Origin of the sequence: Pseudomonas sp. QD4 (assembly GCF_049199125.1) — a bacterium.
Taxonomy (GTDB): Bacteria; Pseudomonadota; Gammaproteobacteria; order Pseudomonadales; family Pseudomonadaceae; genus Aquipseudomonas.
Genome location: NZ_JBLZOM010000009.1, coordinates 1 through 54,560, shown reverse-complemented (window position 1 = coordinate 54,560; position 54,560 = coordinate 1). Strand labels below are relative to the sequence as shown.

General features: G+C 62.8%; 53 protein-coding genes (1 of these 53 running past the window's edge). 24 read left to right on the top strand and 29 right to left on the bottom strand.

All coding sequences use genetic code 11. From position 1 onward, the window contains the following. The 8 genes from ACOZJV_RS31640 to ACOZJV_RS31605 form a co-directional block, all read right to left on the bottom strand. On the bottom strand, nt 1-155 hold the 5' portion of the coding sequence (locus ACOZJV_RS31640; protein ID WP_078469275.1) for a FitA-like ribbon-helix-helix domain-containing protein. 91 nt of this gene lie to the left of the window's left edge; the window shows 155 of its 246 coding nt (coding positions 1-155); the start codon lies at nt 153-155; its stop codon lies off the left edge, out of view. A gap of 96 nt (nt 156-251) precedes the next feature. After that, entirely contained in the window at nt 252-1,085 is an 834-nt protein-coding gene (tauD, locus tag ACOZJV_RS31635; RefSeq protein ID WP_020299803.1) for a taurine dioxygenase, read from the bottom strand. 180 nt (nt 1,086-1,265) lie between these two features. Continuing rightward, nucleotides 1,266-2,105 (bottom strand): taurine ABC transporter permease TauC, encoded by an 840-nt coding sequence (gene tauC / locus ACOZJV_RS31630; protein WP_078469276.1) that lies wholly within the window; start codon nt 2,103-2,105, stop codon nt 1,266-1,268. After that, a complete protein-coding gene (gene tauB, locus ACOZJV_RS31625) occupies nt 2,102-2,896 on the bottom strand; it encodes a taurine ABC transporter ATP-binding subunit (protein WP_078469277.1) in 795 nt (264 codons plus the stop codon). The genes tauC and tauB overlap by 4 nt, the downstream gene beginning before the upstream one ends. Nucleotides 2,897-2,923: 27 nt before the next feature. Then, nucleotides 2,924-3,901: a taurine ABC transporter substrate-binding protein gene (gene tauA, locus ACOZJV_RS31620; RefSeq protein ID WP_020299806.1), complete on the bottom strand. Its 978-nt coding sequence runs from the start codon at nt 3,899-3,901 to the stop codon at nt 2,924-2,926. 161 nt (nt 3,902-4,062) lie between these two features. Next, complete coding sequence (gene gshA / locus ACOZJV_RS31615; RefSeq protein ID WP_421549319.1) at nt 4,063-5,646, bottom strand: glutamate--cysteine ligase; 1,584 nt, start codon at nt 5,644-5,646, stop codon at nt 4,063-4,065. A gap of 214 nt (nt 5,647-5,860) precedes the next feature. After that, complete coding sequence (locus ACOZJV_RS31610) at nt 5,861-6,244, bottom strand: PaaI family thioesterase (protein ID WP_020299808.1); 384 nt, start codon at nt 6,242-6,244, stop codon at nt 5,861-5,863. Continuing rightward, complete coding sequence (locus ACOZJV_RS31605; protein ID WP_078469281.1) at nt 6,244-8,568, bottom strand: Tex family protein; 2,325 nt, start codon at nt 8,566-8,568, stop codon at nt 6,244-6,246. Before ACOZJV_RS31605 ends, ACOZJV_RS31610 begins: the two co-directional genes overlap by 1 nt. A gap of 359 nt (nt 8,569-8,927) precedes the next feature. Here ACOZJV_RS31605 and ompR point away from each other — a divergent pair, with 359 nt between their 5' ends. Further along, nucleotides 8,928-9,668 (top strand): two-component system response regulator OmpR, encoded by a 741-nt coding sequence (gene ompR, locus ACOZJV_RS31600; protein WP_078469282.1) that lies wholly within the window; start codon nt 8,928-8,930, stop codon nt 9,666-9,668. A gap of 104 nt (nt 9,669-9,772) precedes the next feature. Continuing rightward, nucleotides 9,773-11,086: an ATP-binding protein gene (locus ACOZJV_RS31595; RefSeq protein WP_201128946.1), complete on the top strand. Its 1,314-nt coding sequence runs from the start codon at nt 9,773-9,775 to the stop codon at nt 11,084-11,086. Between the two features lie 63 nt (nt 11,087-11,149). Here ACOZJV_RS31595 and rimK read toward each other — a convergent pair whose 3' ends face one another. The 3 genes from rimK to ACOZJV_RS31580 form a co-directional block, all read right to left on the bottom strand. Next, nucleotides 11,150-12,055, bottom strand: coding sequence for a 30S ribosomal protein S6--L-glutamate ligase (gene rimK / locus ACOZJV_RS31590; protein WP_007972871.1), 906 nt, complete (start codon nt 12,053-12,055; stop codon nt 11,150-11,152). Next, a complete protein-coding gene (locus ACOZJV_RS31585; RefSeq protein ID WP_421549380.1) occupies nt 12,052-12,468 on the bottom strand; it encodes an ATP-dependent zinc protease in 417 nt (138 codons plus the stop codon). The genes rimK and ACOZJV_RS31585 overlap by 4 nt, the downstream gene beginning before the upstream one ends. 81 nt (nt 12,469-12,549) lie before the next feature. Next, the gene (locus tag ACOZJV_RS31580; protein ID WP_421549318.1) at nt 12,550-13,329 is read right to left on the bottom strand and encodes an EAL domain-containing protein; all 780 of its coding nucleotides are present in this window, start codon (nt 13,327-13,329) and stop codon (nt 12,550-12,552) included. Nucleotides 13,330-13,444: 115 nt separating this feature from the next. Here ACOZJV_RS31580 and ACOZJV_RS31575 point away from each other — a divergent pair, with 115 nt between their 5' ends. Next, nucleotides 13,445-13,849, top strand: a complete 405-nt coding sequence (locus tag ACOZJV_RS31575) for an RNA-binding S4 domain-containing protein (protein ID WP_020299814.1) — start codon at nt 13,445-13,447, stop codon at nt 13,847-13,849. Between the two features lie 72 nt (nt 13,850-13,921). Here ACOZJV_RS31575 and ACOZJV_RS31570 read toward each other — a convergent pair whose 3' ends face one another. Further along, entirely contained in the window at nt 13,922-14,722 is an 801-nt protein-coding gene (locus ACOZJV_RS31570; RefSeq protein ID WP_078469286.1) for a phosphatase PAP2 family protein, read from the bottom strand. Nucleotides 14,723-14,824: 102 nt separating this feature from the next. On the opposite strand from ACOZJV_RS31570, the gene hslO reads away from it, so the two are divergent. Both hslO and ACOZJV_RS31560 read left to right on the top strand, forming a co-directional pair. Further along, on the top strand, nt 14,825-15,727 hold the full coding sequence (gene hslO, locus ACOZJV_RS31565; RefSeq protein ID WP_078469287.1) for an Hsp33 family molecular chaperone HslO: 903 nt from the start codon (nt 14,825-14,827) through the stop codon (nt 15,725-15,727). 179 nt (nt 15,728-15,906) lie between these two features. Next, nucleotides 15,907-17,448, top strand: coding sequence for a phosphoenolpyruvate carboxykinase (locus ACOZJV_RS31560; RefSeq protein WP_020299817.1), 1,542 nt, complete (start codon nt 15,907-15,909; stop codon nt 17,446-17,448). A gap of 165 nt (nt 17,449-17,613) precedes the next feature. Here the strand turns inward: ACOZJV_RS31560 and ACOZJV_RS31555 are convergent, their stop codons facing one another. Both ACOZJV_RS31555 and ACOZJV_RS31550 read right to left on the bottom strand, forming a co-directional pair. Then, nucleotides 17,614-17,967 carry a DUF1493 family protein gene (locus tag ACOZJV_RS31555; RefSeq protein ID WP_020299818.1) on the bottom strand — a complete coding sequence of 118 codons (354 nt, stop codon included), beginning with the start codon at nt 17,965-17,967 and terminating at the stop codon, nt 17,614-17,616. Nucleotides 17,968-17,969: 2 nt separating this feature from the next. Continuing rightward, on the bottom strand, nt 17,970-18,254 hold the full coding sequence (locus ACOZJV_RS31550; RefSeq protein ID WP_078469289.1) for a hypothetical protein: 285 nt from the start codon (nt 18,252-18,254) through the stop codon (nt 17,970-17,972). A 207-nt stretch (nt 18,255-18,461) separates the two neighbouring features. Between ACOZJV_RS31550 and ACOZJV_RS31545 the strand changes: the two genes are divergently transcribed. The 5 genes from ACOZJV_RS31545 to ACOZJV_RS31525 all read left to right on the top strand — a co-directional run bounded on the left by ACOZJV_RS31545 (nt 18,462) and on the right by ACOZJV_RS31525 (nt 24,976). Continuing rightward, nucleotides 18,462-19,637 carry a tetratricopeptide repeat protein gene (locus ACOZJV_RS31545; protein ID WP_421549317.1) on the top strand — a complete coding sequence of 392 codons (1,176 nt, stop codon included), beginning with the start codon at nt 18,462-18,464 and terminating at the stop codon, nt 19,635-19,637. 66 nt (nt 19,638-19,703) lie between these two features. Further along, entirely contained in the window at nt 19,704-20,834 is a 1,131-nt protein-coding gene (locus ACOZJV_RS31540; RefSeq protein WP_421549316.1) for a polysaccharide deacetylase family protein, read from the top strand. A gap of 240 nt (nt 20,835-21,074) precedes the next feature. After that, nucleotides 21,075-23,009 (top strand): RecQ family ATP-dependent DNA helicase, encoded by a 1,935-nt coding sequence (locus ACOZJV_RS31535; RefSeq protein ID WP_421549315.1) that lies wholly within the window; start codon nt 21,075-21,077, stop codon nt 23,007-23,009. Between the two features lie 129 nt (nt 23,010-23,138). Continuing rightward, entirely contained in the window at nt 23,139-24,365 is a 1,227-nt protein-coding gene (locus tag ACOZJV_RS31530; RefSeq protein ID WP_078469293.1) for a 3-hydroxyacyl-CoA dehydrogenase, read from the top strand. A 167-nt stretch (nt 24,366-24,532) separates the two neighbouring features. Beyond that, nucleotides 24,533-24,976, top strand: a complete 444-nt coding sequence (locus ACOZJV_RS31525; RefSeq protein ID WP_078469294.1) for an acyl-CoA thioesterase — start codon at nt 24,533-24,535, stop codon at nt 24,974-24,976. A gap of 67 nt (nt 24,977-25,043) precedes the next feature. On the opposite strand, the gene ACOZJV_RS31520 is transcribed toward ACOZJV_RS31525, so the two are convergent. The 4 genes from ACOZJV_RS31520 to ACOZJV_RS31505 all read right to left on the bottom strand — a co-directional run bounded on the left by ACOZJV_RS31520 (nt 25,044) and on the right by ACOZJV_RS31505 (nt 29,938). Further along, on the bottom strand, nt 25,044-25,517 hold the full coding sequence (locus ACOZJV_RS31520) for a YMGG-like glycine zipper-containing protein (protein WP_020299825.1): 474 nt from the start codon (nt 25,515-25,517) through the stop codon (nt 25,044-25,046). A gap of 254 nt (nt 25,518-25,771) precedes the next feature. Continuing rightward, complete coding sequence (locus tag ACOZJV_RS31515; RefSeq protein WP_201128970.1) at nt 25,772-28,120, bottom strand: FdhF/YdeP family oxidoreductase; 2,349 nt, start codon at nt 28,118-28,120, stop codon at nt 25,772-25,774. Beyond that, nucleotides 28,117-28,956, bottom strand: a complete 840-nt coding sequence (gene fdhD, locus ACOZJV_RS31510; protein WP_421549314.1) for a formate dehydrogenase accessory sulfurtransferase FdhD — start codon at nt 28,954-28,956, stop codon at nt 28,117-28,119. Before fdhD ends, ACOZJV_RS31515 begins: the two co-directional genes overlap by 4 nt. A 94-nt stretch (nt 28,957-29,050) precedes the next feature. Then, complete coding sequence (locus ACOZJV_RS31505) at nt 29,051-29,938, bottom strand: LysR family transcriptional regulator (RefSeq protein WP_201128972.1); 888 nt, start codon at nt 29,936-29,938, stop codon at nt 29,051-29,053. 138 nt (nt 29,939-30,076) lie between these two features. Between ACOZJV_RS31505 and lysM the strand changes: the two genes are divergently transcribed. Continuing rightward, nucleotides 30,077-30,517, top strand: a complete 441-nt coding sequence (lysM, locus tag ACOZJV_RS31500) for a peptidoglycan-binding protein LysM (RefSeq protein WP_020299829.1) — start codon at nt 30,077-30,079, stop codon at nt 30,515-30,517. A gap of 108 nt (nt 30,518-30,625) precedes the next feature. On the opposite strand, the gene yrfG is transcribed toward lysM, so the two are convergent. Beyond that, nucleotides 30,626-31,288, bottom strand: a complete 663-nt coding sequence (gene yrfG, locus ACOZJV_RS31495) for a GMP/IMP nucleotidase (protein ID WP_020299830.1) — start codon at nt 31,286-31,288, stop codon at nt 30,626-30,628. 89 nt (nt 31,289-31,377) lie between these two features. Here yrfG and nudE point away from each other — a divergent pair, with 89 nt between their 5' ends. Next, the gene (gene nudE, locus ACOZJV_RS31490) at nt 31,378-31,944 is read left to right on the top strand and encodes an ADP compounds hydrolase NudE (protein WP_020299831.1); all 567 of its coding nucleotides are present in this window, start codon (nt 31,378-31,380) and stop codon (nt 31,942-31,944) included. A gap of 11 nt (nt 31,945-31,955) precedes the next feature. After that, nucleotides 31,956-32,783 (top strand): 3'(2'),5'-bisphosphate nucleotidase CysQ, encoded by an 828-nt coding sequence (gene cysQ / locus ACOZJV_RS31485; RefSeq protein WP_421549379.1) that lies wholly within the window; start codon nt 31,956-31,958, stop codon nt 32,781-32,783. Nucleotides 32,784-32,801: 18 nt separating this feature from the next. Here the strand turns inward: cysQ and ACOZJV_RS31480 are convergent, their stop codons facing one another. Genes ACOZJV_RS31480 through rfbB form a run of 7 tightly spaced genes read right to left on the bottom strand, consistent with a single transcriptional unit; the run spans nt 32,802 to nt 39,917 of the window. Further along, entirely contained in the window at nt 32,802-33,257 is a 456-nt protein-coding gene (locus tag ACOZJV_RS31480; protein WP_421549313.1) for a thioesterase domain-containing protein, read from the bottom strand. 44 nt (nt 33,258-33,301) lie between these two features. Next, entirely contained in the window at nt 33,302-34,702 is a 1,401-nt protein-coding gene (locus ACOZJV_RS31475; protein ID WP_020299834.1) for a sigma-54-dependent transcriptional regulator, read from the bottom strand. Further along, a complete protein-coding gene (locus ACOZJV_RS31470) occupies nt 34,699-36,507 on the bottom strand; it encodes a sensor histidine kinase (RefSeq protein WP_421549312.1) in 1,809 nt (602 codons plus the stop codon). The genes ACOZJV_RS31475 and ACOZJV_RS31470 overlap by 4 nt, the downstream gene beginning before the upstream one ends. 35 nt (nt 36,508-36,542) lie before the next feature. After that, nucleotides 36,543-37,424 (bottom strand): dTDP-4-dehydrorhamnose reductase, encoded by an 882-nt coding sequence (gene rfbD, locus ACOZJV_RS31465; RefSeq protein WP_421549311.1) that lies wholly within the window; start codon nt 37,422-37,424, stop codon nt 36,543-36,545. After that, nucleotides 37,421-37,966, bottom strand: coding sequence for a dTDP-4-dehydrorhamnose 3,5-epimerase (gene rfbC / locus ACOZJV_RS31460; protein WP_421549310.1), 546 nt, complete (start codon nt 37,964-37,966; stop codon nt 37,421-37,423). The genes rfbD and rfbC overlap by 4 nt, the downstream gene beginning before the upstream one ends. Next, nucleotides 37,963-38,838 (bottom strand): glucose-1-phosphate thymidylyltransferase RfbA, encoded by an 876-nt coding sequence (rfbA, locus tag ACOZJV_RS31455; protein ID WP_421549309.1) that lies wholly within the window; start codon nt 38,836-38,838, stop codon nt 37,963-37,965. Before rfbA ends, rfbC begins: the two co-directional genes overlap by 4 nt. Continuing rightward, a complete protein-coding gene (rfbB, locus tag ACOZJV_RS31450) occupies nt 38,835-39,917 on the bottom strand; it encodes a dTDP-glucose 4,6-dehydratase (RefSeq protein ID WP_421549308.1) in 1,083 nt (360 codons plus the stop codon). Before rfbB ends, rfbA begins: the two co-directional genes overlap by 4 nt. Before the next feature lie 243 nt (nt 39,918-40,160). On the opposite strand from rfbB, the gene ACOZJV_RS31445 reads away from it, so the two are divergent. The 4 genes from ACOZJV_RS31445 (at nt 40,161) to ACOZJV_RS31430 (ending at nt 45,708) form a co-directional block, all read left to right on the top strand. Beyond that, nucleotides 40,161-43,073, top strand: coding sequence for an aminotransferase (locus ACOZJV_RS31445; RefSeq protein WP_421549307.1), 2,913 nt, complete (start codon nt 40,161-40,163; stop codon nt 43,071-43,073). 198 nt (nt 43,074-43,271) lie between these two features. Next, entirely contained in the window at nt 43,272-44,150 is an 879-nt protein-coding gene (aguB, locus tag ACOZJV_RS31440) for an N-carbamoylputrescine amidase (RefSeq protein WP_421549306.1), read from the top strand. Between the two features lie 5 nt (nt 44,151-44,155). Beyond that, the gene (aguA, locus tag ACOZJV_RS31435) at nt 44,156-45,262 is read left to right on the top strand and encodes an agmatine deiminase (RefSeq protein ID WP_421549305.1); all 1,107 of its coding nucleotides are present in this window, start codon (nt 44,156-44,158) and stop codon (nt 45,260-45,262) included. A gap of 245 nt (nt 45,263-45,507) precedes the next feature. Beyond that, nucleotides 45,508-45,708 (top strand): hypothetical protein, encoded by a 201-nt coding sequence (locus ACOZJV_RS31430; RefSeq protein WP_020299843.1) that lies wholly within the window; start codon nt 45,508-45,510, stop codon nt 45,706-45,708. A gap of 93 nt (nt 45,709-45,801) precedes the next feature. Here the strand turns inward: ACOZJV_RS31430 and ACOZJV_RS31425 are convergent, their stop codons facing one another. Then, the gene (locus tag ACOZJV_RS31425; protein WP_421549304.1) at nt 45,802-47,898 is read right to left on the bottom strand and encodes a TonB-dependent receptor; all 2,097 of its coding nucleotides are present in this window, start codon (nt 47,896-47,898) and stop codon (nt 45,802-45,804) included. 261 nt (nt 47,899-48,159) lie between these two features. Between ACOZJV_RS31425 and ACOZJV_RS31420 the strand changes: the two genes are divergently transcribed. The 3 genes from ACOZJV_RS31420 (at nt 48,160) to ACOZJV_RS31410 (ending at nt 50,895) form a co-directional block, all read left to right on the top strand. Continuing rightward, nucleotides 48,160-48,855 carry a DsbA family protein gene (locus ACOZJV_RS31420; protein WP_421549303.1) on the top strand — a complete coding sequence of 232 codons (696 nt, stop codon included), beginning with the start codon at nt 48,160-48,162 and terminating at the stop codon, nt 48,853-48,855. A gap of 29 nt (nt 48,856-48,884) precedes the next feature. Next, nucleotides 48,885-49,289, top strand: coding sequence for a nuclear transport factor 2 family protein (locus ACOZJV_RS31415; protein WP_201128992.1), 405 nt, complete (start codon nt 48,885-48,887; stop codon nt 49,287-49,289). 301 nt (nt 49,290-49,590) lie between these two features. Then, on the top strand, nt 49,591-50,895 hold the full coding sequence (locus ACOZJV_RS31410) for an OprD family porin (protein WP_078469312.1): 1,305 nt from the start codon (nt 49,591-49,593) through the stop codon (nt 50,893-50,895). A 78-nt stretch (nt 50,896-50,973) separates the two neighbouring features. On the opposite strand, the gene ACOZJV_RS31405 is transcribed toward ACOZJV_RS31410, so the two are convergent. Beyond that, nucleotides 50,974-51,360: a c-type cytochrome gene (locus ACOZJV_RS31405; RefSeq protein ID WP_201128994.1), complete on the bottom strand. Its 387-nt coding sequence runs from the start codon at nt 51,358-51,360 to the stop codon at nt 50,974-50,976. 230 nt (nt 51,361-51,590) lie between these two features. Between ACOZJV_RS31405 and ACOZJV_RS31400 the strand changes: the two genes are divergently transcribed. The 4 genes from ACOZJV_RS31400 to ACOZJV_RS31385 all read left to right on the top strand — a co-directional run bounded on the left by ACOZJV_RS31400 (nt 51,591) and on the right by ACOZJV_RS31385 (nt 53,532). After that, nucleotides 51,591-52,028 (top strand): SMI1/KNR4 family protein, encoded by a 438-nt coding sequence (locus ACOZJV_RS31400; protein ID WP_421549302.1) that lies wholly within the window; start codon nt 51,591-51,593, stop codon nt 52,026-52,028. Nucleotides 52,029-52,030: 2 nt separating this feature from the next. Beyond that, nucleotides 52,031-52,219 carry a hypothetical protein gene (locus tag ACOZJV_RS31395; RefSeq protein WP_078469686.1) on the top strand — a complete coding sequence of 63 codons (189 nt, stop codon included), beginning with the start codon at nt 52,031-52,033 and terminating at the stop codon, nt 52,217-52,219. Between the two features lie 20 nt (nt 52,220-52,239). Continuing rightward, the gene (locus tag ACOZJV_RS31390; protein ID WP_421549301.1) at nt 52,240-52,608 is read left to right on the top strand and encodes a hypothetical protein; all 369 of its coding nucleotides are present in this window, start codon (nt 52,240-52,242) and stop codon (nt 52,606-52,608) included. 165 nt (nt 52,609-52,773) lie between these two features. Beyond that, nucleotides 52,774-53,532 (top strand): FadR/GntR family transcriptional regulator, encoded by a 759-nt coding sequence (locus ACOZJV_RS31385; RefSeq protein ID WP_020299852.1) that lies wholly within the window; start codon nt 52,774-52,776, stop codon nt 53,530-53,532. A gap of 33 nt (nt 53,533-53,565) precedes the next feature. On the opposite strand, the gene ACOZJV_RS31380 is transcribed toward ACOZJV_RS31385, so the two are convergent. Continuing rightward, nucleotides 53,566-54,459, bottom strand: a complete 894-nt coding sequence (locus tag ACOZJV_RS31380; RefSeq protein WP_078469317.1) for an SMP-30/gluconolactonase/LRE family protein — start codon at nt 54,457-54,459, stop codon at nt 53,566-53,568. Nucleotides 54,460-54,560: the final 101 nt, after the last annotated feature.

The following is a 54,560-nucleotide window of genomic DNA, read 5'->3' as shown; positions in this document are numbered from 1 at the left end:
CGGCTGGCCAGGTCTTGATCGTTCGAGGGTTTAGTCAGCGCCCTGCGCAAAATCAACCGCGCCTCTTCTTCCATGGAATGGCCGTTATGTGCGGCCTCGATGCGCAGGCGCTCTTTGATCTGATCGTCCAGGTTGCGGATGGTGAGGCTGGCCATGGGCATGCTCCGAGTGCAATCAATGAAATCATTGCGAGCATAATCGTTTTGTTCGCAGAGGACGGGCCGTTGGTCGTACCAGCGGTGGTGGCCGTCCTAGAACGGCACATCCCCGACAATGGTCGCGCGCTGCATCACCCGGCGTTGTGGGCGGTAGTCGTCGACGGCGTAGTGCTGGGTCACGCGGTTGTCCCAGAACGCCACGTCGTTTTTCTGCCAGCGCCAGCGGATGGTGAATTCCGGGCGGGTGGCGTGGGCGAACAGCAGTTTCAGAATGGCTTCGCTTTCGGTCTCCGACAGCTCGTTGATCCGGGTGGTGAAGCCTTCGTTGACGAACAGCGACTTGCGCCCGCTGACCGGGTGGGTGCGGATCACCGGATGGGACAGGGGCGGGTTGTTGCGCCGGGTCTGTTCCCAGCGCGCCAGGTCTTCGGGGGTATTGCCGAAGCGCTCCAGGGGAAAGGACTTGGTGAAGTCGTGGGTCGCGGTCAGGCCCTGCAGCAGCCCTTTGAGCGGCGCCGACAGGGCCTCATAGGCGGCAATGCCGCTGGCCCACAGGGTGTCGCCGCCAAACTCCGGCAGCAGCTTGGCGCTGAGCACGGCGCCCAGGGCCGGGGTCGGCAGGAAGGTGACGTCGGTGTGCCAGATGGCGTTGTCGCGCACGTCGGTTTCGGCGGTGTCGAGGATCAGCACCTCGGGTTGCTCCGGCACATTGGGGTAGATCGGGTGAATGTGCAGATCGCCAAAATTCGCTGCGAACCGCGCCTGCTGCTGCGGGGTGATCGGCTGGTCGCGCAAGAACAGCACCTGGTGCTTGAGCAGCGCCTGCTCGATGGCATCGCGCTGTTCCACATTCAGCGGCTGGCTGAGATCGACGCCACTGATCTGGGCGCCGAGGGCGGAGCTTAAGGGGGTGATGGTCAGGCTCATGGTCATTCTCGAAGTCGGCGCCGAAGGAGTGGCGTGGTCAGATAGCGTGTCATTGCCGGTCTACGGACCCGTAATCGCTGTCGATAGGCTGCGCTGGCCCTGGAGAACGCCCTGTGTACACCTGACACACTCACGGTGTTCTTGGGGGGCAGCGCAGCCTGTGGCAGCGGCTACAGGGGTTCAGTGGGACTGGCCGTGCCAGGGCACGAGTTTGCGTTGCAGGGCGCGCAGGCCCATTTCCATGCTGAAGGCGATCAGGGCGATGACCAGGATCCCCAGCACCACCACGTCGGTGACCAGGAACTGCGCTGCGGACTGCACCATGAATCCCAGGCCGCTGGTGGCGGCGATCAATTCGGCGGCGACCAGGGTCGACCAGCCCACACCCAGGCCAATCCGTACCCCGGTGAGGATATCCGGCAGGGCGCTGGGCAAAATCACATGGCGAATCAGCTGTGCCCGGGTCGCGCCCAGGGACTGCGCCGCGCGCAGTTTGGCCGGATCCACGGTGCGCACGCCGGTGGCGGTGGCGATGGCAATCGGGGCGAAGATCGCCAGATAGATCAGCAGCACCTTGGACAACTCGCCAATGCCGCACCAGATCACGATCAGCGGCAGGTAGGCCAGGGGTGGAATCGGCCGGTAGAACTCGATCAGCGGGTCGAGCACGCCACGGGCGATGCGGTTGGCGCCGATGGCGATGCCCACCGGAATCGCCGTCAGCACGGCAAAGCCCAGGGCCAGGCCGATGCGTTGCAGGCTCGCCGCCAGGTGCTGCCACAGGGTGGAATCCATATAGCCGCTGGTTGCCAGCAGCCAGCCTTTTTGCAGCACGGCAGCAGGCGGCGGCAGGAACAGGGGCTCGATCCAGCCGCTGGCGGTCACTGCCCACCACAGGGCGAGCAGGGTGACCAGGGTCAGCAGGCTGATCCAGCGCGTACTCAGGTTGCGGCGCACGGGGATCACCGCGGTGGGCTGGGCAGGGGCGGTCGCGGTGGCGGGAATCTGGTAGCTGCTCATGCGCGCTCCTGGCGCTCGGCGGCGCCGCGTTGGGAAAACACTCTGGACAGCACGTGTTCGCGGGTTTCGATAAAACGCGGATCAGACTTGATGGCCCGCGCCGATTCACCGGCCGCGTAGCGCTGGCCGAAGTCCAGGCTCAGGCGCTCGACGATCTGCCCCGGATTGGGCGCCAGCAGAATCAGATCGGTGGCGAGAAATACCGCCTCTTCGATGTCATGGGTAATCAGGAATGTGGGCTTGGCGGTGCGCTGCCAGACTTGCAGCAGCAGCTCCTGCATCTGTTCGCGGGTAAAGGCATCGAGGGCGCCGAAGGGTTCGTCCATCAGCAGTACCCGTGGGTCGGCCGCCAGGGCGCGGGCCAGGCCGACGCGTTGTTTCTGGCCGCCGGAAAGCTGCCAGATACGTCGCGTGTCAAACCCGGCCAGGTCCACCAGGGCAAGCATTTCCCGGGCGCGGGTTTCGCGCTTGTCGCGGGCGATGCCGGCCAGCTCCAGGCCGAAGCCGACGTTGGCCAGCACGTCCTGCCAGGGCAGCAGGGCATCGTCCTGGAACACCACGCCGCGCTCGGCGCTCGGCCCCTTGATGGGCACGCCATCGAGGGTGATGCGCCCGGCACTGGGCTCGACGAACCCGGCAATCAGGTTCAGCAGCGAGGTCTTGCCGCTGCCCGAGGGGCCCAGGGCGACCAGCAGTTGCTGTGGCCCAAGGCTCAGGGAAATATCCGCCAGCACCGGCTCGGCCGCGCCGGGGTACTGTGCGCTGATGCGCTCCAGTTGTAGCAAGGCCATGACGGCTATCTCCTCTCCCGACGGGTTTCAGTTAGTGATGAACTTGGCGCTGACAAAGGGCGCGTAATCCGGCAGCACGGCTTCAACCTTGCCTTGCTCCTTGAGGAACACCGCGGTGTCGGTGATGGCCTTGGTGGTCGGTGCGCCCAGGCTGATGACCTGATCGGCGGCCAGTGGGTAGACGTTGCCTTGCAGCAGCAGCGGAATGTCGCTGGCCTTGGCGCCGGAGAGTTTCACCAGCTTGTCGACATTGCTCTGATTGGCCAGCCAGGCTTGTGGGTCTTTACGGTAATCGGCGTAGGCATCCAGGGTGACTTTGGCGAAAGCCGTGACGATTTCCGGGTGCTTCTCGGCAAAATCCTTACGCACGATCCAGGCATCGAAGGTCGGAGCGCCGAACTTGGCCAGTTCGCCAGAGGTGATCAGCACCTTGCCGTTTTCCTTGGCCACGCCCAGTGCCGGATCCCAGACATAAGTCGCGTCGATGTCGCCGCGTTTCCAGGCCGCGATGATCGCCGGGGGGGCCAGGTTGAGAATCTGTACTTTCGAAGGGTCGATGTTCCAGTGCTTGAGCGCTGCCAACAGGCTGTAGTGCCCGGTGGAGACGAAGGGCACGGCGATTTTCTTGCCGATCAAGTCCTGCGGGCCTTTGATCCCCGAACCTTCGCGAGCCACCAGGGCTTCGGCCGCGCCGATCTGGGTGGCGATCAGGAAGGTCTGTACCGGCACCTTGCGGGTGATTGCCGCGGTCAGGGGGCTGGAACCGAGGTAGCCGATCTGCACGTCGCCGGAGGCGATGGCGGCAATGATGTCGGCGCCGTTATCGAATTTGCGCCAGTCGATCTTGGCTTGGGTGGCTTTTTCATAAGCGCCGTCGGCCTGGGCGACTTTGGCCGGGTCGACGGTGGTCTGGTAGGCAACGGTAAAGTCGGCCGCCTGGGCGAACAGACTCGCAGCCGCCAGGGAAGCGGCCGCCAGGAGGCGAAGGGGGAAATGCAGTTTCATGGAGGTGCTCCTCATAGGCGGCCGGTGATCGGCGTGGGAGGAGACTAAATGATCTAAGAATGCAGAAATAAATAACTTATTTGCATTAGCTTATGAGGGGAAGTACGCGGACCTGGCCCGGAGGCTGTTGTGGCGAGGGAGCAAGCTCCCTCGCCACGGTTTCAGTTGCTGATGGCCAGGATGCTGGCCTGGTAGGAACCCACGAACACATCGAAATCACCGACTTCGTTCTGCTCCAGCTCAGCCTGTTGCGCCAGGGATTTGCGCGCCGCTTCTTCAAACGCGGCCTGTTCTTCCTTGCCCAGCCCCGGGCTGCGGAAGAACTCGGCGTGGGCCTGGCTCTGGCGCAGGGAGAACTGGGTAAAGCTCTCCTTGCGTTCCTGCATGGCCGCCAGCACTTGGGCCGATGGGGTCAGGGACGAATCCTTGACCTTGGCCAGTTGCGCATCCAGGGCCTTGCTGTGGGCGTCGCCGCCATGGCTCTGGTCGAGCAGGGCGGCCAGTGGCGCGATCTGCTCCAGCAACTGGGCTGCCCATTCCTTCATGTCCACGGCCTGGCCCTTGCGCTGCAATTGCAGGCCTGGGCGCCGGCCTTCCTTGACCACGCTGAGGAAGTTCGAGGTGGCATTGCCGCATTCGTTGTTCTCGAACAGCGGGCTGTCGCTCAGCGCGCAGTACAGGAGGAAGGCGTCGAGGAAGCGGGCTTCCTGCAGGTCGATGCCCATGGGCAGGAACGGGTTGATGTCCAGGCAGCGCACTTCAACGTACTGGATGCCACGGGCCATCAGCGCCTGGATCGGCCGCTCGCCGGTGTAGGTCACGCGCTTGGGGCGGATGTTGGAGTAGTACTCGTTTTCGATCTGCAGGATGTTGGTATTGAGCTGTACCCACTCGCCATCCTTGTGGGTGCCGACTGCCACATAGGGCGCGTAAGGCGTGGCCACGGCCTCGCGCAGGCTGTCGGTGTAGCTGGCCAGATCGTTGTAGCAGGGCGTCAGGCCGGCCTGGGCATTGCTCTGGTAACCCAGGTCGCTCATGCGCAGGCTGGTGGCGTAGGGCAGGTACAGGGTGTCCGGGTCCAGCTGTTCAAGCTGGTGCGAGCGCCCGCGCAGGAAGCCCGCGTCCAGCGCCGGCGAGGCGCCGAACAGGTACATCAGTAGCCAGCTGTAGCGGCGGAAGTTGCGGATCAGCGCGATATAGGCAGTGGACTGGTAATCGCGATCGGTGCCGACAAAACCTTCAGCTTCCTTGAGCAGCGGCCAGAGCTTTTCCGGCAGCGAGAAGTTGTAGTGGATCCCGGCAATGCATTGCATGGTCTTGCCGTAGCGCAGGGCCAGGCCCTTGCGATACACGTACTTGAGCTGGCCGATGTTGGAGGTGCCGTAGTAGGCGATCGGAATATCTTCCTCGGCCGGCAACGGGCACGGCATCGATGGACTCCACAGGTACTCGTTGCCGAGCTTGCTGTAGGCAAAGCGGTGAATCTTGTCGAGGCTGCTGAGGGTGTCTGCCGGATCAGGCAGCGCGGGAGTGATGAGCTCCAGCAGCGACTCGGAATAGTCGGTGGTGATCTGTTCGTTGGTCAGCGCGGAACCCAGTTCCTCCGGGTGCGGAGTCTGTGCCAGGCGGCCTTCGCCGGTCACACGCAGGCATTCACGTTCGATGCCGTGCAGGCACTGCTCGAGCAGGGATAGGTTAGCGCGCTCGCCGAGCAGAGCCAGGCGGCGGTTGAGAAGTTCGCTCAAGTTGGATTCCTTCACGCGTCAGTCGCCCCAATATGGGGGTGGGCAGGACGGTCTACAAGGGTGAAGTTAAAACTGGCGTTTTCGCCTTGTTCGTAAGCCCATGGGCTCATCTGGAAACGCCAACACTCCATCCTTGAATCTGGCTCTGGCGCCGGCAAAAAATTCCGACGCCGCTTTCGCAGCGCCGAAATTAACCCAATTTGATGGCGGGCAGCTATAGGACCGCGAAGGTGCCTTGTGCTTTTGCGACCAGTTTGTCGCCTTGCACCACATCCGCCTCGACCACCAGGGTCCGGCGGCCGGGATGGATGACCCGGGCGCGGCACAGCACCTCGCCCTCGGCCACCGCACGGATGTAGTTGATCTTGCACTCGATGGTCGCGCTCTGCTGGTCGAAGCCGTGGGTGCTGGAGCAAGCCAGGCCCATGGCGATGTCCACCAGGCTGAAAATCGCCCCGCCGTGCAGTTTCTGCCCGCGATTGCGCAGTTCTGGCGTCAGCGCCAGGGCAACGTCGGCCTCTCCGACTTCCAGGCGCTGCAAGCGACAGCCCAGCAGTTGGAAGAAGGCACTTTCGGTCAGGCCGGCGGGGATTTCCATCAGCGTTTCTTCAACTGTTTGGCATTGGCGAACAGAGACGCCATGGCGTTGTTGGCCGGGGCTGCCGTGGCGGTTTCCTTGCGCGGCGCGCTGTTTTGCGACTGGCGCGGTGCCGAGCCCGGGCGTGAGCCACGGGCACCGTCGATTTTCTCGCCCGGGGTGTCGCTCATGCGCATCGACAGGCCCACGCGTTTGCGCGGGATGTCGACTTCCATGACCTTGACCTTGACCACATCGCCAGCCTTGACCGCTTCACGCGGGTCCTTGATGAACTTCTCGGACAGCGCGGAGATGTGCACCAGGCCGTCCTGGTGGACGCCGATGTCGACGAAGGCACCGAAATTGGTGACGTTGGTCACCACGCCTTCGAGGATCATCCCCAGTTGCAGGTCCTTGAGGTCTTCGACGCCTTCCTGGAACTCGGCGGTCTTGAACTCGGGACGCGGGTCGCGGCCCGGCTTGTCCAGTTCCTGGAGGATGTCGGTGACGGTCGGCAAACCGAAGGTCTCGTCGGTGAACTTCTTCGGGTCCAGGCGCTTGAGGAAGCCGCTGTCGCCGATCAGCGAGCGAATATCGCGGTCGGTCTCGGCAGCGATCCGTTGCACCAGTGGATAGGCCTCAGGGTGCACCGCCGAGGCGTCCAGCGGGTTGTCGCCGTTCATCACGCGCAGGAAGCCGGCGGCCTGTTCGAAGGTTTTTTCGCCCAGGCGTGCGACTTTCTTCAGCGCGGCGCGGGTCTTGAATGCGCCGTTCTCGTCGCGGTGGCTGACGATGTTCTGCGCCAGGGTCGCGTTGAGGCCCGAGATCCGCGCCAGCAGGGCCACGGACGCGGTGTTGACGTCGACGCCCACGGCGTTCACGCAGTCCTCGACCACGGCGTCCAGGCCGCGTGCCAGTTTCAGCTGCGACACATCGTGCTGGTACTGGCCGACGCCGATGGATTTCGGATCGATCTTCACCAGTTCGGCCAGTGGATCCTGCAGGCGACGGGCAATCGACACCGCGCCACGGATGGTCACGTCCAGGTCCGGGAACTCGCGGGCGGCCAGTTCCGAGGCCGAGTACACCGAGGCGCCGGCTTCGGACACCATGACCTTGGTCATCTTCATGGCTGGGTATTTTTTGATCAGTTCGGCAGCCAGCTTGTCGGTTTCACGGCTGGCAGTGCCGTTGCCGATGGCGATCAGGTCCACCGAATGCTTGGCGCACAGGGCGGCCAGCACGGCGATGGTCTGGTCCCACTTGTTGTGCGGCACGTGCGGGTAGACCGTGGCGTGGTCCAGCAGCTTGCCGGTGGCATCCACCACCGCCACCTTGCAGCCGGTACGCAGGCCCGGGTCCAGGCCCAGGGTGGCGCGCGGGCCGGCCGGGGCGGACAGCAGCAGGTCGTGCAGGTTGTGGGCGAACACGTTGATCGCCTCGGTTTCCGCGCCATCGCGCAGCTCGCCCAGGAGGTCGGTTTCGAGGTGGGTGTAGAGCTTGACCTTCCAGGTCCAGCGCACCACTTCGCCGAGCCATTTGTCGGCCGGGCGATTCTGGTTCTGGATGCCGAATTGCTGGCCGATCATGCCTTCGCACGGGTGCATGGTGCCCGGCAGTTCGTCGCCGACTTTCAGCGCGGAACTGAGGATGCCTTCGTTGCGGCCACGGAAAATCGCCAGGGCGCGGTGCGACGGCATGCTTTTCAGGGGTTCGTCGTGTTCGAAGTAGTCGCGGAACTTGGCGCCTTCCTCTTCCTTGCCGGCGATCACGCGGGCGCTGAGGGTGGCTTCCTGCTTGAGGTAGTTGCGCAGTTTGTCCAACAGGCCCGCGTCTTCGGCGAAGCGTTCCATGAGGATGTATTTGGCGCCTTCGAGGGCGGCCTTGACGTCAGCCACGCCTTTTTCGGCGTCGACAAAGCGTGCGGCTTCGGTTTCCGGGGCCAGGCTCGGATCGTTGAACAGACCGTCCGCCAGCTCGCCGAGGCCGGCTTCCAGGGCGATCTGGCCCTTGGTGCGGCGCTTCTGCTTATACGGCAGGTAAAGGTCTTCGAGGCGGGTCTTGGTGTCGGCGAGCTTGATGTCGCGAGCAAGTTCCGGGGTCAGTTTGCCTTGCTCTTCGATGCTGGCCAGGATGCTGATCCGCCGTTCGTCGAGTTCTCGCAGGTAGCGCAGGCGCTCTTCCAGATGACGCAGCTGGGTGTCATCGAGGCTACCGGTGATTTCTTTCCGGTAGCGGGAGATGAAGGGCACGGTGGAGCCTTCATCCAATAGAGCGACGGCCGCTTCGACCTGTTGTGGGCGTACGCCGAGTTCCTCGGCGATGCGGCTGTTGATGCTGTCCATAAAACCACCTGACAAATTGTGAAAGCAGGCTCGCAGGCGCGGATTGATGGGCCCGGCGAGCCTGGTTGAGCGGCCTGACCAGCGCCGCCACCTGGGTCAACAGGCAGCCTGTTGACCCGCGAAATCGAAAAATTACTGCCGGCCATGAAAAATAAAAAAGCGGCCATTGGCATAACGATCAGATAATGCCCGACACAAAAGGCGGCGCATTATAACCAGCGTTCTGCTGTTCCGGGGTATTGCGCGGCGCCGGCCGACGGCGGGTTTGCTGGCGACCGAGGAAAAATCTGCTAACAATGCACACGGTGCGTATAACGGCAGCTACGCCATAATGCGCACCGAGATTAGAGGAGCATCCAATGAGCAGCACTGCACAAACTGCTGAAGGCGAAAAAATTCTTATTGTTGACGACGACCCCGGGCTGAGCAGCCTGCTGGAGCGTTTCTTCGTCAGCAAGGGCTACCGTGCCCGCGCAGTCCCGAACACCGAACAAATGGACCGCCTGCTGGGCCGCGAGGTCTTCAACCTGGTGGTCCTCGACCTGATGCTGCCTGGCGAAGACGGCCTGACCGCTTGCCGCCGCCTGCGCAACGCCAACAACCAGATCCCGATCATCATGCTCACCGCCAAGGGCGACGAGCTGAGCCGCATCAAGGGCCTGGAACTGGGTGCCGACGATTACCTGGCCAAGCCCTTCAACCCGGACGAGCTGATGGCGCGGGTCAAGGCGGTGCTGCGTCGCCAATCGGCGCCGGTGCCAGGGGCTCCGGGCAGCGAAGACGAAAGCGTGACCTTCGGTGACTACGAATTGTCCCTGGCGACCCGCGAACTCAAGCGCGGCGATGAAGTACACATGCTCACCACCGGTGAGTTCGCGGTACTCAAGGCGCTGGTGATGAACGCCCGCCAACCGCTGACCCGCGACAAGCTGATGAACCTGGCCCGTGGCCGTGAATGGGACGCCCTGGAGCGCTCCATCGACGTGCAGATCTCCCGCCTGCGCCGGATGATCGAGCCTGATCCTTCCAAGCCGCGTTATATCCAGACCGTCTGGGGCGTGGGTTATGTGTTCGTGCCGGATGGCACCGCGACCAAGTGATCGGTGATTTGTAGGAGCGAACGCCCGGGCCATCAACGCCCGGGCGTTCGCATTCCGCAACGCTGCGAGTGCGACTCGCTCCTGCAAAGTGTGTATGGGCTGTTATGAAAACCCCGCTGTGGTTCCCGCAAAGTTTCTTCTCCCGCACCCTGTGGCTGGTGCTGATCGTGGTGCTGTTCTCCAAGGCCCTGACCCTGGTTTATCTGCTGATGAACGAGGACGTGCTGGTGGACCGCCAGTACAGCCACGGCGTGGCCCTGACCCTGCGTGCCTACTGGGCCGCCGATGAGTCCAACCGCGACCAGATCGCCGAAGCCGCCGGGTTGATCAAGGTGGTCGGCAGCGGCGTGCCGGCCGGCGAACAGCACTGGCCCTACAGCGAGATCTACCAGCGGCAGATGCAGGCCGAGCTGGGCGCCGACACCGAAGTGCGGTTGCGCATGCATGCACCCCCCGCCCTCTGGGTCCGGGCACCGAGTCTGGGAGATGGCTGGCTGAAAGTACCGCTGTACCCGCACCCGTTGCGCGGGCAGAAGATCTGGAGCGTGCTGGGCTGGTTCCTTGCCATCGGCCTGTTATCCACTGCGTCGGCCTGGATTTTCGTCAGCCAGCTCAACCAGCCGCTCAAGCGCCTGGTGTATGCCGCCCGGCAACTGGGGCAGGGGCGCAGCGTGCGCCTGCCGATCAGCGATACCCCGAGCGAGATGACCGAGGTCTACCGCGCCTTCAATCAGATGGCCGAGGATGTGGAGCAGGCCGGGCGCGAGCGCGAACTGATGCTGGCCGGGGTCTCCCATGACCTGCGCACACCGCTGACGCGCTTGCGCCTGTCGCTGGAGCTGATGGGTAACCACAGCGACCTGAGCGACGACATGGTGCGCGACATCGAGGACATGGACGCGATTCTCGATCAGTTCCTGGCGTTTATCCGCGACGGGCGTGACGAGTCGGTGGAAGAGGTCGACCTGAGCGACCTGGTGCGTGAAGTGGCAGCGCCCTACAACCAGAACGAAGAGCGTGTGCATCTGCGCCTGGAGCCGATCCAGCCGTTTCCGCTGCGTCGGGTGTCGATGAAGCGCCTGCTCAATAACCTGATTGGTAACGCGCTGAATCACGCCGGCACCGAAGTGGAAGTGGCGGCCTATGTGTCCGGCGACACCAACGCGCCGTACGTGGTGCTGAGCGTGATGGACCGTGGGGCCGGGATCGACCCTTCGGAGCTGGAGGCGATCTTCAACCCGTTCACCCGCGGCGACCGCGCCCGTGGCGGCAAGGGTACCGGCCTCGGGCTGGCGATCGTCAAGCGCATCGCCTCGATGCACGGCGGCAATGTCGAGCTGCGCAACCGCGCCGGTGGCGGCCTGGAAGCACGAGTACGCCTCCCACTAGGCCTGCTGCTCCCCCGCGACGCCGATTGAATCCGCTGTAAGCGGCAAGCTGTTCTTCCCTTGCCGCTTACAGCTTGAAGCGTGTAGTTGCTCCTATCCCTTGCCTTTGGTACGGGTCATGTTCGGCCCGCCGTTCTTTTCCAGGTGCTCGATGATGATCCCCGCCACGTTCTTGCCGGTGGTGGTCTCGATGCCTTCCAGGCCTGGCGAGGAATTGACTTCCATCACCAGCGGCCCGTGGTTCGAGCGCAGGATATCCACGCCGGCCACCGCCAGCCCCATGACCTTTGCTGCGCGCAGGGCGGTCATGCGTTCCTCGGGGGTGATCTTGATCAGGCTGGCGCTGCCGCCACGGTGCAGGTTGGAGCGGAATTCGCCGGGCTTGGCCTGGCGCTTCATGGCGGCAATCACCTTGTCGCCGACCACGAAGCAGCGAATATCGGCACCGCCGGCTTCCTTGATGTACTCCTGGACCATGATGTTCTGCTTCAGACCCATAAAGGCCTCGATCACCGATTCTGCCGCAGTGGCGGTTTCGCACAGGACCACGCCGATGCCCTGGGTGCCTTCCAGCACCTTGATCACCAGTGGCGCGCCGTTGACCATTTCGATCAGGTCGGGGATGTCGTCCGGTGAGTGAGCAAAGCCGGTCACCGGCAAGCCGATGCCGCGGCGCGACAGCAATTGCAGCGAGCGCAGTTTGTCCCGCGAGCGGGCGATCGCCACCGACTCGTTGAGGGGAAACACCCCCATCATTTCGAACTGGCGCAGCACCGCGCAGCCATAGAACGTCACCGAGGCGCCAATCCGCGGGATCACCGCATCGAAGCCTTCCAGCGGCTTGCCGCGGTAGTGGATCTGCGGCTTGTGGCTGGCGATATTCATGTAGGCGCGCAGGGTATCGACCACCACCATTTCATGGCCACGCTCGGTGCCGGCTTCGACCAGACGACGAGTGGAATACAGACGCGGGTTACGCGACAGCACAGCGATCTTCATGCAACACCTGTGGCAGAGGTAGTGGACACCGGGAACACCGGCTTGTCTTGAACGTATTTGATCCCTGGATTGACCACCAACTGGCCGTCGATCAGGGCTTTGGATCCCAGCAACAAGCGGTAACGCATGGACTTGCGGCAGGCGAGGGTGAACTCGACCCGCCAGACTCGATCGCCCAGGGCCAGGGTGGTGCTGATCACATAACGCACCTGGGCCTGGCCGTTGGAACTCTTGATGGTCTTCATCGCCACCAGCGGCGCTTCACAGCGTCGATGTCGCAGCTGCACCACGCTGCCCAGGTGCGCGGTGAAGCGTACCCAGCGCTCACCGTCGCGCTCGAATGGCTCGATCTCGGTGGCATGCAGGCTGGAGGTGCTGGCGCCGGTGTCGATCTTGGCGCGCAGGCCGGCCACTCCCAAATCGGGAAGCGCCACCCACTCGCGCAAACCCACGACGGTCAAATGGTCAAATGTCTTCAAAATGGTAACCAGCGATTACGCTTTCCAGGCCTCGGGAGGAACCTCGGCCAATGCTTTGAATGCAGGCTTGGCGAACCAGTAGCCCTGCATCAGAAAAATTCCGCAGTCGGCGAGAAAGTCCCGTTCACCGGCACTTTCAATGCCTTCGGCGATGACTGTAATGCTCAATTCCGCACAGATTGTGACAATCCCTCGAACGATGGCCTGCCGGACGCGATCACGGTCGACATCGCGAATCAACGCCATGTCGAGTTTGATCAGGTCAGGTTGGAAATCGGCCAGCAGGTTCAGCCCTGAATAGCCGGAGCCGAAGTCGTCGATGGCGGTCTTGAAGCCGAATTCGCGGTATTCACGCAGAATATTGGTCAAATGGCGATAGTTATCTACGTGCTCACTTTCCAGGGTCTCGAAAATCAGCCGATCCAGCGGGAAGTTATGCAGGCGGGCGGCCTCCAGGGTGCTGCGAATACACAACTCGGGACGGTACACCGCGTTGGGCATGAAGTTGATCGACAGGTGACTCTGCATCCCCAGTTGTGCCGCGCCGGCAATTGCCTGGGTGCGGCAGCGCTGGTCGAATCGATAGCGATTGCTGTCGTTGACCTGGTTCAGCACCGTCAGCGCGCCTTCTCCATGGACCCCGCGTACCAGGGCTTCGTGGGCGAAAATCGAGCGGTCGCGCAGATCGACGATGGGTTGATAGGCGAAGGCAAAGTCAAAGTCCAGCGGCTGGCTTTGTTGGCAACCTTCGCAGCGGGTCTTGGGCGAGGTCAATGATGTGGGGAAATCAGTCACAAGGACTCCTCGCTGTTCAGGTGCAAACCTGGGGTATTTTAGGTGAGGCGCGGGGTTTATGCGCCCCTGCGATCAAGTAGTACAGTTGCGACATCTTTCAGAGAGGGGAATTCCAGTGGCTCAAAAGCAGGAAGAGGACGACAAGGTCCGTCTCGATAAATGGCTGTGGGCGGCGCGGTTCTTCAAGACTCGCGCTCTGGCCAAGGCGGCGATCGAGAGCGGCAAGGTGCATCACCGGGGGGAGCGTTGCAAGCCCGGCAAAGAGCCGCGAATCGGCGATGAATTTCAGATCCGCGCCGGTTTCGACGAGCGCACCGTGGTGGTCCTGGCGTTATCCATCGTGCGCCGTGGCGCGCCCGAGGCGCAGGCCCTGTACGCGGAAACCGAAGCCAGCATCGCCAAGCGCGAAGGCGCGGCCGCCCTGCGCAAGGCTGGCGCCCTGGGCGTCAGCACCGACGGCAAGCCGAGCAAAAAGCAGCGCCGCGACCTGTTCAAGTTTCACGGCAGCAGCCACGAATGATTGTCCAGCGATCGCAGCAGGGCGAGGGAGCTTGCTCCCTCGCCACTCCACCCGCCTGACGCCGTTACAGCCTCAGCGCAGCCGTACCACGCTCAGCCGCGACAGAAGCGGCATCCGCTCCAGCAGGTTGAACAGCGGCGCGGTCAGGCGCAGCAGCAGGTCCGAGGCCTTGGCCGCATACGGCGTGTAGTAGCCCCAGCCCAGGGCCCAGATCGCCAGCAGCACGCCGCCGATGTAATCGTCCTGCCCCCAATGGGCGCCCGCCACCAGACGCGGCATCATGAACAGCAGGGCCAGGCCCCAGACCACCACGAACTGCCCCAGGCTGCGGCTGAACAACCCCATGAACATCGCCCAGATCAACAGCACCGAGGCATGATCGCCCGGGAAGCTCTGGCTGGAACGGTCCTTGAGTTCCCAGGTTCTTTCCAGCCCGGGGAAGTACTCGCTCATATGCACCGCGCCGTCGATCACCATCGACGGGCTTTGATGTTGCCAGCCCATGAAGGCGGCGAACTTTGAAAACAGCACGCGAATCACCAGCATCAGCACCAGGATCGAGACAAACCCGAAGAACGCCCGGCGCACGTCGCTGGCCTTGAACACCCAGTCACCGCGAATCAACAGGCTCAGCAGAATCACCCCGACCACCGCATCGAACGGACGCAGGCTGGCCACCGCCCAGATATGCAGCCAGGTCGAGTGCGTCGCCAAGGGGGAATTGAGCAGATGAAACAGCCATTCGTCGAACATCACACAGAGCATTTGCCCGGTCGGCCACAACCAGAAACCCAGCAGGGCCAAAGGGAGTAAATTACACACAGCCAATCTGCCGAGGTTCCACCTTGCTTGGAACAGACCCGGATTGTTCATAAAATGCCTCCAGCAAGCGAAAATACGCGCACCATAAAGGTGCGAAAAAACTGATTTTCGATGCTTGTACACATTTTGTCATCACTTCAGATACCCAGACCTATGACTGATTTGCCGGATACCGACTTCACCCAACGCTTCATCTTCGATGACAGCGACACCCGCGGCGAGCTCGTGGGCCTGGAACTCAGCTATGCCGAAGTCCTTGCCAAACACGCCTATCCCGAGCCTGTTGCACAGTTGCTTGGCGAGCTGATGGCCGCCGCCGCGCTGCTGGTCGGCACCTTGAAGTTCGACGGTTTGCTGATCCTGCAGGCACGCTCCGAGGGCCCGGTTCCGCTGCTGATGATCGAGTGCTCCAGCGACCGTGAAATCCGTGGCCTGGCTCGCTATGACGCGGCGCAGATCGCCCCTGACGCCACCCTGGCCGACCTGATGCCCAACGGCGTCCTGGCCCTGACGGTCGACCCGACCCAGGGCCAGCGCTACCAGGGCATCGTCGACCTGGACGGTGCGACCCTGTCGGAATGCTTCACCAACTATTTCGTGATGTCGCAGCAAGTTGGCACCCGTTTCTGGCTGTACGCCGACGGCCGCCGCGCCCGCGGCCTGCTGCTGCAGCAATTGCCCGCCGACCGCCTGCGCGACCAGGAAGAACGCGACGCCAGCTGGCAGCACATCACCGCCCTGGCCAGCACCCTGACCGCCGACGAGTTGCTCAGCCTGGATAACGAAACCGTGCTGCATCGCCTGTATCACGAAGAGGCCGTGCGCCTGTTCGACGTGCAGTCGCTGCGCTTTCGCTGCAGCTGCTCGCGCGAACGTTCGGGCAATGCACTGGTCAGTCTGGGTCTGGAAGATGCCAAGCAACTGGTCATCGAGCATGGCGGCCGCATCGAGATCGATTGCCAGTTCTGCAACGAACGCTACCTGTTCGATGCCACCGATATCGCTCAATTGTTTGCCGGAGCGGGTGTCGACACGCCGTCAGATACTCGTCACTAAAACGATTCAGCGCAGGTAAATCACCTGGCAAGTGCCGGAATAACGCCGTTCTGACGGGAGGGCCCTACTCTTTTTGGGCTTTTCTGGCATAATCCGGCCCACTTTTTTCGCGGTAGTAGTGCACGACTTTCTACTACAAAACGTTTGGAGCACTCGGCCACTGGCCGACGGGGAACCTCATGACGCAAGCCAATAACGCCGTGTACACCGATCTGAGTGTCGATGATCTGGTCAAAGAAGCCCTGAGTCGCGGTGAAGGCGAGCTTGCCGATACCGGCGCGCTGGTGGTTCGCACCGGTCACCGCACCGGCCGCTCGCCAGTCGATCGTTTCATCGTTGAAGAACCGTCCACCTCGGCTGCCATTGCCTGGGGCCCGATCAACCGCAAGTTCCCGGCCGACAAGTTCGATGCCCTGTGGAACCGCGTCGAGGCATTCAACAACGCGCAGGAACATTTTGTTTCCCATGTTCATGTAGGGGCGTCTGCCGATCACTACCTGGCCGTGAAAATGACCACTCAGACTGCCTGGCAGAACCTGTTCGGTCGTTGCCTGTTCATCAACCCGGCGCAGTACAACCCGGCTGGCCGTGACGAGTGGCAGGTGCTCAACGTTGCCAACTTCGAATGCGTTCCAGAGCGTGACGGCACCAACTCCGATGGTTGCGTGATCCTCAACTTCGCTCAGAAAAAAGTGCTGATCGCCGGCATGCGCTACGCCGGTGAAATGAAGAAAGCCATGTTCTCGGTGCAGAACTTCCTGCTGCCGGCCGCCGACGTGCTGCCAATGCACTGCGCTGCCAACATCGGTGAAGCGGGCGACGTGACCTTGTTCTTCGGTCTGTCCGGCACCGGCAAAACCACCCTGTCCGCCGACGAAAGCCGTTACCTGATCGGTGACGACGAACACGGTTGGGGCGAGGGCGTGGTGTTCAACATCGAAGGCGGTTGCTATGCCAAGTGCATCGACTTGTCCGAGAAGAACGAGCCGGTCATCTGGAAAGCCATCAAGCACGGCGCAGTCCTGGAAAACGTCGTTATCGATGACGCCAAGCACGCCGACTACGCCGATGTCAGCCTGACCCAGAACAGCCGCGCAGCCTACCCGCTGGAGCACGTTGCCAAGCGTTCCGAGAAAAACCTTGGTGGCGAGCCAAACGCGGTGATCTTCCTGACCTGCGACCTGACCGGCGTGCTGCCACCCGTGTCGATCCTCAGCGAAGAGCAAGCTGCCTACCACTTCCTGTCCGGCTACACCGCTCTGGTGGGCTCGACTGAAATGGGTTCGGGCACCGGCATCAAGTCGACCTTCTCCACCTGCTTCGGCGCACCGTTCTTCCCGCGTCCGGCTGGCGAATACGCTGAGCTTTTGATCAAGCGCATCCGTGGCTTCGGCTCCAAGGTCTACCTGGTCAACACCGGCTGGACCGGCGGTGGCTACGGCGTCGGCCAACGCTTCAACATCCCGACCACCCGTGGCGTGATCGCAGCGATCCAGAGCGGCGCGCTGATCGGTGCCGAGACCGAGCACCTGGACACCATCAACCTGGACGTGCCACTGGCCGTTCCAGGCGTCGAAACCGGCCTGCTCAACCCACGCAACACCTGGGCTGACAAAGCCGCCTACGACGAGGCTGCCAAAGCCCTGGCCGGCCTGTTCACCGAGAACTTCAAGAAGTTCGACGTAAGCGACGCGATCAAGGCTGCCGGCCCGAAGCTGTAAGCATCGGTTCAGTGGTTTGAGAAGCCGCCCTTCGGGGCGGCTTTTTTGTGGGCGCAAGGTTTGGGTTCAGTTGCCGCCGCCAGGCTTCGACGCCCATCAGAACGGCGCTGGAAACGAGGCGCAGATCAACCCTGCAACAGGTCCGGGTCCTGCTCTGGTTCAGTGCTAGCGGCTTTCCAGCGTCTGTGTGTCCCAACGCTGTGCCTTGATGGCTCGGTACAGCATGCCGATGGTCAGCGGCAGTTTGTCGCCCCGGCCCTTGGCCCGGCGCTTGAGGAAAACGTCGAAGCCTTCGGGCTGGAAGTAGCGATAGGCGTCGTAGTCGACGAACTCGATGACGAACAGTTCTTCCAGCGCCAGCATCAGCTGTTCGGCATCCGCGCCGTCGCAACCCAGGTCGAAGTTGATGGCGGTATCGAGGCTGATGGTCTTGCGCTCGGGCAGGCCAAGTTCTTCGTGCAGCAACTGCATGAGCTGGCGCATGGCCGGGTCATCGGGGAAGTGCGGGGCCAGGTGCATGCCTAAGAGTCCTTGTGAGAAGAGCCGGTGGCCCGCTCATGGGCTTCTGACAGGTCCAGCAGCAGGTTGAGGCTGTCGATGGCACAACGGATGTCGTCCCGTTGTTCCTCATCGCCTTCGTCGGCCTCCAGGCTCATGGCCTTCAGCGAGTGGATGCGCTGTCTGACTTCTGCTCTTTCCGCTGCGCCACATTGGGTGGCAAGGGCTCGCCATTTTTCGTCGCTGATGGACTGCATGACGCTGAGCCCTTGCCTGGCTTCGGCGAACAGGTGTTGCAGCTTGCTCATGGGCATTGCTTACCAAGGTTGTGGTGCAGGGGTGTGATCACTGCAGGATTCGGTGAAGGAGGATGATGCCAGACTCGGGAGTAGGAAGTACCTGCCTCTGTGGCATGAGAGGTTCCTCAAGCAGTGTGCGGATAATCTGTGTATCGTGCGCGCCAAATGGCCGGGGGCTGTCAGCCTATGGCGGTTAATACGTAAAGGGATGTGGGTATGCGCGGGTTTCGCATGGCGTGGTGGTTGTCGCTCTGGCTGGTGGCGTGTTCGGTGCAGGCATTGCCCTGGACGATTGAAGTGGTTGATGGCTTGGATCGCCAGCAGACGCTGGCCGAGGTCCAACTGCAATTGCTTCCCGCACGGCAGCAGGTCGCTGGCGGGCTGACCGATGGCTCAGGCCGGTTCAGCCTCAACACCGAAATGGCAGACGACTCGAGCACCACCCTGACCCTGAAAAAGCATGGACTCGTGGTGATCGAGGCTCCTTGCCCGTGCAATGGCAAAACCTACGCCATGTTGCCGGTAAAGCAGAACTTCGATGGCCTGCGTATCGTGCTGACCTGGGAGGCCGATGGGCTGGATCTGGATGCGCGCCTGATCTATCCCGGCAAGAACCTGTACTTCGAGACCCTGAAGGGGCCCGACACTTTGCTGGAAGGGGCTGACAAACCGGGTCGTGGCCCGGAAGTCATCACCCTGGAAAAAAAGCATGCCGGCGACAGTTACATCTATGCCGTGCATGACTTCACTCACGGCACTACCGCGCGCGCCCACCAGCTTTCCCTGAGTCAGGCCAAGGTGCAGCTGTACCTGGGTAAAACCCTGCTGCGCACCTACAAGGTGCCACGCCAGCGCGTCGGCAATCTGTGGACGGTGTTCCGCATTACCGGTAACAGCGAGCTGCAGGACATCAATCGCCTCGGCGAAGTGCGTGGCGAACCTGCCGACGCCATGAGCGAGGTCGAGGTGTTGCTGGACGACAAGGTCGCGGTGAGCAGCCTGGAGGTTGGAGCGGTGCCTCAGGGCGATGCGAAAACCCTGAATGAACAGGGCGAAGCGACCTACAAGGCCGGTGATGTGCTGCGCTCACGTGACTTCTTTCGCCAGGCCATCGAGCAGGACCCGGCTTACGCCCAGGCGTACAGCAACCTCGGGCTGACCCACCGCAAGCTCGGCGAGCTGTCCAGGGCCCTCGAGGCCGACAACCAGGCCATCGCCCTGGCCAGCGGCGCGACGGCGGCCACTGTACGTGCCAGCGCCTATTACAACTCGGCGTCTATCTATGAGGCCGCCGGACGGTTTGCCGATGCCCTGGCCCTGTATCAGAAGGCCCGTGAGCAGAAAGCCAGTCCGGTGTATGACCAAGCTATTGAACGGGTCAGAAAACTCTGAGCTCCCTGACGGAGTACTACCCACAACGCGCCTACCTTGGCGCGTTGTGTATTTAAGGAGGTTGTTATGGGGTTAAGACGTTTCCTTTTTCTGTCTGCGTTTTTTCTGGTTCCTGGTGTGGCTTGTGCTGCAGGTCCCTCGGTTTTTGCCACCATCGACCGCAGCGGCTGGCCAACTACCCTGAGCAGCGTTAACGGATTTGACACCGCCTCCCGGGCCGAGATTCTGATGTTCGCCAAGGCGCTATTGGCCAGCGAAGCACTGGATGAAAAGGCGCTGCAGCAACAGCTGGGGGTCAAGCGCATCGACCTGGCTGCGGTGAATCGGGTGCGTGAGCGTTTCTGGCAGCGGCTGCTGAACAACTTCCGCCTCGCCAGCCAGCAGTGTGAGGGTGAGGCGTTCTGCCTGAGGGTGCGCAACCTGGGGGAGTTCCGCCAACTGGTGGCCGGCTTCACCGGCCAGAGCAAAGCCACCTATGGCGCCTGGGCTGAGGCGAGCCTGGGTTTTCACCAGCAATACCTGCGTGAGCAACTGCGGCTGGCGGCGTTGTTCCCGATGGTCAGCAGTGAGATTGAACGCTTCTCCGAAGCTGAAATCCTTGGCGATGAACTGGGTGACCGCCAATTTCTGCTGACGTTTGACGATGGTCCGACGGCGCGGAGCGGGTCGACCGACCGCCTGTTGGATGTGGTGCGGGCCGAGGATGTGCATGCTTTTTTCTTCGTGTTGGGCGCGCCATTTCAGAAGCGTCTTGAGCAGTCATCGGCGGACGACATGCGCAATCTTTACAGCGATCAATGCGTTGGCCTACATGGCTGGGAGCACAAGTCCCACAGCTCCTGGCGCGATTGGCAGGGCTCGATTACCCGATCGGCAGGCCTGGTCAGTGCCGCCTTGACCGAGGAGTACCAGCCGCTGTTTCGCCCGCCCTATGGCCAGCGTCGCAGCGACAGCGCTGCGTTCTTCAAGGCCCAGGGCGTGCAGTTGATGCTGTGGAACATTGACTCCCAGGACTGGAGCAAGGCCGTTGATAGCCGTGCGGCGAGCCAGCGGGTGCAGACCTTGATGCTGCTGTGGCGCAGCGGCGTGATCCTGTTTCACGACACCCATGACAAAGCCGCCAAGGCCTTGCCCGCGCTGTTCGACACCAATCGGGGCAATGGCGTGCAATGGGTGGATTGCCGCATGGGCCGCTGATTGTCGTCGCTGGCGAGCCCGCAAGGTTGCGCTGGCCGGCTTGGGCGCCGGGAGGTGTCAGGTGAATCTTGGTCGTGGCCCAGGGCCAGCGCAGCCTGGCGGCAGCGGTCACGGTGGCGGCCACCGATTTGACCGTGTGCCTGTATCATCCGGTATCCCTTTCCTCTCGACCTTTTCTCGACCTGCTGACGGGCCACGCTAGGCTTCAAGGCATGTCAGCGGTCAATGGAGTGACAGCTTATGCACAACACCCTCGAACAGGTCTTTGGTTATCCACAGTTTCGCCCGGGCCAGGAGGCGGCGGTCAGTGCGGTGCTGGGCGGGCGTTCGGCGGCGGCGATTTTCCCCACCGGTTCCGGCAAGTCCCTGTGTTATCAACTGCCGGCCCTGCTGCTGCCGCACCTGACCCTGGTGGTTTCGCCGTTGCTGGCGCTGATGCAGGATCAGCTCGCGTTCCTGCAACGCCACGGTATCGCCGCAGCCAGCATCGATTCCGCCCAGAGCCGCGACGACGCCAACGCCGTCATGGCCCGCGCGCGTTCCGGCGAGCTGAAGATTCTGATGATTTCCGTGGAGCGCCTGAAGAACGAGCGCTTCCGGAATTTCCTGCAACAGGTGCCGATCTCGTTGCTGGTGGTGGACGAGGCGCACTGCATCTCCGAATGGGGGCACAACTTCCGCCCGGACTACCTGAAACTGCCGGACTACCAGCGTCAGTTCAACATCCCCCAGGCCTTGTTGCTGACCGCCACCGCGACGCCCAAGGTGATCGCCGACATGCAGGCCAAGTTCGCCATCGCCCCGCAGGATGTGGTCACCACCGGTTTCTACCGGCCCAACCTCAACCTGCTGGTAGAACCGGTGCGTGGGCAGGACAAACGCCGGCGCCTGGTGCAGTGGATGGGCGAACGCCCCGGGCAGCCGAGCATCGTCTATGTCACCCTGCAGAAAACCGCCGAGCAGATTACCCAACACCTGAGCCAGCACGGCATCCAGGCCCAGGCGTATCACGCCGGCTTGCCCCATGAGCAGCGGGAGGCAATCCAGCGTCAGTTCATGGGCGGTCAGTCCAATTGCATCGTCGCCACCATCGCCTTCGGCATGGGTATCGACAAGAGCGACATCCGCAATGTGGTGCATTTCGACCTGCCCAAATCCATCGAGAACTACAGCCAGGAAATCGGCCGCGCCGGGCGTGACGGGCAGCCCTCGGATTGCCTGGTGCTGGCCAACCGCGACAGCCTCAATGTGCTGGAGAACTTCGTCTACGGCGACACCCCGGAACTGGATGGCATCCGCTGTGTGCTGGACGAACTCCAGGCCGCAGCGCCGGATGGGCAATGGGAGTTTCTGCTGGGGCCGCTGGCGGATCAGAGCAATATTCGCCAGCTGCCACTCAAGACCCTGTTGGTGCAACTGGAGCTGCGCGGCTTGATTGCGCCGCGTTATGCGTATTTTGCCGAGTATCGCTTCAAGTTCCTGTTGGAGCCGCAAGCCCTGCTGGCGCGTTTTGAGGGCGAACGGCGGGATTTCGTCGAGGCCATCATCCAGACCTCAAGCCGCGCCCGCACCTGGGCCACGGTCAATTTCGATGCGCTGTACCTGCAGCATCAGGCCGAGCGCAGCCGCGTGGTCAAGGCCCTGGATTATTTCCAGGAGCGCGGTTGGGTCGAGCTGGAAAGCAAGCAAATGACCGAGGTCTACAGCCTGCTGCAAACCGACTTCGACGCGGCAGAACTGAGTGCGCAATTGCACGGGTATTTCACCCGGCATGAGGGCGCCGAGATTGCGCGGATCCACGCCATGCTCGATCTGTTCGGCACCGAGCAGTGCCTGGGTTACCGCCTGGCGCAGTACTTTGGCGACGATAACGCGCCGCGGCGTTGCGGGCATTGTTCGGTGTGCCATGGCCAGGTAGCGCGTCTGCCGGCGCCGCCCGACTTGCCTGCGCTTGTGGATAAAAACTTTGCCCAGTTGTGCGAGCCCTTTATCCACAGGCATCAGCAGCACACCGAGCGCGTGCCGGGTGCCGAGCGCCTGACGCGGTTTTTGTGCGGCATCAGTGTGCCGCTGTTCACCAAGCTCAAGGCGCGGGCCATCCCCGGGTTTGCGGCGCTTGAGGATTACCCCTACGCCGAGGTGCGGGACTGGGCCGACAGCCATCTGCGCGCTTGAGGTTCGGGGGATTGCAGCCGCTGCTGCATCCATCTGCTGAATGGCGCTCATCACAGGAATAAATTTCAAAAATACCCGGTGCCTGACTATGGTGTGGGCTGTCTTCGCATCGCCAACAAGAGAGCCAATATGAGCCAGACAGCCGTCGATATTCAGCACGCCGCCGTGATTGGCGCGGGCACCATGGGCCGCGGAATCGTAATGTGCCTGGCCAATGCCGGGGTGCGGGTGCAGTGGGTGGACAACAACCCGCAGATGCTGGAGCAGGCGCTGCTGGCCGTGGCCGAGACCTACGCGCACAACGTGCGCCAGGGGCGGATCGAGCAGGCCGAAGCCGACGCGCGTATCGCAAGGGTCAGCGCCGCTGCGGACTATCCGGCGATCCGTGAGGTCGACCTGGTGATCGAGGCGGTCTACGAGAACCTTGAGCTCAAGCAACAGATCTTTCGCCAACTCGATGCCCTGCTCAAGCCCGAAGCGATCCTGGCCAGCAACACGTCGGCCCTGGATATCGACGCCATCGCTGCCGTCACCCAGCGTCCGCAGCAGGTGCTGGGCCTGCACTTCTTCAGCCCGGCGCACATCATGAAGCTGCTCGAAGTGGTGCGCGGCGCGCGGACCGCGCCCGAGGTGCTCGAGGCGGCCCTGGCCCTGGGCCGACGCATGGGTAAAGTCAGTGTGGTGGCGGGGAATTGTTTCGGTTTTATCGGCAACCGCATGCTCAATACCTACGTGCTGGAGGCGCGCAAGATGCTGCTCGAGGGCGCTTTTCCCTACCAGGTGGATGCGGCCCTGCAAGGCTTCGGTTTCGCCATGGGGCCGTTTCGCATGTACGACGTGGTGGGTATCGACCTGGGCTGGCGGGCCCGGCAACTGGACGGCGTCGGCCAGGATCAACCCGAGGTGCAGGTCGATAATCGTCTGTGCGAGCTGGGGCGCTTCGGCCAAAAGAGCGGGAACGGCTATTACCACTACGAGCCCGGCAGCCGTCAGGCGGAGCACGACCTGGAGGTGGATGCCCTGGTGCAGCAGGTCAGCGAAGGCCTGGGCTATCAGCGCCGGCCGATCGGCCCCGAGGAGATTCTTGAACGGTGCCTGCTGGCCCTGGTCAACGAGGGGGCGAAGATCCTCGAGGAAGGCATTGCCGAGTCGGCCCATGACATCGACCTGGTTTATCTCAATGGCTATGGCTTCCCCAAGGACCAGGGCGGTCCGATGAGCTGGGCCGATCGGCAAGGGCTGGCGGCTGTGCACCAGCGTCTGCTGCGGCTTGAGGCCGAGTTGGGCGAACACTGGCAGCCGGCACGCTTGCTCACTGAGCTGGCGCAAGCCGGTAAAGGGTTTGCCGAACGCTAGGCGCTGTTGATGTTTGCTGGCGGCCCTGTCCCTTTGGGCTGCGCGGCAAATTGTGCGAGGCTGCGCTGCGGGATCTGCCAGGGGAACAACCATTGGCGGCATCCCGCGCGATCAATGGATCGACCTCGCGGGCCAACCCGCACCTACCTGGATTGTGAGAGAGCCTTATGACCGAGCGGATGCCGCAACGCAGCGACTATCGCCACTTTCAGCCGATCATCACCCGTTGGCACGACAACGATGTGTATGGGCATGTGAATAACGTCACCTACTACAGCTTCTTCGACACGGCGGTAAACACCTACCTGATCGAAGAGGGTGGGCTGGATATCCATGACGGTGAAGTGGTGGGGTTTGTGGTGAGTTCCGCCTGCGACTACTTCGCCTCGATCGCCTTTCCCGAGCGTATTGAAATCGGCCTGCGGGTCGGCAAGTTGGGCAACAGTTCGGTGCAGTACGAGTTGGCGGTATTCAAGGCGGGGGAGGAGGATGCCTGTGCTGCCGGGCGCTTTGTGCATGTGTTTGTAGAGCGGGCGTCAAACCGGCCGGTGGCGCTGCCGGCCGGATTACGCGAAGCGTTGGAGCGTCTGGTGCTGGAGCCGATCCGCTAAGTCGCGGTCCAGGGCTCCGGCGAGGTGTGCAGAGCCTGCGTTCGGGCGCAGGCCTGAGCCGCGTTGATCAGTCGCGGTGATGGCGATGTTTGCGGTGGCCATATGCATGGCCGCGACCGCGGTGATCGTCACGGTAGTAGCGGCGGTTGTCGCGGCCACGGTACTCGCGATCGTCGCGCGCACTTTCATTGCCCATGTAGTTGCCCAGCGCGCCGCCGGCACCACCGCCTGCCGCTGCGCCGATCAGGCTGCCGGTGTTGCCACCCATGCTGCGCCCGACCACGTTGCCGCCCGCTGCGCCCAAGGCGCCACCAATGGCTGCCTGGCCACGGCTGCGTTTGTCGGCACCCACCGCACTGCCGCCCGCGCCGCCCAATGCTGCGCCGATGGCCGAGCCGGTATTGCCGCCGATCGACTGACCGACCACCGAGCCCAGAACCCCGCCCAATGCGCCGCCCACACCTGCTTCAGTGGTGCCTCCGGCAGAGGCGAAGCCGCTGACCAGGCCAAGGGACAACAAGAGAATCGAGGAAAACTTCATAGAGGAACCTCAAAGGGATGACGGCGCGATCCTGAGGCTGTGTCTGGAGGCTTACAATCAAAATCCGACGAATAGCACGAGTTGTACACAATCTCGTAAGTTATTGTTTTAGCTCGGGAACTTAAGTCGTTTTGACGGGTCTTTAGCTACTTCGGACAGGCCGCTTTTGCACAAAGGCGGCTTTTTTTTGCGTGCTGGAAAAGCCCGGGCGAGAGGCCCGGCCCCATCGTGATGGGGCCGGGGCAGCCATCGATTTACGCCGACTTGGCCAGGATCAACCCGCTGTCACTGGCGGCTTCCAGGCGAATCGCCACGAACTTCGAGGTCGGCGTATGGCTGCCGTCGCCGGTGCTTTCCAACGGCACCAGCGGGTTGACCTCCGGGTAGTAAGCCGCAGCCTGGCCAGCCGGAATATCGAAGGCCAGCAGGGTGAAGCCCTTGACCCGACGTTCGCGGCCGTCGTCCCAGATCGACACGATGTCGGCCTTCTGCCCCGGCTTGAAGCCCAGGCGGATGATGTCCGCTTCGTTGACGAACAGCACGTCGCGCTGGCCCTTGACCCCGCGATAGCGGTCGTCCAGGCCATAGATCGTGGTGTTGTACTGATCGTGGGAGCGCATGGACTGCATGATCAGGTCCGGTACCTGCCCGGTGGCTCGGGTGCGTTCGTGCACCAGGTCCTTGGGCAGCACGTTGGCGCGGAAGTTGGCGCGACCGGACGCAGTGCTCCAGCGCCGCGCGCCAGCCGAGTTGCCCAGGTAGAAGCCCCCCGGGTTTTGCAGGCGCTGGTTGAAGTCCTTGAAGCCTGGGATGGTGTCGGCGATCAGGTCGCGGATGCGCCCGTAGTCGGCCACCAGCCAGTTCCAGTCCACCGGGCGGCTGCCCAGGGCTGCGGCGGCGATGCCGGCGATGATCCACGGCTCCGAGCGCATCTGTTGCGACAGCGGCTGCAACTGGCCGTTGGAGGCGTGCACCATGCTGAACGAGTCTTCCACAGTCACTGCCTGCGGACCTTCGCTCTGCAGGTCGATGTCGGTACGACCCAGGCACGGCAGGATCAGGGCCTGTTTGCCATGGGCCAGGTGGCTGCGGTTGAGCTTGGTGCTGATCTGCACCGTGAGGTCGCAGTTGCTCAGGGCCTGGAAGGTCCGCGGGCTGTCCGGGGTGGCCTGGGCGAAGTTGCCGCCCAGGGCGATAAAGACCTTCGAGCGGCCTTCGGCCATGGCGTGGATCGCCTCGACCACGTTGTGCCCGTCGCTGCGTGGCACCTTGAACTGGAAGCGTCGCTCCAGGGCGTCGAGAAACGCCACCGGAGGCCGTTCGTTGATGCCCATGGTGCGGTCGCCCTGCACGTTACTGTGGCCGCGCACCGGGCACAGGCCGGCGCCTGGGCGCCCGATATTGCCGCGCAGCAGCATCAGGTTGGCGATTTCCTGGATGGTCGCCACGGAATGTCGATGCTGGGTGATGCCCATGGCCCAGCACATGATCACGTTCTTGCCCTTGGCGTACATGCGCGCCGCTTGCTCGATCTCGACCAGGGTCAGGCCGGACTGTTCGACGATCTGCTCCCACGAGGTGTCATCGATCACCCCCAGGTACTCGAGCACGCTGGCGGTGTGTTCATTGAGGAAGTCGTGGTCGAACACCGACGGGCTGCCGGCTTTCTGCGCCTCGCGTTCCCACAGCAGCAGGAACTTGGCCATGCCGCGCACCACTGCCATGTCGCCACCCAGGGCCGGGCGGAAGTAGGCGGTGTTGGTGGGCTTGTCACCGTTGGTGAGCATTTCCAGCGGATGCTGCGGATGCTGGAAGCGTTCCAGGCCGCGCTCTTTCAGCGGGTTGACGCATACGACCTGGGCACCGCGCTTCACCGCTTCACGCAGCGGTTCGAGCATGCGCGGGTGGTTGGTGCCGGGGTTCTGGCCCCAGACGAAAATCGCATCCGCATGCTCGAAATCGTCGAAGGTCACCGTGCCTTTGCCGACGCCGACGCTTTGCGCCAGGGCCACGCCGCTGGCTTCGTGGCACATGTTCGAGCAATCGGGGAAGTTGTTGGTGCCATAGGCGCGCACAAACAGCTGGTACAGGTACGCCGCTTCGTTGCTGGCCCGGCCCGAGGTGTAGAACTCGGCCATGTCCGGGCTCGGCAGCGCCTGCAAATGCTGGCCGATCAAGGCGAACGCGGCTTCCCAGCTGATGGGTTGGTAGCGGTCGCTGGCGGCGTCGTAGCTCAGGGGTTCGGTGAGGCGGCCCTGGTATTCGAGCCAGTAGTCGCTCTGTTCCAGCAGCGAGGTAACGCTGTGCTTGGCGAAGAATGCCCCATCCACGCGGCGTTTGGTGGCTTCCCAGTTGACCGCCTTGGCGCCGTTTTCGCAGAACTTGACCATGCCGCTTTCCGGCGAGTCGCCCCAGGCGCAGCCGGGGCAGTCGAAGCCGCCGTTCTGGTTGGTCTTGAGCATCATGCGCAGGTTCTTCAGCGCGTTGTCGCTGGTCAGCCAGGCCTGGGCCACGCTGATCAGCGCGCCCCAGCCGCCTGCTGCGCCTTTGTAAGGCTTGTAGCGCGGGGTTGGGGTCTGGTCGGCTTGGTTGTGGTTGCTCACGCTTGGTTCTCCATCGCGGGGCTATAGACCCGCGGCGCACTTTTCTGCGGCAGGTGGATGAGGTTGAGGTTGTGCCGGCGTGCCCATTGCACGGCCAGGCCGGTGGGAGCCGACAGGCTGACCAGGGTCTGGATGCCCGCGCGCAGGACTTTCTGGATCAGCTCCAGGCTGCAGCGGCTGGTGACAATGGCCACGCCGCCGGCCGTGGGGATGTCCTGGCGGATCAGTGCGCCGATCAGCTTGTCCAGGGCGTTGTGCCGGCCGATGTCTTCCCGGCCCAGCAGCAACTCCCCCTGGTGGTTCATGAACACCGCCGCGTGCACCGCGCCGCAATGCTGGCCCAGGGGCTGGAAGCTGCCGATTCGCTGGCGCAGGCCGTCAAGCCATGCCGCCGGTGGCAAAGGGGCGCCGGGCAATACCTTGAGGTCGGGCAGAGCCTGTTCCACGGCCTCGACGCCGCACAGGCCGCAGCCGCTGGTGCCAGCCAACTGACGACGTTGCTGCTTGAGGTTCCAGAACGCGCGGTTGGCGATTTCCACTTGCGCGTACTGCGCCGAGCCCGAACCGCTCAGTTGCAGGTCATAGATCTCGGTCGCGTCGCTGATGATGCCGCTGCCGAGGCTGAAGCCGACGATAAAGTCTTCCAGGTCCGACGGGGTCACGAGCATCACCGCCTGGCTGATGCCGTTGTAGGCGATCGCCAGCGCGACTTCCTCGGCCAGCGCGGTGCTGTCCGATTCGCAGTGTTCAAGGTTGCTGTAGCTGTAGTTCTGACTGGCGGCGGGCGCGGGCGTTTCTAGGGCTGGCGTCGCGCGGGTCGGGCGCTTGGCGGTCATGGGGCAATACCAGCGGAGTATTCAACGCCAAGACTAAGCGCGGCAAAGTGTCACGTCTAATTGCTAGTACTGATGTGTTGATAGATGGCGTCGATCAAGAGGGTTTGGACGATTTCTGGTAAAGCGCGAAACAGGCCTCCGCCAAGGCTGAGCGTGGCGCGCTGCGACGCATGATCAAACCCAGCCGCGCCAGGGTCTGGGCGCCTTCGATGGGTTGCAGGCGCAAGTGCTCGGTGAGGGTTTCCAGGCCGCCTTCCAACGGCATCACCGCGCAGCAGAAACCGCCATGGACCATTTGCACCAACTGATGAACTGCATCGGTCTGCAACAGCGGTTGCGGACTGAGGCCTCGGCTGTGGAAGTTGTGGTCGATGGATTGGCGAAAATGCATGCCGCTGGTGAGCATGCCCAGGGGCAGTTCGATCAGCGCCTCCCAGCTCAGGGGCTGCTCGCCGAAACTGAAAAACCGTTGATCGTAGAGCAAGCCCATGCGGGTCTCGCCCAGGGCCAGGGAATCGAAACGCTCGGTGTCCAGGCGCTCCAGGTAGGACACGCCGAGGTCCAGGCGGTTGCTCGCCAGTTGTTCGAGGATCTGCTCGGAACTCAAGGCCGAGAGCTCGAAACGCAAGTTCGGGTGCTGCTGGTGCAGGGCCTGCATCAAGTGCTGCGGGTCGAAGCTCGACAGCGGCACCACCCCCAGGCGCAGGGTGCCGACCAGGTTGCCGCGACAGGCGGCAGCTTCCGCCTGCAACCCGTCGTAGGCCGCCAGCACGGTGCGTGCCCAGGCCAGCACCCGTTCGCCCGGGGCGGTAAAACCTTCGAAGCGCTGGCCGCGATTGACCAGCGGCAGTTCCAGCTCTTCTTCCAGGCTGCGCAGGCGCATGGACAGGGTCGGCTGGGTGATATGGCAACGGGCGGCGGCCTGGCCGAAATGCCGGGTTTCGTCGAGGGCGATGAGGAATTTCAGCTGCTTGATGTCCATCTTCGCTCCAGGGCGCCGGGAAGGTGCCGATTCTAGCCTGCTTGTGCGGCACTGGGTCACTGGTCGTTTTTGAACCTCATTTGCCGATGCTGGTCTAGTCTTTCGCGTCTGGACCCCATAACCCAAGGAGTGTGCACCATGAGTATTTTTAGCTTTGTGAAAGAAGCAGGCGAAAAGCTTATTGATCTGTTGACGCCGGGTAACGCCAATGCGAGCGAGCAGTTGAAGGAACACATTGCCAAGGTCGGCCTGGGCAATCCGAATGTGCAGGCCAGCGTCGACGGCGACAAGGTCACGGTGACCGGTGAGGTCGCGAGCCAGGAAGAGAAAGAAAAAATCCTGCTGGCCGTGGGCAATATCGCCGGCGTCGGCAGTGTCGACGACCAGATCACCGTAACCGGGCCGGTGGCGGTGGCGGCGGTGTTTGTCACCGTGAAGAAGGGCGACACCCTGAGTGCGATTGCCAAGGTGCAGTACGGCGACGCGAACAAGTACAACAAGATCTTTGAGGCCAACAAGCCGCTGCTGTCCCATCCGGACAAGATCTATCCGGGTCAGGTACTGCGAATTCCCGAGTGATGGTGGGTGCCTGACAGGGCCAGCGCAGTCTGGGGTAGCGGCTACAGTGTCTCGCCGCTGATGCAGGTTGCGCTGGTCCTGACATCCACCACCTGATTCCGGGCCTTTCTACAGTCCCTCGATCAAGTCTCGATAATCTCCCACCGCCGCGAATTCCGCGGTGTCTTTCGGCCCTTTGCGGCTGTCCGGTTCACGCACCGCCAACAGATGAGCCACACCGAAATCCCGCGCGCTGCGCAGGATCGGCAGGGTGTCGTCGATAAACAGGCTGCGGCTCGGGTCAAACCCGATATCGGCCTGCAAGGCATCCCAGAACTGCGGGTTTTCCTTGGCGAAACCGTAGTCATGGGAACTGATCAGGCGTTCGAAGTAAGGCGCCAGTTCGATCCGCTCCAGCTTCAACGACAGCGAGTCGCGGTGGGCGTTGGTGATCAGTACCACACGTTTGCCGGCCTGTTTGATGGCGGCCAGGAAGGTGTCGGCGTCAGGACGCAGGGCGATCAGGTGCGCGGTTTCCAGCTTCAGTTCGCGCACCGGCAGCTTCAGTTCGGCGCTCCAGAAGTCCAGGCAGTACCACTTCAACTGGCCGGCGTTGTTCTCGAACAGGGGCTGCAGCTCCATCTCGGCCATGGCCCGGCTGACTCCGTGCAGCTCGGCGTAGCGCTGAGGCAGGTGCTCCATCCAGAAGTGGTTGTCGTAATGCAGATCGAGCAGGGTGCCGTCCATATCCAGCAGAACGGTGTCGATATCGCGCCAGGGCAGTGAAGGCATGGGAAACGTCTCGAGCGGTAGAAAGATATCCGACACAAACTATCGGGAAAGCCGCGTTATAGTAGCGCGTTCACGCCAAGGAGCCCTTCATGCGCCAGAAACCCACTGTACTCGCCCGCGAGATCGTCGCCACCAGCCGTCTGTTTTGTGTCGAAGAAGTGCAGTTGCGCTTTTCCAATGGCGTGGAACGCACCTATGAACGCCTGGTGGGCAAAGGCGCCGGTTATGGCGCGGTGATGATCGTGGCGATGCTCGACGCCGAGCACGCGGTACTGGTGGAAGAATACTGCGGCGGTACCGACGCCTATGAACTGTCGTTGCCCAAGGGCCTGATCGAGCCGGGCGAGGATGTGCTGGCCGCGGCCGAGCGGGAACTCAAGGAGGAAGCCGGGTATGGCGCACGGCAGTTGGAGCACCTGACCGAGTTGTCCTTATCGCCCGGTTACATGAGCCAGAAGATCCAGGTGGTGCTGGCCACCGACCTCTACGAAGAAAGCCTGGAAGGCGACGAGCCCGAGCCGATGGGCGTGGACAAGATCAACCTGCGTGAACTCTCTGGCCTGGCCCAGAACCCCAACTTCACCGAAGGCCGTGCCTTGGCGGCGCTGTACCTGGCCCGTGACCTGCTGACCCAGCGCGGAGTGTTTCCAGCATGAGTCAGGCGTCGATGACCTTTCCCCACCCGTTGCTGGCTCCGGTGATCGAGTTGGCCTTGCAGGCTGGCGAGGCAATCCTGCCGTTCTGGCGCGCCGATGTGGCGGTGACGCAAAAAACCGACGACTCACCGGTGACCGCCGCGGATCTGGCTGCGCACCATCTGATCCTGGCCGGCCTGACCGCGCTGGACCCGAGCATTCCGGTATTGTCCGAAGAGGACGCGAACATTCCGCAGGCGGTGCGCGCCGGCTGGCAGCGCTGGTGGCTGGTTGACCCGCTGGATGGCACCAAGGAATTCATTTCCGGCAGCGAAGAGTTCACCGTCAACATCGCCCTCATCGAACAGGGTCGCGTGGTGTTTGGCGTGGTCACGATGCCGACCAACGGTCGCAGCTACTGCGGCGGTGCCGGCCTGGGCGCCTGGCGCGCCGACCGTGGCCAGGCGCCGGTGCCGATCCAGGTGCGCGAAGCGCCGAGTGCCGGCCAGGCCTTCACCGTGGTCGCCAGCCGGCGTCATTCCAGCCCGGAGCAGGAGCGCCTGCTGGCCGGGCTCAGCGCCAGCCTGGGCGAACTGCAACTGGCGAATATCGGCAGCTCGCTGAAATTCTGCCTGCTGGCCGAAGGCGCCGCCGATTGTTACCCCCGACTGGCCCCGACCTCGCAATGGGACACTGCCGCCGCCCAGGGCGTGCTTGAGGGTGCCGGTGGTGAAGTGCTGGACTTGAGTGGCGCACCGTTCTGCTACCCGGCGCGTGAATCGCTGCTCAACGAGTTTTTCCTGGCGTTGCCGGCCAAGGCGACCTGGCGCCAGAAGCTGCTGGAGTTGGCGCGTAGCTGATGGTCGCCGTTGCGGCGCTCAGCGGTGCAGCACGTACTGCCCGGTAAAGCGCACCGCGTCGACATCGCTTCCCTCATTGACGATCCGCGTCTCCAGGCTCAGCCGCGCCCGCCCGTGACGTTCATAGGTGCGCAGGAATTTCGTCCACTGCGCATCGCTGGGCGCGGTGCAGATAGCCGTGGCGTCGCGGGTCACGGGCAGCGGATAACTGATCTGGCCTTCCTGGATCACGATGTGCCCGTCCTCGATCCCTTCTTCCTTGAGCCGCAGGTGCAACCAGCCCCAGCCCACCAGCACCGCACCGCAATACAGGCTGCCGCCGAACATGGTGCTCTTGTGGTTGACGTTGGCCGCCAGCGGCAGTGACAGGCGCAGTTGCCGCGTCTGCCAGTCGAGCACCTTGAGCCCCATGTCCCGGGTGAGCGGGATGTCGTGATGGAGCACGGATTCCAGGTAACGACTGTCGCTGTTCATGCAGGGGCCCTCTGGCTTGAAAGGTGGGAAGGGGTGGACGCTGCTCAATCGAGCTCGTCGCTGCCGGTGCTGGCGCCACTGTCGGCGAAGCTCAGGCCGTGTTTGCGCAGCTTGTCGTGCAGGGTCTTGCGCGGGATGCCCAAGGCCTCGGCCAAGCTGCGCACCGAGCTGTGAGCGCGGCTCATTTCGGCGGCGATCAGGCTCTTTTCGAAGTTCTCCACCTGCTCGCTCAACCCGCCCTCGACCAGGGTCGGGGCCGGCTGCGCACTGCCGTCCGGGGCGCTGTTGTCCAGGGCCAGTTCCAGGCCCAGGGCAAAGCGTTCGGCGGCGTTCTGCAGTTCGCGCACGTTGCCCGGCCAGGTGTGGCGCAGCAGCAACGCCCGTTGCCCGGGTTGCAGCTCATGAAGTGGCAGGCCGTGGCGGGTGCTGGCTTCGTCGGCGAAATGCTGGAACAGCATCAGCGCATCTTCGCCCCGCTCGCGCAGCGGCGGAATGCGCAGCGGCGCGACGTTGAGCCGGTAGTACAGGTCGGCGCGAAAGCGCCCCTGATCGGCGGCCTGGCGCAAGTCTTCCTTGGTCGCGGCGATGATCCGGATGTCCAGCGGGATCAGCTGATTGCCCCCCAGGCGCTCCACCACCCGCTCCTGCAACATGCGCAGCAGCTTGACCTGTACATCCAGGCTCATGCTTTCGATTTCATCGAGAAACAGCGTGCCGCCATTGGCGAACTCGAACTTGCCGATGCGGCGCTTTTGCGCACCGGTGAAGGCCCCGGGTTCGTGGCCGAACAGTTCGCTTTCCACCACCGATTCCGCCAGGGCCCCGGCATTGATCGCCACGAACGGGCCGTTGCGCCGGTTCGACAGGTCGTGCAGTGCTCGCGCCACCACCTCCTTGCCCGCTCCGGTTTCGCCGAGGATCAGCACGTCGGCCCGGGTCGCCGCCAAGGCACCGATCTGTTCGCGCAGGCGCAGCATCGGCGCCGAGTGCCCGACCAGGCGCGTGCTCAGTTGCTGGCGATCACTCAGGGCCAGGCGCAGGCTGCGGTTGTCCAGCACCAGCCGGCGCAAGGCCAGGGCGCGGCGCACGCTGTCGAGCAAGGCATCGCTGGCGAATGGTTTTTCCAGGAAGTCATAGGCCCCGGCGCGCATGGCCTGCACTGCCAGCGGCACATCGCCGTGACCGGTAATCAGCAGCACCGGCAGCTCCGGGTCCTGGCCATGGAGTTCGGCCAGCAGCTCCAGGCCATCCATGCCCGGCATGCGGATGTCGCTGACCACCACGCCCGGCCAGTCGCGCTCCAGGCGCGCGGCCAGCCCGCGGGCCTCGGCCAGCGGCAGGATCTGCAGCCCGGCCAGGTCCAGGGTCTGGCTCAAGGCCTGGCGCAGATGGGGATCGTCGTCGATCAACACCACCTGCACCTGGTGGTCGATGGGGGTACTCATACACTGCGGTCCTCGGACGGTTGCAGGCTCACACCCGGTGCGCCGGCGCGCAGTCGCAGGGTGATCAGGGCGCCGCCTTCGCGGTGGTTGGCGAACGACAGCTCACCGCCAAAGGCGCGCATCAGGGTGTCACAGATCGCCAGGCCCAGGCCAAGGCCCTGGGTCCGGGTCTTGGTGGTGTAGAACGGCTCGCCGGCGCGGCCCAGGGCTTCCATGCAAAAGCCCGGGCCATTGTCGCGAATGTACAGATTGACGCCGCTCTCGGTGGATTCGGCACTCAACCACAATTTGCGCGGCGGGCCTTTTTCGGTCAGGGCATCGAGGGCATTGGCCAGCAGGTTGCCCAGTACCTGGCGCAGGCGGGTCTCCCCGGCTTCGACCCACAGCGTGGCGGCCGGCAGGTCGCGAATCAGCTCGACCTCCATCGCTCTGCGGCGCTTGGCCAGCAAGGCCAGGGCATCGTCCAGCGCCGGTTGCAGGGCCACGCTTTCCGGTGCATGGCGGTCGCGGCGGGCAAAGGCTCGCAGGTGGGCGATGATCGAGGCCATGCGCCCGGTCAGCTCGCTGATCAACTTCAGGTTGCCGCGGGCGTCTTCGGTGCGCTGGTGATCGAGCAGCACCTCGGCGTTTTCCGCGTAGCTGCGGATCGCCGCCAGGGGTTGATTGAGCTCGTGGCTGATGCTCGCCGACATGGTACCCAGGGCCGAGAGCTTGCCGGCCTGGACCAGGTCGTCCTGGGCCCGCACCAATTCCTGCTGCGCGGTTTCCCGCTCCAGCACTTCCTGCTTGAGCCGGCGGTTGAGGCCTTCCAGGTCACTGGTGCGCTCGGCTACGCGCATTTCCAGCTCGCGGCGCGCCTTGGCCTCGAAGGCAATGCGCTCCAGGTAGTGGCGGCGGCGCTGCATCATCAGGCCCAGCAGCAGCATCAACACCAGCAGCGCAGCACCGCCCACCGCCACCACCGTGCGCACCGGGCGCGCCACCAGGGTCTGCGGAGCGAGGAGGCTCACGCTCCAGCCGGTTTCATCGATCTGCACGGTCTGGGTCAGCCAGGCATTGGCGTTGAGCTTCAGGGGCCTGGGTTCGCGAGTCGGGTAGGGCTGGATGGCGCTGATCGCCTGGCGCTCCGCATCGCTCAGGGGCCGGGTGGCACGGAAGCGCCACTCGGGGCGCGAGGTCAGGATCACCACACCGTTGTGGTCGGTCACCAGCAGTTGTTCCGGGGTTTTGCCCCACAGGCTTTCGGTGTGGTCGAGATCGACCTTGATCACCAGCACGCCGATGATCCGCTCGCCGTCGTGCACCGCTGCGGCGAAGAAGTAACCGCGCTTGGCCGAGGTGGTCCCAAGGCCGAAGAAACGCCCGAGACGCCCGGCCATGGCTTCGCTGAAATACGGACGGAAGGAAAAATTGCGCCCGACAAAGCTGTCGTGCTTGTCCCAGTTGGAGGCGGCCAGGGTCTTGCCGTTGGTGTCCATCAGGTACATGACTTCGGCGCCGGTCTGGGCACTGATGTTTTTCAGCAGGCGGTTGGCATTGCCTTGGGTGACGCCATCATCCGGGGCATCGAGCACCGAGCGCAGGGCGGGCAGGTCGCCCAGGATCTGCGGCAGCACTTCGTAGCGATGCAGGGTGCCGAGCAGGTTGGCCACGTACAGATCGAGGGTCTGGCGGTTCTGTCCTACCAATTCACTGCGGTAATAGCGCTCGGCCAAATGCTCCAGCGGCCACAGCAGCGGCGCCAGGCACAGGGCCAGCAACGCCAGGCTGCGCCAACGGGGTCTGCGGGGGAGGGGTGGAGTCATGAGGGTCGGCGCCTGTGGATACAGGCGCATTATGCCTAGCCCAGCTCGGCAAGACACTCGTGCAATGCAGCTTGCCAGTCAGGCTGGTTCACGCCCCATTCGCGTTCCAGGCGGCTGCAGTCCATGCGCGAGTTCAGCGGCCGTGGTGCCGGAGTCGGGTAGTCGCTGGAGGGAATCGCCTCCAGTGCGGCGCAGGCCTTGCCTTGGTCCCGAAGGTGCGCGGCGATCGCCTCGGCAAAGCCGAACCACGAGGTGTGGCCTGCAGCGCTCAGGTGATAAGTGCCCCAGGCACCCGCTGTCCCGGCCTGCCAGCGCTCGATCAGCAGGCGGGTGCTGTGGGCGATGGTTCCGGCCCAGGTTGGCGCACCGATCTGATCGGCGACCACCCGCAGCAGGGGTTTTTCCTGCAACAGGCGCTGCATGGTCAGCAGGAAGTTCTTGCCGTGGCTGGAGTAGACCCAACTTGTGCGCAGGATCAGGTGTTGGCCGCCGACTGCGCCGATCGCGCGCTCCCCGGCCAGTTTGCTCTGGCCGTAGACCCCAAGCGGATTGGGCACGTCGTCCTCGGTATAGGGCGTGGCCTTGCTGCCATCGAACACATAATCGGTGGAGTAGTGAATCAACGGGATGCCCAGGGCCCGGGCCTCTTCGGCGAAGATGCCGGGTGCCGTGGCGTTGATGGCAAAGGCCAGCTCGGGTTCGCTTTGCGCCTGGTCCACCGCGGTGTGGGCGGCAGCGTTGATGATCAGCTGCGGGGCGATGGCCTGGACCTGGCGGCGGATCTGCTCCGGGTGCGCCAGGTCGAGCTGGTCGCGACCGAGTACGATCAGCTCGCCCAAGCCCTTGAGGCGCTGCTGCAGCTCGCGGGACACCTGGCCATGCTGGCCGCTGATAAGGATCTTCATGGGCGTGCTCATGGAAACAGGTCGGCCTCGTTCAGGCGCTTGCCGGCCTGATCCTTGGCCGAGAGGGTCGGCGTGCCCGTGAGTTGCCAGTCGATGGCCAGGTCCGGGTCATCCCAGCGAATGCAGCGCTCGGCGGACGGGGTGTAGTAATCGGTGGTCTTGTAGAGGAACTCGGCGAAGTCGCTGAGGACGACGAAGCCGTGGGCGAAGCCTTCGGGTACCCATAGCTGGCGATTATTCTTGGCAGATAGCAGCACGCTGGCCCATTGGCCGAAGTTAGGAGAACTGCGGCGGACATCCACCGCAATATCAAGTACCTCGCCTGCAGTAACGCGTACCAACTTTCCTTGTGCGTGCTCGATTTGATAGTGCAGACCACGCAAAACGCCTTTCGCGGAGCGAGAGTGATTATCCTGCACAAATTGCTGTTTGATCCCGGTTGCTTGTTCAAAGGCCCTGGCATTGAAGCTTTCGTAAAAAAAACCACGCTCGTCGCCAAAGACCTTGGGTTCAATGATCATTACTCCCGTCAAAGCAGAGGGAATCACGTTCATTGTTCTTCTCCGGCAAGGGTAAAGAGGTATTGGCCGTAGCCGGTCTTGCCGAAGTAACTCGCCCGCTCCAGCAACTGCGCACGATTGATCCAGCCATTCTCGTAGGCGATCTCTTCAAGGCAGGCAACTTTTAGGCCCTGGCGGTGCTCGATGGTCTGCACGTACTGCGATGCCTCAAGCAAACTGTCGTGAGTACCAGTATCGAGCCAGGCAAAACCACGGCCGAAACGCTCAACCTGCAGGTCGCCGCGCTTTAGGTAGGCATTGTTGACGTCGGTGATCTCCAGTTCGCCCCGGGGCGAAGGCTTGACCGCCTTGGCGATCTCGATCACATCGTTGTCGTAGAAATACAGCCCGGTGACCGCGTAGCTGGATTTCGGCTTTTGCGGTTTTTCTTCGATCGACAAGGCACGGCCTTCGCTGTCGAAGTCGATCACTCCGAAGCGCTCCGGATCCTTGACCCAGTAGCCGAAAACCGTGGCACCACCGGGGCGCTTGGCCGCGCTTTTTAGCTGCTCGCCGAAATGCTGGCCGTGGAAGATGTTGTCACCCAAGATCAGGCACACCGGGTCCTTGCCAATAAACGCTTCGCCAATCAGAAAGGCCTGGGCCAGGCCGTCCGGCGAAGGCTGCTCGGCGTAGCTGAAGCGCACCCCGAACTGGCTGCCATCGCCCAGCAGGTTGCGGTATTGCGGCAGGTCCTGGGGGGTGGAGATCAGCAGGATGTCCTTGATCCCCGCGAGCATCAGCACCGAGATCGGGTAGTAGATCATCGGCTTGTCGTAGACCGGCAGCAGTTGCTTCGACACACCGAGGGTGATCGGGTGCAGGCGCGTGCCCGAACCGCCTGCTAGAATAATTCCCTTCATCATGCAATCAGATCCTTGGTGTCGGTGAAGCCCAATCGTTGGCCCTGGTAGCTGCCGTCCTGGACGTGCTGGCACCATTCGAGGTTTGCCAGGTACCACTGCACAGTCTTGCGCAGGCCGCTGGCGAAGGTTTCCTCGGGAGCCCAACCCAGCTCGCGTTCGATCTTGCTGGCGTCGATGGCGTAGCGCAGGTCGTGTCCGGGGCGGTCTTGGACGAAGGTGATGAGGTCGGCGAACTGCTTGACCCCGGCTGGTTTGTGCGGCGCCAGCTCTTCGAGCAGGGCGCAGATGCCGCGCACCACGTCGATGTTGGTCTGTTCGTTATGGCCGCCGATGTTGTAGGTCTCGCCGACCACACCTTGGGTCACCACTTCGAACAGGGCGCGGGCGTGGTCTTCGACAAACAGCCAGTCGCGCACTTGCAGGCCGTTGCCGTACACCGGCAGCGGCTTGCCCGCGAGGGCATTGAGGATCACCAGTGGAATCAGCTTTTCCGGGAAGTGGAACGGGCCGTAGTTGTTCGAGCAATTGGTGATCAGCACCGGCAGGCCGTAGGTGCGCTGCCAGGCGCGGACCAAGTGGTCGGACGCAGCCTTGCTGGCGGAGTAGGGCGAGCTGGGGGCATAGGGCGTGGTTTCGGTGAACAGGTCATCGACCCCATGCAGGTCGCCGTAGACCTCATCGGTGGAGATATGGTGAAAACGAAAGGTGCTTTTCTCCGCCACCGGCAGGCCCTGCCAATAGGCGCGGCTGGCTTCCAGCAGGCTGTAGGTGCCGACGATATTGGTCTGAATAAAATCCGACGGACCGTCAATGGAGCGGTCGACGTGGGATTCAGCAGCCAGGTGCATGATGGCATGGGGCTGGAAGCGTGCCAGGACGGCACTGACGGTGGCCTGGTCGATGATGTCGGCCTTGACGAATTCGTAGCGGCTGTTGCTGGCAACACTGTGCAGCGACTCGAGATTGCCGGCGTAGGTCAGTTTGTCCAGGTTGAGCACTTCGTGTTCGGTGTGCTCGATCAAGTGGCGGACCAGCGCCGACCCAATAAAACCGGCTCCGCCGGTAACGAGAATGCGCATGTTGGGTAGCCTGTTTCCTTAAGTCGGTCGTTGATGCAAACGGATGCCGCATAGCTTGTCGGCATAGCCCCGGCAGTGCAAGGGGCAGGGAGTGGTCCTATTCAATGTCTGCAAGCTTTTGCAGACAAATACCAACCCATAGTGGCGCTTGGCTTGTTCACTGGCTGTCACACCTGGGGGGTTGCGTAACGTCGGGCGCGGTGGCGATATAAGCGCCTGATAATAATTGCCTGGGGTCGTTGTATGTTGCTCGCCACGTTGATTCACCGTGCCAGCCTGCCAAGTCCGCAGATTAGCGCGCAGCAGGCGCTGGAGTTGTTGGAAACCCACTACGGGCTGCGCGGCACGGTGCAGTCCCTGGGCAGCCAGCAGGACCTCAACTTTCGCGTCGACACCGATCAGGGTCGGTATGTCCTAAAGATTTGCCATGGCGACTACGCCGCCCTGGAGTTGCAGGCCCAGCACGCCGGGCTGCAGCATCTGGGCCAGCATCCCGAGTGGCGAGTGCCGCGGGTGATCCCGTCCAACAGCGGTGCCGACCTGCTTTCGCTGGAAATATCCGGACAAACGGTACATGTGCGCCTGCTCGATTTCATCGAAGGCCACTCCCTGACCCACCTGGATTACCTGGGGCCACAACTGATGGCTGGCTTTGGCCGGTTGTGCGGGCAGATGGACCTGGCCCTGGCCGATTTCCAGCATCCGGGCCTTGAGCGCACCTTGCAGTGGGACGCGCGCCACGCCAGCACCCTGATCAGCCATCTGCTGCCGGTGATTGCCGATGCGCACCAGCGCGGGTTGATTGCAGAGGCTGCCGAGCAGGCTGAGCGTCGCTTGCAGCCGCTGCTCGACGAACTTCCGGTGCAGGCGATCCATATGGACATTACCGATGACAACGTGGTCTGGCAGCGTGATTCGCAACGGCACTGGCAATTACAGGGCGTCATCGATTTTGGCGACCTGATCCGCACCTGGCGCATCACCGACCTTTCGGTCGCCTGCGCCGCCCTGCTGCACCATGCTGAAGGCGATCCGTTGCGCATCCTGCCGGCAGTTCGGGCCTATCACGCGGTCAACCCGTTGCAGCATGCCGAGTTGCGGGCGCTGTGGCCGCTGATCGTGGCGCGCGCGGCGGTGTTGGTGCTCAGTGGTGAGCAGCAGGTCAGCATCGACCCGGGTAATGCATACAGCCGCGCCAACCTGAGCCATGAATGGGAGATTTTCCGGGTCGCCACGGCCGTGCCCTTCGAGTTGATGGAGGCGGCGATTCTGACAGCGGTTGGCCAGTCCCTGCCGAGCATTGCCAGTGAGGGTTTTGCGCCCCTGTTGCCGAGCCTGGTGGGACGGGAGTTCGCCCTGATCGACCTGGGGGTGCTCAGCCCGCATTTTGAAGCCGGCAACTGGGAACAGCCCGGCATCGATCAGCGGCTGCTGGAAGAGGCGGCCGCCACCCATGGCCTGGCCGCCAGCCGCTATGGCCAGTACCGCTTATCCCGGACCCGCCCTGACAGCGCCGTAGAGCCGGATACCTGCCCGCTGCATGTGCAGTTGCAAGTGCCCAGCGGCACCCCGGTCGAAGCACCTTTTGCCGGTGTACTCAAGGTGGCCGCCGACGGCAGCCTGCGCCTCGACAGCGGGCAATTGAGTGTGCACCTGTGGGGTGTCAGGCCGTCTCTGGACTCGGGTGCGGCGCTGCTCAAGGGGCAGGTGCTGGGGGAGGTGACCCAGGGCTTGCAGGTACAGTTGTGCCGTGGCCTGGAGCTTGACCCGCCGCTGTTTTGCACGCCGGCCCGAGCGGCGGCCTGGCAGGCGTTGTGCCCGTCGCCGGCGGCGCTGCTGGGGCTGGCCTGCGATGCCGAGCCGGAGCTTGACTCCCAACTGCTGCTGGCACGGCGCGATGCCAGTTTTGCCCGCTCGCAAAAACACTATTACGTAGACCCGCCGCGTATCGAGCGCGGCTGGCGCAACCATCTGATCGATATGCAGGGCCGTTCCTACCTCGACATGCTCAACAACGTGGCGGTGCTGGGCCATGGCCACCCGCGCATGGCCGCTGAAGCGAGCCGCCAGTGGTCGTTGCTCAACACCAATTCGCGCTTTCACTACGCCGCGTTGGCGGAGTTTTCCGAACGCCTGCTGGCCCTGGCGCCGGACTCCATGGACCGGGTATTTCTGGTCAACAGCGGCACAGAGGCCAACGACCTGGCGATTCGCCTGGCCTGGGCCTACAGCGGCGGGCGCGACATGCTAAGCGTGCTTGAGGCCTATCACGGGTGGTCGGTGGCGGCGGACGCGGTGTCGACCTCGATCGCCGATAATCCCAAGGCCCTGAGCAGCCGACCGGACTGGGTGCACCCGGTCACCGCGCCCAATACCTACCGTGGCGAGTTCCGCGGTCAGGACAGCGCGCCGGACTACGTGCGTAGTGTCGAGCACAACCTGGTCAAGCTGGCCGCGCAACAACGGCAGTTGGCCGGTTTTATCTGCGAGCCGGTGTACGGCAATGCCGGCGGGATTTCCCTGCCGCCGGGTTATCTGCAGCAGGTCTATGGCCTGGTGCGGGCCCAGGGCGGTGTGTGCATTGCCGATGAGGTGCAGGTCGGCTACGGCCGCATGGGCTCCTTCTTCTGGGGCTTTGAAGAGCAGGGCGTGGTGCCGGACATCATCACCATGGCCAAGGGCATGGGCAACGGCCAGCCACTGGGGGCGGTGATCACCCGGCGCGAAATTGCCGAAGCGCTGGAGGCTGAGGGCTATTTCTTCTCGTCCTCGGGCGGCAGCCCGGTGAGCTGCCGGATCGGCATGGCGGTGTTGGATGTGATGGAGCAAGAACAGCTCTGGGAAAACGCCCAGGTGGTCGGCGGCCATTTCAAGCAACGCTTGCTGGCGCTGATGGATATTCATCCGTTGGTGGGGGCGGTGCATGGTTCCGGCTTCTATCTGGGGGTGGAGCTGGTGCGCGACCGCGAGACCCTGGAGCCGGCTACCGAAGAAACCACCCTGCTGTGTGAACGCCTACGGGAGTTGGGCATCTTCATGCAGCCCACCGGTGACTACCTGAATATTCTCAAGATCAAGCCACCGATGGTCACCACTCGCCAAAGCGTGGATTTCTTTGTCGACATGCTATCCAAGGTGCTGGGCGAGGGGCTGTGAATAGGTAAACTTTAATCGATTGTTATCGGCTTTAGATGCGTGTTTTTCAATTTTATGAATTTATATCGCTTTTAAAGTCGATTTTTATCGGATATAAAGTCGGCGTTGCTGAAACGCCCGCGTGTTCGCACGTCGCCCTTTTCTGTCACGGGCCACTGTCACCATTGGCCCAACGCCCGCCAGCCCAGGAGATGCTCCATGAGTCGTATCGTTACCGTCGCCGCTACCCAGATGGCTTGTTCCTGGGATCTGGAAGCCAATATCGAGACCGCTGAAAAGCTGGTCCGCGAGGCCGCAGGCCAAGGCGCGCAGATCATCCTGATCCAGGAGCTGTTCGAGACCCCGTACTTCTGCCAGAAGCCGAATCCGGACTACCTGCAGTTGGCGACGACGGTTGAAGAAAACGTCGCGATCAAGCATTTCCAGAAGGTCGCCAGGGAGCTGCAAGTGGTGTTGCCCATCAGCTTCTTCGAGCTGGCCGGGCGGGCGCGGTTCAACAGCATCGCGATCATCGACGCCGATGGCAGCAACCTCGGGATTTATCGGAAAAGCCATATTCCGGATGGTCCCGGCTACCACGAAAAGTATTACTTCAACCCGGGCGATACCGGTTTCAAGGTATGGAACACACGCTACGCAAAAATCGGCGTCGGTATCTGCTGGGACCAGTGGTTCCCGGAATGCGCGCGGAGCATGGCGCTGCAAGGGGCGGAAATCCTGTTCTACCCCACCGCCATCGGCAGCGAGCCCCATGACCAGAGCATTTCGTCCCGCGATCATTGGCAGCGCGTGCAGCAAGGCCATGCAGGTGCCAACCTGATGCCGCTGATCGCCAGCAACCGCATCGGCAACGAAGAGCAGGACGGCTACGACATTACCTTCTACGGCTCGTCGTTTATCGCCAATCAATTCGGCGAGAAGGTCCAGGAACTGAACCAGACCGAAGAAGGGGTACTGGTTCAGAGTTTTGACCTCGATCAGCTGGAACACATTCGCAGCGCCTGGGGTTCGTTTCGTGACCGTCGTCCGAACCTGTATGGTGCGATCAAAACACTCGACGGTTCCCTGGAGTCCTAAGCACCATGAGCACTTTGCACAGCACGCCTCGCGCCGACGGCTTTTACATGCCCGCCGAATGGGCAGCGCAGACCCAGACCTGGATGATCTGGCCCGAGCGCCCGGACAACTGGCGCCTGGGCGGTAAGCCGGCGCAGGCCGCGCATGCGGCGGTGGCCCGGGCCATCGCCCGTTTTGAACCGGTGACCGTGGCGGTATCGGCCGGCCAATATGAAAACGCCCGGGCGCGCCTCGACGTCCCCAATATCCGCCTGGTGGAAATGTCCAGCGATGACGCCTGGGTCCGTGATACCGGCCCGACCTTTGTCATCAACAACAGCGGCGAAGTCCGCGGCGTGCACTGGGGGTTCAACTCCTGGGGCGGTTTCGACGGCGGCCTGTATTCGCCGTGGAACCGTGACGAGCAGGTCGCGAGCAAGGTCCTGGAAATCGAACGCTGCCAGCGCTACCGCACTGAAGGTTTTGTGCTCGAAGGCGGCTCGATCCACGTCGATGGCGAAGGCACGGTCATCACCACCGAAGAATGCCTGCTCAACCGCAATCGCAACCCGCATCTGAAGCGCGATGAGATCGAAGCGCTGCTGGGCGAGCACCTGGCGGTGGACAAGGTCATCTGGCTGCCGGATGGCCTGTTCAACGATGAAACCGACGGTCATGTGGATAACTTCTGCTGCTACGTGCGCCCGGGCGAAGTGTTGCTGGCCTGGACCGATGATCCCGAGGACCCGAACTACCCGCGCTGCCAGGCGGCGATGAAAGTGCTGGAAAACACCCGCGATGCCAAGGGCCGCACCTTCAAGGTGCATAAAATGCCGATCCCGGGACCGCTCTATGCGACCCAGGAAGAGTGCGACGGCGTCGATGCCGTGGAAGGAACCCAGGAGCGCAACCCGTCGGTGCGTCTGGCCGGCTCTTATGTGAACTTCCTGATCGTCAATGGCGGCATCATTGCCCCAAGTTTTGACGATCCCCTGGATGACCAGGCCCGGGAGATCCTCCAGGGGCTGTTCCCGCAGCATGAAGTGGTGATGGTGCCGGGGCGCGAACTGTTACTGGGGGGCGGCAATATCCATTGCCTTACCCAACAGCAGCCTGCACCGCACAAAGGTTGAGTGGGGTTGTAACAGCCCATGTCACCTGAGTACGGGATGGGATGATGAATTTAATCCTGTACTGAGCAGCAAGCCCGCAGCCCTTATGGACTGCGGGCTTTTTTGTATCCGCCAACCCACATTGCCGGCACATTGGCACAGCTCTTGTATCAGTTCAGAGGTGATTCTGAGACCGGTAGAACTGCGATGTTCTGTCATAAACCTTGGATAAGTTAGCCGCTCACGAACCAGGAGAGAGCGCTGGAATGAATATGATCAGCGAGCGGGCATCGCATCCCTTGGCAATGAATAACGAATCGCTTCAGGCTCTGGCCCTGTGGTTGAAATCCAATGGAACGCGCCAGATCAGAGAGCCTGATCCGCGCCGGATGATCACCGAGCGCTACCCTGCCGGCTTGCTCAGCGAGGCAGAACTGCAAGCGTTGTGGGATGTAATGGAAGGATAGTCAGCAACGGATTGATAAAAGCGCTGCCGGGATGGCAGCGCTTTTTTTTGCACGGACTTTATAGCGGGGGTTCAGCGTCTTCCGTGGGGGGCTTCAGAAGCTGTAGGTGCCGGTGACCACCAGGCTGCGTGGGTCGCCGAACTGGATCTGCCCGGCACTGGTGGCCGTGGAGTAGTAAGTGCGGTCGCTGATGTTGTTCAGCGAGGCCCGCAGGTTCCAGTCTTTCTGCCGGAAGCCGGCCAGGGCATCCCAACGGCCATAACCGGGCAGCACCACGGTATTGAGGTTGTCGGCGTAGCGATCGCCGACCAGGGTCAGGCCGGTTTCGGCGTACCAGCCCGCTTCCGGTTTCCAAGTGATGAACAGACTGCCGTTGCGCTTGGCGACGTTGTTGACCCGGTTGCCTTCGTCGCCGTTGTTGCTCTTGACCACGGTCGCGTCCTGCAAGCCGATGCCGCCCCGCAGCGACCAGTTGCCGACGATCTTGCCGCTGGCGGTCAGCTCCACGCCACGTGAGCGTTGCAGGCCGGTGAGCAGGATGATGTTCGGATTGTCGACGCTCCGACTGCGGCGGTTGTACAGCTCCAGTTCATAGACCGCGAGGGTGGTGCTGAAACGGTCGTCGAGCCAGTCGCTCTTGACCCCGACTTCCTTCTGCCGGGTGCGCTCGGGGCTCAGGTCATTGGTGTTGCCGTTGGCGTTGGGGGTAATGCCGATCAAGCCGCCGCCCACCGGAGAAAAGCTCTTGCTCCACGAGGCATAGAACGAGTGGTGCTCCAGAGGCGTCCAGACCACCCCCAGGCGCGGGCTGGTGCTGTGGCTGTCGCGGTCGTCCTTGCGGTGGGTGACCTGGTTGTCGGTCTCGATGCTGAAGTTGTCGTAACGCAGGCCGGCGAGCAGTTGCCATTGATCATTCAGGCGCAACTGATCCTGCACATAGACGGCGCGGCTTTCGACTTCGCTCCGGTTGTGGGTGGAAATCACCATTTTCCCGGTGTGCCGCAGGTCGCGGTTCGGGTTGAACGGGTCCAGTGCCGGTACGGCCTGGCCGCCAGCGCCGACTGCGGCCGCGGTGTACAGCTTGGGGTCGCGGGTCTGATTGCCCAGCTCAACGCCGGTCAGCAAGCGGTGCTCGAGACCGAAGGTGTCGAAGGTGCCTTCCAGCTCGGTGTTGTTGTAAAGGTTGCGAGTATTGAGGTCCTGCTGCCAGCGCTGGCGGGTCACGGTCCTGTTGGCAGGGTTATAGGTGGTGACGTAGGTGTTGTCGAAATCGCTGTCGAGCTTGAACACCCCCAGGGTGTTGCGCAGCTGCCAGTTGTCGCTGAGCTCGTAGCTGAGCTTGGAACGCAGGGATTGGGATTTGTCGTTGATGTAGTCGCGCTTGTCACCGTAGGTGGTATCGCGGCTGACATCGGCCGGGCGCCCGTTGATACCGGGAATCCCGCGGTCCGGCGTACGGTCATAACGGCTGTATTCGTATTGCACCAGCCAGTTCAGGTCCGGGGTCAGTTGCCAGCTCATCGACGGTGCGAACAGCTGGCGGTTGCCGCTGACGCCATCGCGGAAACTGTTTCTATCCTCGTTGCCCATGTTCAGGCGCAGGCTGATGTTCTCCGACGGATCGCTGCTGAGGTCGGCGTAGAGGCTGCGCAAATCCTCGCTGCCGCCCCTGAGCTCGACACTGGAGCGACGGCCGAACTGTGGCAGTTTGCTTACGCGGTTGATGATCCCGCCCTGGCTGCCGCGGCCGTAAAGCACGGCCGCAGGGCCCTTGAGCACCTCGATGCGCTCGATGTTGTGCAGGTCGCGCACGTACTGGCTGTCGTCGCGTATACCGTCGAGGTAGAAGTCGTTGCTGGCGTCGAAACCGCGGATGCGCACGCTGTCGAAACGCGTATCGGCGCTGTTGCTGACGTTGGGGATGCCGCTCAGCGCCGTGCCCAGGTCATTGATCCCGTAATCCATGACGTTGGCGGTCTTGATCGAGTCGATGGCCTGGGGCACGTAGCGCAATGGCGTGGCAGTGCGAGTCGCGGTGCTGCTTTCCCTGACCCGGGGATCGTCTTCATCGGCATTGGCTTCGGCGTTGATGGCGGTGACCGGCAGGGTGGTGGCGGCATAGCTGAACCCGGAAGTCAGCAGGGCGCACAGGCCGATGGAAACTGGCGTGAGGCGAGGGTGGGCAGGCATTTAAAGCGCATCCGAAGGGTGGGTGAGTCGAGGGTGCGAATGGTAATGCTTGCTATTTGCTTTCGTTAATTATTCCTGGAAAGTTCCCTTGGGTTTATGTTTCAAATTGTGTCTTTGTCGTAAGGGGCTGGATACACGGGGCGGGAGGACCCATTCGACCGATTGGCGAAACAGACTGAATGCCATTCCGGGGTTTTTCCGTGGCGGGCCTGGGCATAGGCTGCGGCATCGGTTTTTTTCAATCTTTTGCTGGAGCCCGTCATGTCTGCCGCGACCCTTCATTACATCTACGACCCTCTTTGCGGCTGGTGCTACGGCGCCAAGCCTCTGGTGCAGGCTGCACAGGCGTTAGTGCCGGTGGTGCTCCATGGCGGCGGCATGATGACCGGCCATAACCGCCAGGCCGTCTCGCCACAGTTGCGCGACTACGTGATGCCCCACGACCGGCGCATTGCCGAGTACACCGGGCAGCCGTTTGGCGAGGCGTATTTTGAAGGCCTGCTGCGCGATCATTCGGCGGTCTTCGATTCGGCGCCGCCCATTGCCGCGGTGCTTGCTGCACAGGCGTTGAGCGGGCAGGGCCTGGCGCTGCTCGGGCGATTGCAGACGGCGCACTACCTTGAAGGCCGGCGCATCGCCGACAAGGATGTACTGCAGGAGCTTGCACAAGAGCTGGGGCTGGACGCCGACAGCTTCGACGCGGCGTTCGAGTTGGCCAGCGCGCAGCAGGTAACAGACCACATCAAGGACAGCCGTGCGTTGCTGGCCCAGGTCGGTGGCCAAGGGTTCCCGACCCTGGTGCTGGAGCTGGGTGGCCAGCGGCGGCTGCTGGATATCGGCCCCTGGCTGGGCAAGCCCGAAGCGTTCGCCACCTGGCTCAAGGCAGCGCTGATCGGCGAATCCGCTGTACCCTCTTCCAGCGCCCCGGTCTGTGGCCTGGACGGTTGCACCCCTTGAATGTTCTTCCCCCTGTCGCGGAGTCACCCATGGATAACCTTGCGCTGATCAAAAGCACCTATGAAGGTGCCAATTCCCAGGAAAACGCGAAGAACACCGCCGCCGCCCTGGCCCCCGATGCTCGCTGGACCGAAGCGGCGGGTTTTCCCTATGCCGGCACCTATGTGGGTTTCGAGGCCATTGTCGAGAACGTTTTCAAGCGTCTGGCCACCGAATGGGAGGGGTTCGCCTTCAAGGTCGAGAACTATGTGGCCCAAGGCGACCAGGTGGTTGCCTACGGTAATTACACCGGCGTCTACAAGGCCACCGGCTTGCCGATAAACGTCCGCGTGGTCCATTTATGGACCCTGAAAGACGGCAAGGTCAGCCACTTCGAGCAGTTCGTCGACAGCCACCCGGTGCAGTTGGCGATGCAAGGGGCTGCTGCTCCTTGATGACGGGCCGCACATCCGTCGCTGCCTGTCACTCAAGCGCAATGGCCCCTGTGCAAATGAATTCTTAGAAGATTTTTGCCTATTTCCAGAAGATTCTCGAAATTGACACACTGTTCTGGGCGCGGATAGGATTCGCCCCAACGCCTGTGGCCAAGAGCCATAACTTCTTAAAATAATAAAGGCCCGCCACGTTTTCTCGTGGGGCGGGCCTTTTTATTTTCGGGTCGCAAAAGAGCGCTAAGACGCCATCCGGACCGGGTTCCACAGCGCGTAATCAACCCGTAATAAGGAAAATAAAAGAATGTTGAAACAACGGATCTGCCTGATTGCACTGGGGATTTTGGGCGCTACTCAAGCCATGGCTAACGACCAGGCTGAGTCCAAGGGCTTTGTTGAAGACGCCAGCCTGAAAGTGCTGCTGCGTAACGCTTATATCAATCGCGACAAGAAAGACGGTAATCACGATCAGCGCGAGTGGGGCCAAGCGGCTATCGGTACCTTCTCTTCCGGTTTCACCCAGGGCACGGTCGGTGTGGGCGTTGACGCCTTCGGCCTGTACGGCCTGCGTCTGGACCGTGGTAGCCACGCTGGCGGCGCCGGCATCGACTTCTTCAAGCAAAGCGAAAACGGCAACAAGACGCCGGCTGGCGACCTGGCCAAGGCCGGTGGTGCAGTCAAGTTCCGTGTTTCCAACACCACCCTGGCGTACGGCGACCAGATGCCTGAGCTGCCGGTCCTGAACTACGACAGTTCGCGCCTGCTGCCGGAAAGCTACACCGGTACCCTGATCACTTCCAAAGAGATCAAGGGCCTGGTGCTGAACGCCGGTCGTTTCACCGCTGAGTCGCGCAAGAGCGCCGAAGGCCGTGACAGCGGTGGTCTGAAGTCGATCAACGTTTTGGGCGGTGCCTATCAGTTCACCGAACAGTTCAAGGGCGCGCTGTACGCTTCCGACGTCGAAGACGTGCTGAAGAAGCAATACGTGAACCTGAACTACGTGTTCCCGTTGGCCACCTCCCAGTCCCTGACCCTGGACTTCAACGGCTACCGCACCGAGCTGGACAAGTCCTACGCGCAGAAGACCAACGCTGGCGGCGAAGACAACAAGATCTGGAGCCTGGCCGCTGTCTACGCCGTGGGTCCTCACTCGTTCACCCTGGCCCACCAGCGCAGCACCGGTGACAGCAACCTGGGCTACGCCTATGGCGGCTACCAGAAGCAGCAAGGTCGTGTCGGTGACGGTGGTAACACTATCTACCTGGCCAACTCCTACTGGTCCGACTTCAACGCTGAAGACGAGCGCAGCTGGCAGCTGGGCTACGGCCTGGACTTCGGTACGTTCGGCGTGCCTGGCCTGAGCTACAACCTGGCCTACGTGCGTGGTGACAACATCACTTCGACCAACAGCGCTGGCGCGACCACCACTGGTGGTACCGAGCGTGAAATCTTCAACCAGGTCAAGTACGTGGTGCAGAGCGGCCCGGCCAAAGACCTGAGCGTGAAGGTTCGTAGCTCGATCCTGCGCGTGGCGCAGAAGTCCAGCGGCTACAACGACAGCGGCAACGAACTGCGTGTGTTCGTCGACTACCCGATCAACGTGTTCTGATTCTGGCGCACACGGGTAACGCAAAAGGCCTCACAGCGATGTGAGGCCTTTTTTTTGCCTGGGGAATGCCCCCCGGCCTTATGGCTGCTCGGCAAAGGTTTGTAGATAGGCCAGCAGGTTGTCGATTTTTTCTGCATCGCTCAGCCCCCAGAAGATCATCCGCGTGCCGGGCACCACGGCCTTGGGGTCTTCGAGATAGGCCACCAGTTTGTCGCGGGTCCAGACCACGCCGGAGTTCTTCATGGCCTCCGAATACTGGTAGTCGCTGGCACTGCCCGCCGGGCGCCCGATGATGCCGTTGAGCTGGGGCCCAAAAGAGCTGCGTACCGAAGGCCCGATAGTGTGGCAGCCGCCGCAGATCCGCTTGAACAGCTTGCCGCCGGCCTCGGCATCGCCTTGCGCGTGGGCGGGACTGCCGAGCAGGGCCAGGGTGAACAGTAGGGCCAGGGCTGCGGTTTTCTTCATGGGGGACTCCAGATCGGCAACGGCTTGCGGCAAAAACGCGCGGCTATTTCAGCATGAAAAACCCGTGGCCGGGGTTCGCAGATCAAAGGTCCGGCGCGTGGGGCTTGAGGGATAGGGATTGGCGCCGATCCGAAACTGCTCATAAACTGCCGCGCGACAGTGGTTGGCGGGCAGATTGCCGCGTTCGGTCGAGCGTCGGCGTTATCGGTTTTTTCAAGGAGGAGGCAGCGATGGCTCAGGCACGGGTGATTGGTACGTCGATAGCGGCCATCCAGGCGGCAGAGAGCGAGCTGGGGCGGCGTTTGCCCGAGTCTTTTACGCAATGGCTGCTGGTCAATAACGGTCGCTCGCTAGGTGCGCTGACGGTGTTTCCGGTGTTTGATGCGCGGGATCCGCGCAAGACCTGGGACTCCATCGTTCGGCAGTACCAGGAGGGCTGGCTGGTATGGCTGGACAACGTGGCCGATACCGCGAGCGACTTCTCGGCATTGCTGCCGTTTGCCGAGTTCGGCACCGGGGATTACTACTGTTTCGACTACGCCGTGGCAGGCGCTGGCGGCGAGCCGGTGGTGGTCCTGTGGTCCCACGAAAGCGGCGTGACCCAGCCGGTGGCGGACAGCTTCATGGCGTTTATGCAGCTGTCCGAGCACCGTGTGAGAGGGGTTTGATGATGATCGACACGTCGCCGCAGGACGTGTTTGAAACCGCAGACGGCGAGGTGCGGGTGGTGCTTGAGCAAGGCTCGTCCATTCATCTCAAGGCGGCCAGCGCCTACAACGATCCTGTCGAGCTTACGGCCACACAGGCCCTGGAAATTGCCGATATCCTCCGTCACTTCGCCAGTCGCCTGGGCGCTTGAACAGGCCAACGGATCTCCCCATGAACATGCCCACACAGCTCCAGGCCTATGCCGCGGCCCAGGCCCTGGTCGACGCCCTTGATCGGCGCGACACCGACACCCTTCAGCAGGGCTTCTGCATCAGCGACGCCGTCCTGGAAGAGGTTTACCTAGCCTTGGATGACTCATTCGATCCGGGCGCCCGCTTGTCTCTCGCGCCTGTTGCCCTGGCCTTCGCCGAGCGCGGAGGGCAACGGCGGTTTATCGACCTCTATCAACAGAACGACCAGGCCGTGGCCCTGGACTGCGTGCTGTTCGCCGATGGCCAGCCCAGCGAGACGGCAGTGTATCTGGCGCTGCACCAGGTCGATGGCCGGTGGTTGGCGCACTACAAGTACATCGGTCACTAAGGCCCCCGGGTAGCGGGCGCGTGGGGTGACGGGAAGCGTTCGGTTTAAAGCAATTGCGCTGAGTTCGTATGCAAATCGCCGCACTTGTTGCGTACAAAGGTAGTTGTCGTACAACTGCTTGAGCTATCATGAGCCTTCATCCGTAAACCTGGATACACGCTCTTAATGGACCACCAGAACGTCCAACCCACCGTCCGCCGAAAGCACCGCAGCCTGGCCCAGGAACTGGTCACCGAGCTGTCGCGGCGCATTCGTGAAGGTGAGATCGAGCGCGGGGCGAAGCTGCCCACCGAGTCTCAGGTCATGGACGAGCATAAGGTCAGCCGCACCGTGGTCCGCGAGGCCATTTCCCGGTTGCAGGCCGCGGGCCTGGTGGAAACCCGCCACGGTATCGGCACCTTTGTCCGCGATATCCCCAGCCCCAGCGGCTTTTGTATCGACCCCGAGACCATCGTCACCCTGCATGACGTGCTGGCGGTGCTCGAGTTGCGCATCAGCCTGGAAGTGGAGGCGGCAGGCCTGGCCTGTGTGCGGCGTACCGATGAGCAATTGCGCCTGATGCGCGACTCCCTCGATGCCCTGAACTCCCCGGCGGTCAGTGTCGATTACGCGGTGGCGGCGGACTTTCAGTTTCACCAGCAGATCGCCCTGGCTACGGGCAATCGCTACTTCACCGACATCATGTTGCACATGGGGGTCAGCATCATTCCCCGGACCCGCCTGCACTCCAAGCGCCTGGTGAATGATGCCAAGGAGCCCTACCTGGAGCGTTTGAGCCGCGAGCACGAAGACATCTATCAGGCGATTGCCCGACGTGATGCCGACGCCGCACGTGCCGCGATGCGCCTGCACCTGTCCAACAGTCGCGAGCGCATGCGCAAGGCGTACGAAGCCTTTGAAGCGGCGGCCGCGCTGACTTCCTGAGCGCCGCCGCCAAGGCCTTTCAGCCGAGGTTGTTCAACTGCGCGCCTGGGGCTCGGGCAAGCCTTTGACCCCGGGGTTCAAGGCGAACACGCCACCGGCCAGCGGCTGGTCGCCAAGGTCGATGCCCTGGGGGCGAATCGAGGTCACAAACAAAGTGTCGAGCCCGGCGCCGCCAAAGGCGCACATGGTCGGTTTCTTCACCGGCAGCGGCAGCGATCGGTCCAGCTTGCCCTCGGGGGTGAAGCGCAGCACCAGGCCGGCATCGATGGCGCAGATCCAGTAGCACCCCTCGGCATCGACCGCCGCGCCGTCCGGCCGGCCGGGGTGGGCGTTCATGTCGACGAAGCTGCGCCGGTTGTGGGGGGTGCCACTGTCGATGTCGTAGTCGAAGGCCCAGATCTGCTGCACCGTGGGGTGCGAGTCCGACAGGTACAGGGTCTTGCCGTCCGGGCTGAAGGCCAGTCCATTGCCCACCAGCAGGCCGTCCAGTTGTGCGCTCAGTGGCTCGACCAGGCCCGGGGTTTGCCCGTCGTAACGGTACAGCGCCCCCACCGGGTCGGTGCCCATAGCGGGTTGCATGGTGCTGGACCAGAAACGCCCCTGGCGGTCGCAGCGCCCGTCGTTGAAACGCATGTTGGCCCGAGCGTGCTCAACCCCGGCGCGTTTTTCGGCGTGCAGGCGGCCGTCGGCCTGGGGCGTGAGTTGGAAGATGCCGCTTTCCTGGGCCCCGAGCCAGTGGCCCTGGGGGCTGCGGACGATGCAGGCGAGCATCTCGTCGGCCTGCCAGGATTCGGTCTTGCCGTCCGCCTGCCAGCGATGCAGGCGGCCCGCAGGGATATCGACCCAATACAAGGCATTTTCCTGCACGTGCCAGACCGGGCTTTCGCCGGTGGCATTGCGGGCATCGACGATGAGTTCGGCGTTCATACCGTGGGCTCCAGAAGGTAGGGGGCGGCGGCGCCCCGGGCCCCCCCCCCACGGAAAAGGGCAGAAAAAAAAGCCCCACCCCCCCGCCTCCGGAAAACACC

What these genes read in the sequence shown, in the direction of transcription:
- fdhD (WP_421549314.1), bottom strand. Translation starts at nt 28,956, where the DNA reads ATGACCGCCAAGCGCCCGACCCGCGCGACGCCAGCCCTAGAAACGCCC.
- ACOZJV_RS31400 (WP_421549302.1), top strand. Translation starts at nt 51,591, where the DNA reads ATGGCTCAGGCACGGGTGATTGGTACGTCGATAGCGGCCATCCAGGCG.
- rfbD (WP_421549311.1), bottom strand. Translation starts at nt 37,424, where the DNA reads ATGAGCACGCCCATGAAGATCCTTATCAGCGGCCAGCATGGCCAGGTG.
- nudE (WP_020299831.1), top strand. Translation starts at nt 31,378, where the DNA reads ATGCGCCAGAAACCCACTGTACTCGCCCGCGAGATCGTCGCCACCAGC.
- ACOZJV_RS31535 (WP_421549315.1), top strand. Translation starts at nt 21,075, where the DNA reads ATGCACAACACCCTCGAACAGGTCTTTGGTTATCCACAGTTTCGCCCG.
- tauA (WP_020299806.1), bottom strand. Translation starts at nt 3,901, where the DNA reads ATGAAACTGCATTTCCCCCTTCGCCTCCTGGCGGCCGCTTCCCTGGCG.
- ACOZJV_RS31480 (WP_421549313.1), bottom strand. Translation starts at nt 33,257, where the DNA reads ATGAACAGCGACAGTCGTTACCTGGAATCCGTGCTCCATCACGACATC.
- ACOZJV_RS31520 (WP_020299825.1), bottom strand. Translation starts at nt 25,517, where the DNA reads ATGAAGTTTTCCTCGATTCTCTTGTTGTCCCTTGGCCTGGTCAGCGGC.
- aguB (WP_421549306.1), top strand. Translation starts at nt 43,272, where the DNA reads ATGAGTCGTATCGTTACCGTCGCCGCTACCCAGATGGCTTGTTCCTGG.
- ACOZJV_RS31595 (WP_201128946.1), top strand. Translation starts at nt 9,773, where the DNA reads ATGAAAACCCCGCTGTGGTTCCCGCAAAGTTTCTTCTCCCGCACCCTG.
- tauC (WP_078469276.1), bottom strand. Translation starts at nt 2,105, where the DNA reads ATGAGCAGCTACCAGATTCCCGCCACCGCGACCGCCCCTGCCCAGCCC.
- ACOZJV_RS31475 (WP_020299834.1), bottom strand. Translation starts at nt 34,702, where the DNA reads ATGAGTACCCCCATCGACCACCAGGTGCAGGTGGTGTTGATCGACGAC.
- ACOZJV_RS31545 (WP_421549317.1), top strand. Translation starts at nt 18,462, where the DNA reads ATGCGCGGGTTTCGCATGGCGTGGTGGTTGTCGCTCTGGCTGGTGGCG.
- aguA (WP_421549305.1), top strand. Translation starts at nt 44,156, where the DNA reads ATGAGCACTTTGCACAGCACGCCTCGCGCCGACGGCTTTTACATGCCC.
- ACOZJV_RS31505 (WP_201128972.1), bottom strand. Translation starts at nt 29,938, where the DNA reads ATGGACATCAAGCAGCTGAAATTCCTCATCGCCCTCGACGAAACCCGG.
- ACOZJV_RS31430 (WP_020299843.1), top strand. Translation starts at nt 45,508, where the DNA reads ATGAATATGATCAGCGAGCGGGCATCGCATCCCTTGGCAATGAATAAC.
- rfbC (WP_421549310.1), bottom strand. Translation starts at nt 37,966, where the DNA reads ATGAACGTGATTCCCTCTGCTTTGACGGGAGTAATGATCATTGAACCC.
- tauD (WP_020299803.1), bottom strand. Translation starts at nt 1,085, where the DNA reads ATGAGCCTGACCATCACCCCCTTAAGCTCCGCCCTCGGCGCCCAGATC.
- ACOZJV_RS31395 (WP_078469686.1), top strand. Translation starts at nt 52,031, where the DNA reads ATGATCGACACGTCGCCGCAGGACGTGTTTGAAACCGCAGACGGCGAG.
- ACOZJV_RS31540 (WP_421549316.1), top strand. Translation starts at nt 19,704, where the DNA reads ATGGGGTTAAGACGTTTCCTTTTTCTGTCTGCGTTTTTTCTGGTTCCT.
- ACOZJV_RS31525 (WP_078469294.1), top strand. Translation starts at nt 24,533, where the DNA reads ATGACCGAGCGGATGCCGCAACGCAGCGACTATCGCCACTTTCAGCCG.
- ACOZJV_RS31445 (WP_421549307.1), top strand. Translation starts at nt 40,161, where the DNA reads ATGTTGCTCGCCACGTTGATTCACCGTGCCAGCCTGCCAAGTCCGCAG.
- hslO (WP_078469287.1), top strand. Translation starts at nt 14,825, where the DNA reads ATGACTGATTTGCCGGATACCGACTTCACCCAACGCTTCATCTTCGAT.
- ACOZJV_RS31420 (WP_421549303.1), top strand. Translation starts at nt 48,160, where the DNA reads ATGTCTGCCGCGACCCTTCATTACATCTACGACCCTCTTTGCGGCTGG.
- lysM (WP_020299829.1), top strand. Translation starts at nt 30,077, where the DNA reads ATGAGTATTTTTAGCTTTGTGAAAGAAGCAGGCGAAAAGCTTATTGAT.
- ACOZJV_RS31550 (WP_078469289.1), bottom strand. Translation starts at nt 18,254, where the DNA reads ATGAGCAAGCTGCAACACCTGTTCGCCGAAGCCAGGCAAGGGCTCAGC.
- rfbB (WP_421549308.1), bottom strand. Translation starts at nt 39,917, where the DNA reads ATGCGCATTCTCGTTACCGGCGGAGCCGGTTTTATTGGGTCGGCGCTG.
- ACOZJV_RS31425 (WP_421549304.1), bottom strand. Translation starts at nt 47,898, where the DNA reads ATGCCTGCCCACCCTCGCCTCACGCCAGTTTCCATCGGCCTGTGCGCC.
- ACOZJV_RS31405 (WP_201128994.1), bottom strand. Translation starts at nt 51,360, where the DNA reads ATGAAGAAAACCGCAGCCCTGGCCCTACTGTTCACCCTGGCCCTGCTC.
- ACOZJV_RS31390 (WP_421549301.1), top strand. Translation starts at nt 52,240, where the DNA reads ATGAACATGCCCACACAGCTCCAGGCCTATGCCGCGGCCCAGGCCCTG.
- rfbA (WP_421549309.1), bottom strand. Translation starts at nt 38,838, where the DNA reads ATGATGAAGGGAATTATTCTAGCAGGCGGTTCGGGCACGCGCCTGCAC.
- ACOZJV_RS31380 (WP_078469317.1), bottom strand. Translation starts at nt 54,459, where the DNA reads ATGAACGCCGAACTCATCGTCGATGCCCGCAATGCCACCGGCGAAAGC.
- rimK (WP_007972871.1), bottom strand. Translation starts at nt 12,055, where the DNA reads ATGAAGATCGCTGTGCTGTCGCGTAACCCGCGTCTGTATTCCACTCGT.
- ACOZJV_RS31530 (WP_078469293.1), top strand. Translation starts at nt 23,139, where the DNA reads ATGAGCCAGACAGCCGTCGATATTCAGCACGCCGCCGTGATTGGCGCG.
- yrfG (WP_020299830.1), bottom strand. Translation starts at nt 31,288, where the DNA reads ATGCCTTCACTGCCCTGGCGCGATATCGACACCGTTCTGCTGGATATG.
- ACOZJV_RS31605 (WP_078469281.1), bottom strand. Translation starts at nt 8,568, where the DNA reads ATGGACAGCATCAACAGCCGCATCGCCGAGGAACTCGGCGTACGCCCA.
- ACOZJV_RS31560 (WP_020299817.1), top strand. Translation starts at nt 15,907, where the DNA reads ATGACGCAAGCCAATAACGCCGTGTACACCGATCTGAGTGTCGATGAT.
- ACOZJV_RS31570 (WP_078469286.1), bottom strand. Translation starts at nt 14,722, where the DNA reads ATGAACAATCCGGGTCTGTTCCAAGCAAGGTGGAACCTCGGCAGATTG.
- ACOZJV_RS31385 (WP_020299852.1), top strand. Translation starts at nt 52,774, where the DNA reads ATGGACCACCAGAACGTCCAACCCACCGTCCGCCGAAAGCACCGCAGC.
- ompR (WP_078469282.1), top strand. Translation starts at nt 8,928, where the DNA reads ATGAGCAGCACTGCACAAACTGCTGAAGGCGAAAAAATTCTTATTGTT.
- cysQ (WP_421549379.1), top strand. Translation starts at nt 31,956, where the DNA reads ATGACCTTTCCCCACCCGTTGCTGGCTCCGGTGATCGAGTTGGCCTTG.
- ACOZJV_RS31415 (WP_201128992.1), top strand. Translation starts at nt 48,885, where the DNA reads ATGGATAACCTTGCGCTGATCAAAAGCACCTATGAAGGTGCCAATTCC.
- ACOZJV_RS31470 (WP_421549312.1), bottom strand. Translation starts at nt 36,507, where the DNA reads ATGACTCCACCCCTCCCCCGCAGACCCCGTTGGCGCAGCCTGGCGTTG.
- ACOZJV_RS31555 (WP_020299818.1), bottom strand. Translation starts at nt 17,967, where the DNA reads ATGCACCTGGCCCCGCACTTCCCCGATGACCCGGCCATGCGCCAGCTC.
- ACOZJV_RS31410 (WP_078469312.1), top strand. Translation starts at nt 49,591, where the DNA reads ATGTTGAAACAACGGATCTGCCTGATTGCACTGGGGATTTTGGGCGCT.
- tauB (WP_078469277.1), bottom strand. Translation starts at nt 2,896, where the DNA reads ATGGCCTTGCTACAACTGGAGCGCATCAGCGCACAGTACCCCGGCGCG.
- ACOZJV_RS31610 (WP_020299808.1), bottom strand. Translation starts at nt 6,244, where the DNA reads ATGGAAATCCCCGCCGGCCTGACCGAAAGTGCCTTCTTCCAACTGCTG.